At 43.7% G+C, this 57,671-nt stretch carries 44 protein-coding genes, 1 tRNA gene and 1 pseudogene (1 of these 46 running past the window's edge); 27 read left to right on the top strand and 19 right to left on the bottom strand.

Annotation, left to right across the window (positions count from 1 at the left end; all coding sequences use genetic code 11):
* The 5 genes from tolB to ACQEXT_RS06775 form a co-directional block, all read left to right on the top strand.
* A protein-coding gene (gene tolB, locus ACQEXT_RS06795) for a Tol-Pal system beta propeller repeat protein TolB (protein ID WP_426951262.1) crosses the window boundary here: on the top strand, positions 1-771 show its 3' portion. 543 nt of this gene lie to the left of the window's left edge; 771 of the gene's 1,314 nt are visible here — the last part of the coding sequence; its start codon lies off the left edge, out of view; its stop codon occupies positions 769-771.
* Between the two features lie 34 nt (positions 772-805).
* Positions 806-1,333, top strand: coding sequence for a peptidoglycan-associated lipoprotein Pal (gene pal, locus ACQEXT_RS06790; protein WP_138972454.1), 528 nt, complete (start codon positions 806-808; stop codon positions 1,331-1,333).
* 14 nt (positions 1,334-1,347) lie between these two features.
* Entirely contained in the window at positions 1,348-2,121 is a 774-nt protein-coding gene (gene ybgF, locus ACQEXT_RS06785) for a tol-pal system protein YbgF (protein ID WP_331427431.1), read from the top strand.
* 136 nt (positions 2,122-2,257) lie between these two features.
* Complete coding sequence (gene nadA, locus ACQEXT_RS06780) at positions 2,258-3,319, top strand: quinolinate synthase NadA (protein WP_331415989.1); 1,062 nt, start codon at positions 2,258-2,260, stop codon at positions 3,317-3,319.
* A gap of 105 nt (positions 3,320-3,424) precedes the next feature.
* A complete protein-coding gene (locus ACQEXT_RS06775) occupies positions 3,425-4,459 on the top strand; it encodes a potassium channel family protein (RefSeq protein ID WP_331415988.1) in 1,035 nt (344 codons plus the stop codon).
* A 44-nt stretch (positions 4,460-4,503) separates the two neighbouring features.
* On the opposite strand, the gene ACQEXT_RS06770 is transcribed toward ACQEXT_RS06775, so the two are convergent.
* Positions 4,504-5,073, bottom strand: coding sequence for a UPF0149 family protein (locus tag ACQEXT_RS06770; protein WP_331415987.1), 570 nt, complete (start codon positions 5,071-5,073; stop codon positions 4,504-4,506).
* 127 nt (positions 5,074-5,200) lie between these two features.
* Here ACQEXT_RS06770 and ACQEXT_RS06765 point away from each other — a divergent pair, with 127 nt between their 5' ends.
* The 3 genes from ACQEXT_RS06765 to ACQEXT_RS06755 all read left to right on the top strand — a co-directional run bounded on the left by ACQEXT_RS06765 (position 5,201) and on the right by ACQEXT_RS06755 (position 8,562).
* Positions 5,201-7,633, top strand: a complete 2,433-nt coding sequence (locus tag ACQEXT_RS06765) for an ATP-binding protein (RefSeq protein WP_426951200.1) — start codon at positions 5,201-5,203, stop codon at positions 7,631-7,633.
* 228 nt (positions 7,634-7,861) lie between these two features.
* On the top strand, positions 7,862-8,311 hold the full coding sequence (locus tag ACQEXT_RS06760) for an L-alanine exporter AlaE (RefSeq protein WP_138972460.1): 450 nt from the start codon (positions 7,862-7,864) through the stop codon (positions 8,309-8,311).
* Between the two features lie 163 nt (positions 8,312-8,474).
* Positions 8,475-8,562: transfer RNA gene (locus ACQEXT_RS06755), tRNA-Ser, on the top strand.
* 248 nt (positions 8,563-8,810) lie between these two features.
* On the opposite strand, the gene ACQEXT_RS06750 is transcribed toward ACQEXT_RS06755, so the two are convergent.
* The 13 genes from ACQEXT_RS06750 to ACQEXT_RS06690 all read right to left on the bottom strand — a co-directional run bounded on the left by ACQEXT_RS06750 (position 8,811) and on the right by ACQEXT_RS06690 (position 22,650).
* Positions 8,811-9,305 (bottom strand): hypothetical protein, encoded by a 495-nt coding sequence (locus ACQEXT_RS06750; protein WP_426951198.1) that lies wholly within the window; start codon positions 9,303-9,305, stop codon positions 8,811-8,813.
* Positions 9,289-9,507, bottom strand: coding sequence for a hypothetical protein (locus ACQEXT_RS06745; RefSeq protein ID WP_426951197.1), 219 nt, complete (start codon positions 9,505-9,507; stop codon positions 9,289-9,291). Before ACQEXT_RS06745 ends, ACQEXT_RS06750 begins: the two co-directional genes overlap by 17 nt.
* Before the next feature lie 255 nt (positions 9,508-9,762).
* The gene (locus ACQEXT_RS06740; RefSeq protein WP_426951195.1) at positions 9,763-10,173 is read right to left on the bottom strand and encodes a hypothetical protein; all 411 of its coding nucleotides are present in this window, start codon (positions 10,171-10,173) and stop codon (positions 9,763-9,765) included.
* Positions 10,170-10,388, bottom strand: coding sequence for a hypothetical protein (locus ACQEXT_RS06735; protein ID WP_426951193.1), 219 nt, complete (start codon positions 10,386-10,388; stop codon positions 10,170-10,172). Before ACQEXT_RS06735 ends, ACQEXT_RS06740 begins: the two co-directional genes overlap by 4 nt.
* Before the next feature lie 34 nt (positions 10,389-10,422).
* Positions 10,423-10,902 (bottom strand): hypothetical protein, encoded by a 480-nt coding sequence (locus ACQEXT_RS06730; protein ID WP_426951192.1) that lies wholly within the window; start codon positions 10,900-10,902, stop codon positions 10,423-10,425.
* Positions 10,883-12,013, bottom strand: a complete 1,131-nt coding sequence (locus ACQEXT_RS06725) for a PAAR domain-containing protein (RefSeq protein WP_426951190.1) — start codon at positions 12,011-12,013, stop codon at positions 10,883-10,885. The genes ACQEXT_RS06730 and ACQEXT_RS06725 overlap by 20 nt, the downstream gene beginning before the upstream one ends.
* Positions 12,014-12,028: 15 nt before the next feature.
* Positions 12,029-12,721 carry a hypothetical protein gene (locus ACQEXT_RS06720; RefSeq protein WP_426951189.1) on the bottom strand — a complete coding sequence of 231 codons (693 nt, stop codon included), beginning with the start codon at positions 12,719-12,721 and terminating at the stop codon, positions 12,029-12,031.
* Positions 12,722-13,115: 394 nt separating this feature from the next.
* Complete coding sequence (locus ACQEXT_RS06715; protein ID WP_426951187.1) at positions 13,116-16,874, bottom strand: hypothetical protein; 3,759 nt, start codon at positions 16,872-16,874, stop codon at positions 13,116-13,118.
* Between the two features lie 115 nt (positions 16,875-16,989).
* Positions 16,990-17,763, bottom strand: a complete 774-nt coding sequence (locus ACQEXT_RS06710; RefSeq protein WP_426951185.1) for a helix-turn-helix transcriptional regulator — start codon at positions 17,761-17,763, stop codon at positions 16,990-16,992.
* 187 nt (positions 17,764-17,950) lie between these two features.
* The gene (locus ACQEXT_RS06705) at positions 17,951-19,402 is read right to left on the bottom strand and encodes an ABC transporter ATP-binding protein (protein ID WP_426951183.1); all 1,452 of its coding nucleotides are present in this window, start codon (positions 19,400-19,402) and stop codon (positions 17,951-17,953) included.
* Positions 19,399-20,184 (bottom strand): ABC transporter permease, encoded by a 786-nt coding sequence (locus tag ACQEXT_RS06700; RefSeq protein ID WP_426951181.1) that lies wholly within the window; start codon positions 20,182-20,184, stop codon positions 19,399-19,401. The genes ACQEXT_RS06705 and ACQEXT_RS06700 overlap by 4 nt, the downstream gene beginning before the upstream one ends.
* Positions 20,181-21,128, bottom strand: coding sequence for an ABC transporter permease (locus ACQEXT_RS06695; protein ID WP_426951179.1), 948 nt, complete (start codon positions 21,126-21,128; stop codon positions 20,181-20,183). Before ACQEXT_RS06695 ends, ACQEXT_RS06700 begins: the two co-directional genes overlap by 4 nt.
* Positions 21,121-22,650: an ABC transporter substrate-binding protein gene (locus ACQEXT_RS06690; protein ID WP_426951177.1), complete on the bottom strand. Its 1,530-nt coding sequence runs from the start codon at positions 22,648-22,650 to the stop codon at positions 21,121-21,123. The genes ACQEXT_RS06695 and ACQEXT_RS06690 overlap by 8 nt, the downstream gene beginning before the upstream one ends.
* A 354-nt stretch (positions 22,651-23,004) precedes the next feature.
* Between ACQEXT_RS06690 and ACQEXT_RS06685 the strand changes: the two genes are divergently transcribed.
* Positions 23,005-24,429, top strand: a complete 1,425-nt coding sequence (locus ACQEXT_RS06685; RefSeq protein WP_426951175.1) for a ubiquitin-like protein — start codon at positions 23,005-23,007, stop codon at positions 24,427-24,429.
* Positions 24,430-24,698: 269 nt separating this feature from the next.
* Here ACQEXT_RS06685 and ACQEXT_RS06680 read toward each other — a convergent pair whose 3' ends face one another.
* Positions 24,699-25,559, bottom strand: a complete 861-nt coding sequence (locus ACQEXT_RS06680) for a helix-turn-helix transcriptional regulator (RefSeq protein ID WP_426951260.1) — start codon at positions 25,557-25,559, stop codon at positions 24,699-24,701.
* A gap of 202 nt (positions 25,560-25,761) precedes the next feature.
* Between ACQEXT_RS06680 and ACQEXT_RS06675 the strand changes: the two genes are divergently transcribed.
* The 15 genes from ACQEXT_RS06675 to ACQEXT_RS06605 all read left to right on the top strand — a co-directional run bounded on the left by ACQEXT_RS06675 (position 25,762) and on the right by ACQEXT_RS06605 (position 47,650).
* Complete coding sequence (locus tag ACQEXT_RS06675; RefSeq protein ID WP_426951173.1) at positions 25,762-26,541, top strand: hypothetical protein; 780 nt, start codon at positions 25,762-25,764, stop codon at positions 26,539-26,541.
* A 3-nt stretch (positions 26,542-26,544) separates the two neighbouring features.
* Positions 26,545-29,484, top strand: a complete 2,940-nt coding sequence (locus tag ACQEXT_RS06670) for a hypothetical protein (RefSeq protein ID WP_426951172.1) — start codon at positions 26,545-26,547, stop codon at positions 29,482-29,484.
* A complete protein-coding gene (locus ACQEXT_RS06665; RefSeq protein WP_426951171.1) occupies positions 29,477-30,886 on the top strand; it encodes a hypothetical protein in 1,410 nt (469 codons plus the stop codon). The genes ACQEXT_RS06670 and ACQEXT_RS06665 overlap by 8 nt, the downstream gene beginning before the upstream one ends.
* Positions 30,886-31,452: a condensin complex protein MksE gene (locus tag ACQEXT_RS06660; protein WP_426951169.1), complete on the top strand. Its 567-nt coding sequence runs from the start codon at positions 30,886-30,888 to the stop codon at positions 31,450-31,452. The genes ACQEXT_RS06665 and ACQEXT_RS06660 overlap by 1 nt, the downstream gene beginning before the upstream one ends.
* Before the next feature lie 142 nt (positions 31,453-31,594).
* On the top strand, positions 31,595-35,077 hold the full coding sequence (gene hsdR / locus ACQEXT_RS06655; RefSeq protein WP_426951168.1) for a type I restriction-modification system endonuclease: 3,483 nt from the start codon (positions 31,595-31,597) through the stop codon (positions 35,075-35,077).
* 30 nt (positions 35,078-35,107) lie between these two features.
* On the top strand, positions 35,108-36,598 hold the full coding sequence (locus ACQEXT_RS06650; RefSeq protein WP_426951166.1) for an N-6 DNA methylase: 1,491 nt from the start codon (positions 35,108-35,110) through the stop codon (positions 36,596-36,598).
* Positions 36,595-38,007: a restriction endonuclease subunit S gene (locus ACQEXT_RS06645; RefSeq protein WP_426951164.1), complete on the top strand. Its 1,413-nt coding sequence runs from the start codon at positions 36,595-36,597 to the stop codon at positions 38,005-38,007. The genes ACQEXT_RS06650 and ACQEXT_RS06645 overlap by 4 nt, the downstream gene beginning before the upstream one ends.
* Complete coding sequence (locus tag ACQEXT_RS06640; RefSeq protein ID WP_426951163.1) at positions 38,007-39,167, top strand: AAA family ATPase; 1,161 nt, start codon at positions 38,007-38,009, stop codon at positions 39,165-39,167. Before ACQEXT_RS06645 ends, ACQEXT_RS06640 begins: the two co-directional genes overlap by 1 nt.
* A 14-nt stretch (positions 39,168-39,181) precedes the next feature.
* Entirely contained in the window at positions 39,182-39,877 is a 696-nt protein-coding gene (locus ACQEXT_RS06635; RefSeq protein ID WP_426951162.1) for a hypothetical protein, read from the top strand.
* Between the two features lie 47 nt (positions 39,878-39,924).
* Complete coding sequence (locus ACQEXT_RS06630) at positions 39,925-42,621, top strand: AAA family ATPase (protein ID WP_426951161.1); 2,697 nt, start codon at positions 39,925-39,927, stop codon at positions 42,619-42,621.
* Positions 42,621-43,940: an McrC family protein gene (locus ACQEXT_RS06625; RefSeq protein ID WP_426951159.1), complete on the top strand. Its 1,320-nt coding sequence runs from the start codon at positions 42,621-42,623 to the stop codon at positions 43,938-43,940. Before ACQEXT_RS06630 ends, ACQEXT_RS06625 begins: the two co-directional genes overlap by 1 nt.
* Positions 43,941-44,427: 487 nt before the next feature.
* A complete protein-coding gene (locus ACQEXT_RS06620) occupies positions 44,428-45,036 on the top strand; it encodes a class I SAM-dependent methyltransferase (protein ID WP_331415948.1) in 609 nt (202 codons plus the stop codon).
* Positions 45,037-45,038: 2 nt separating this feature from the next.
* A complete protein-coding gene (locus ACQEXT_RS06615) occupies positions 45,039-46,166 on the top strand; it encodes an HNH endonuclease (protein WP_331415947.1) in 1,128 nt (375 codons plus the stop codon).
* A 234-nt stretch (positions 46,167-46,400) separates the two neighbouring features.
* Positions 46,401-46,874 carry an Hcp family type VI secretion system effector gene (locus tag ACQEXT_RS06610; protein ID WP_138970264.1) on the top strand — a complete coding sequence of 158 codons (474 nt, stop codon included), beginning with the start codon at positions 46,401-46,403 and terminating at the stop codon, positions 46,872-46,874.
* On the top strand, positions 46,871-47,650 hold the full coding sequence (locus ACQEXT_RS06605; RefSeq protein ID WP_426951158.1) for a DUF4225 domain-containing protein: 780 nt from the start codon (positions 46,871-46,873) through the stop codon (positions 47,648-47,650). The genes ACQEXT_RS06610 and ACQEXT_RS06605 overlap by 4 nt, the downstream gene beginning before the upstream one ends.
* Positions 47,651-49,575: 1,925 nt before the next feature.
* On the opposite strand, the gene ACQEXT_RS06600 is transcribed toward ACQEXT_RS06605, so the two are convergent.
* Both ACQEXT_RS06600 and ACQEXT_RS06595 read right to left on the bottom strand, forming a co-directional pair.
* On the bottom strand, positions 49,576-50,763 hold the full coding sequence (locus ACQEXT_RS06600; protein WP_426951157.1) for an MFS transporter: 1,188 nt from the start codon (positions 50,761-50,763) through the stop codon (positions 49,576-49,578).
* 74 nt (positions 50,764-50,837) lie between these two features.
* Positions 50,838-51,506 carry an SDR family oxidoreductase gene (locus tag ACQEXT_RS06595; protein WP_426951155.1) on the bottom strand — a complete coding sequence of 223 codons (669 nt, stop codon included), beginning with the start codon at positions 51,504-51,506 and terminating at the stop codon, positions 50,838-50,840.
* A 118-nt stretch (positions 51,507-51,624) separates the two neighbouring features.
* Between ACQEXT_RS06595 and ACQEXT_RS06590 the strand changes: the two genes are divergently transcribed.
* Positions 51,625-52,548 carry a LysR family transcriptional regulator gene (locus ACQEXT_RS06590; RefSeq protein ID WP_426951153.1) on the top strand — a complete coding sequence of 308 codons (924 nt, stop codon included), beginning with the start codon at positions 51,625-51,627 and terminating at the stop codon, positions 52,546-52,548.
* A gap of 62 nt (positions 52,549-52,610) precedes the next feature.
* On the opposite strand, the gene ACQEXT_RS06585 is transcribed toward ACQEXT_RS06590, so the two are convergent.
* On the bottom strand, positions 52,611-54,230 hold the full coding sequence (locus tag ACQEXT_RS06585) for a methyl-accepting chemotaxis protein (RefSeq protein ID WP_426951151.1): 1,620 nt from the start codon (positions 54,228-54,230) through the stop codon (positions 52,611-52,613).
* Positions 54,231-54,493: 263 nt separating this feature from the next.
* Positions 54,494-55,018: pseudogene (locus ACQEXT_RS06580) on the bottom strand (fructose PTS transporter subunit IIB); the annotation flags it as partial.
* Positions 55,019-55,157: 139 nt separating this feature from the next.
* On the opposite strand from ACQEXT_RS06580, the gene ACQEXT_RS06575 reads away from it, so the two are divergent.
* The gene (locus tag ACQEXT_RS06575) at positions 55,158-56,285 is read left to right on the top strand and encodes a tyrosine-type recombinase/integrase (RefSeq protein ID WP_426951150.1); all 1,128 of its coding nucleotides are present in this window, start codon (positions 55,158-55,160) and stop codon (positions 56,283-56,285) included.
* The gene (locus ACQEXT_RS06570) at positions 56,282-57,571 is read left to right on the top strand and encodes a tyrosine-type recombinase/integrase (RefSeq protein ID WP_426951148.1); all 1,290 of its coding nucleotides are present in this window, start codon (positions 56,282-56,284) and stop codon (positions 57,569-57,571) included. Before ACQEXT_RS06575 ends, ACQEXT_RS06570 begins: the two co-directional genes overlap by 4 nt.
* Positions 57,572-57,671: the final 100 nt, after the last annotated feature.

Below are 57,671 nucleotides of genomic sequence, written 5' to 3'. Positions count from 1 at the left end.
AAAGATCAGTTCCCGTACCAGCTACGTGTTTCTGACTACGATGGTTACAACGAGCGCCTTGTGCTTCGTTCTAAACAACCTTTGATGTCACCAGCATGGTCACCAGATGGTAAAAAACTGGCTTATGTTAGCTTCCAAAATGGCCAAGCTGAAATCTTCATCATGAACATCTACACAGGTGAGCGTGAGAAAGTTACGTCATACCCTCGTCACAATGGTGCGCCAAGATTCTCTCCGGACGGTTCTCAGCTCGCACTCGTGTTGTCGAAAACAGGCAGCTTGCAGGTATACACGCTAGACCTGAATACTCGTAAATTGACTCAAATTACCAGCGGTCGAGCGAACAATACTGAACCGTTTTGGCATCCAGATGGTAAATCTCTCATCTTTACTTCGGATCGGGGTGGAAAACCTCAGATTTATCAAGTAGATTTGGCAAGCGGATCAACCAAACGTATTACATGGCAAGGGAGCCAGAATCTAGGTGGTCAAATTACCCCTGATGGTCGCTTCCTGGTAATGGTCAATCGTAGCAACACAGGTTTCAACCTAGCTAAGCTAGATCTTGAAACGGGCGCTATGCAGACGTTGACCAAAACGTTGCTAGATGAGTCTCCAAGCATCGCGCCAAATGGCGGTATGGTGATTTACAGCTCTATCTACAACAAAACCAATGTTCTTTCTATGGTGTCTATTGATGGACGCTTTAAAGCAAGGTTACCGGCAACAAATGGTCGAGTTCGTGCTCCAGCATGGTCACCGTTTTTGTAGCAAGTAAGTATCAATAATAAAGGAAACTATAACAATGCAACTAAACAAAGTTCTTAAAGGGCTTCTAATTGCGCTACCAGTTCTAGCGGTTACAGCATGTAGCTCAAGTGACGATGCGGCAAATGCTTCTGGTTCTACTGAGACAAACCAAACTCAAACTGTAGACAACACAGTTGTTTCACCAATCGACCAAAACGGCCTATTGTCTGAGCAAGAGCTAAAAGAGCAAGCACTACGCGAAACTCAAACTATCTACTTTGCTTTCGACAACGCAACTATCGCTAGTGATTACGAAGAAATGCTAGCAGCACACGCAGCATACCTAAGCAAAAACCCAGCTCTAAAAGTCACTATCGAAGGTCATGCGGATGAGCGTGGTACTCCTGAGTACAACATCGCACTAGGTGAGCGTCGTGCTAACGCAGTTGCTAAATACCTAGAAGCTCTTGGTGTTCAAGCTGACCAAATCTCTATCGTAAGCTACGGTGAAGAGAAACCACTTCTTCTAGGTCAATCAGAAGATGTATACGCTAAGAACCGCCGTGCAGTTCTAGTGTACTAATTGAGGAAAACCTCATGTTCAGTAACCTTAAGCGCATTGTTACGCTAACGTTACTGGCAAGTGCAGCGAGTACTGTTCTCGCTGCACCAGCTCCAGTATCCGACCTAAGCGGTAGCAATTCCGCCACTTCTTCGTCTTCAGTTCGTAGCAACGAAACTGATGTTCAGCGCTTAGAGCGCCTATTGGAAAACCGCAATCGTGTTCAGTTGCAAATGCAGCAACAATTAGACGATATGGCTAATGAAATTAGCGATTTGCGTGGCCAGCTTGAAAAAAGTACCTATGATATGCAGCAGATGTTGCAGCGTCAGCGAGAGTTATTTATTGAACTCGATAAAGTACGAGCTCAAGCGGCAGCCCCAGTAGCTAAGACAGAACAGACAGATTCAGCGGCTAACACTGGTGGTACATTTAGCTCTGATATCGATGAGCAAACAGCGTATCAAAACGCAGTAGACTTGATTCTTAAGAAACGAGACTATACGGGTGCGATTGCTGCTTTTCAGCAGTTCCAGAAAGACTATCCAGATTCGAGTTTCACGCCAAACTCTCACTATTGGCTTGGCCAACTTTACTTTGCTAAGAAGCAAGATAAAGACGCAGTGAAGAGCTTTGCTGCCGTGGTGACTTACAAAGATTCAAACAAGCGTGCGGATGCACTGGTTAAACTTGGTGAAATCGCCGAGCGTAACAACAATGCTGCCCAAGCGAAAAAGTACTTCCAACAAGTGGTTGACGAGTACCCGAACAGTGCTTCGGCTAAGCTAGCGAACACCCGCTTGAATTAATAATAATTGCCATGAAAAGGAGCGCTCGTCGCTCCTTTTTTCTTTCCTGTCTATCTTATTACTAGGGAAACTGGAATAGACTCGCTTGTTGAGGTTACAATACGCGGATTACCGGAAGTTGCGTAGAGCAAGAGCAATGAGCCACATATTAGATACGATTGAAACAGTTTACCCTTTCCCTCCAAAGCCAGTACCGCTGACATCTGAACAAAAACAAGCGCATGTTGAAAACATCAAAGCGCTGCTTAAAGAAAAAGATGCGGTCCTAATTGCCCACTATTACACTGACCCTGAAATTCAGGCGTTAGCAGAAGAGACGGGTGGTTTTGTTGGCGACTCCCTCGAAATGGCTAAGTTTGGCAACCGCCACCCAGCGAGCACCCTAATCATCGCTGGTGTTCGCTTTATGGGTGAATCTGCCAAGATTCTTACGCCTGAAAAACGTATTTTGATGCCGACCTTAGAAGCCGAGTGTTCACTTGACCTTGGTTGTCCAGCGGATAAGTTTACTGAATTCTGTGATGCACACCCTGACCATACCGTTGTGGTTTACGCCAATACTTCGGCGGCGGTTAAAGCACGTGCTGATTGGGTTGTGACATCAAGTATCGCACTAGAGATTGTTGAGCACTTAGATTCTGAAGACAAGCCAATCATCTGGGGTCCAGACCGCCATTTAGGTTCTTACATCGCGAATAAAACTGGCGCAGACATGTTGCTTTGGCAAGGTGAGTGTGTTGTTCACGACGAGTTTTCCGCCGACGCTTTACGCAAGATGAAAGGTCTTTACCCAGAAGCCGCGATTTTGGTTCACCCTGAGTCTCCGGCAAGCGTTGTTGAACTCGCAGACGCAGTGGGTTCAACCAGTCAGCTAATCAAAGCGGCAAAAGAGTTGCCACAGCAGAAGATGATCGTTGCAACGGACAAAGGTATCTTCTTCAAGATGCAACAGTTGGTTCCTGAGAAAGAACTGATTGAAGCGCCAACAGCAGGGGCGGGCGCGACATGCCGCAGCTGTGCACATTGTCCTTGGATGGCGATGAATGGCCTGAAAGCGATCGAATCGGCGCTACGTGATGGCGGTAAAGAGCATGAAATCTTTGTTGATGAAGAAGTTCGTGTTAAGTCACTGATCCCATTGAACCGTATGCTCGACTTCGCTGAGCAACTGAATATGCAAGTGAAAGGCAACGCGTAAACGTAGAGTGTTGTCACAGATATAAAAACCAGCTTTCGTGGCTGGTTTTTTTATACTTGTGCTTGGGTTTAAATAACCATTCGTGAGTTAGAGGTAAGGAGCACCATGTCTCTTTGGTTAACGTTTAAAAAATGGTTGAATTCCAACCTGTTTAATCTGAGCAATCGCAACCTTGCGCTCTTGGTTGTTGCCTATATTGTTGTTTCTTGGTCGCTACTTAGCCTGAGTGGTGAGCATGCACTCACTTCAGAACCTTCGACCTTTATCTATTTTTTGATGGTGACGGCATCGACGGTGGGTTATGGCGACCATTCACCACAAACCTCGCTCGGTAAGTGGATTGTCGCATTGCTTGTTATTCCGGGTGGATTAACCCTGTTTGCGGCTTTAATTGGACGCTTAGCAGGCGGCGCCGTGGATTACTGGCGTGCAGGTGTATTAGGAAAACGGAGAGTTGGTGTGGAAAATCATATATTGCTTTTAGGATGGAATGGACAACGCACTATTCACCTGATTCGAATGCTGCAACATGAAGAAGAGGGAAAGCGCCCGATTGTGTTGTGTAGTCGTTCGGATATTGAAAACCCACTTCCTGGTGAAATTGGATTCGTCAAAGTGACCAGTTACACCGACACACAAGAGATGGAAAAGGCCGCAATTGATAAGGCTGGCTGTATTGTGGTTGATAATTTGGAAGACGATATTACTCTTTCGGCCGCTCTCTACAGCGCCAATGTCAATCCTAGTGCGCATCTACTCGCCTATTTTAAAGATGAGGCGTTGAGCCGACTGCTAAACCAGCACTGCCCGAATGCTGAGTGTATTCCAGCAGTAGGGGCAGAGATGCTTGCAAAGGCAGCGGTTGACCCAGGTTCGAGTGCGCTTCATCAAGAGCTGTTAGCGTCGACTCGAGGTATGACGCAATATTCCACCGTCTATCCGCAATCTATGTCACCGATTAAGGTCGAACTGGCCTTCGACTATATGAAGCGCCACTTTCACTCAACCTTGATTGCTTTAGATGTAGGAAAAGGAATAGAACTCAATCCGGATCTGGAGCGTGAGATTGTCGCCGGAGCCAAGATTTTTTATATCGCTGACGAGCGAATAGAGAATTTTGAGTGGGAAAAACTCAGCTAGTATCAATGGCCGTTCGGCTTTGCGAGCGGCCATTTTCAATAGTGTTACTCTTGTTCAGCCAGCATTGAGCCGCGCATAGCCAGTCCGCACAGCATGGTTGGAATTGCGTTGAAGATCTCTTCAAACTGTTCTAGACCTTCAATCCCTTGCTCAGACAATGTAGCGATTGAGGTCTCTGGATCGTAAAGCATACTTAGCGATAACAGCACGCCGCCAAGTAAGGCGTTGTCTTCGCTGTCTTCTGGCATAATGGTTTCCCAATCATCACGAGAAAGCTGCCAGCCTTGCAATACGCCTTCACAAAAGTCGCGAGTGGCTTCAGTGACGATATCTTCTTCATCTAGTGCGCAGCCTTCTGGCCACTGCCACTGGTTCGACAGTAGAGCAGGGCGGTATGCATTCCATAACGCTATAATCTGCTCAACATAGCTCTCGAGCTGCTCGCCATCACTAAAAGGCGCCACTTCTTCACCCCCCCATAGGAAAGGTAGCCATTCATGGGGAGTAAGGATATGAGGCGCGGCTGCCATGGCAGTAATAAAACCATGGGTCTTCGCTTCGTTGATGAGCTTACCTTCAAGCTCTGGTAATGCGAGCAGTTGTTGTAGAGTCAATTTAGACACCCTATTAAAATCAGGACATGTGATATGGCAATGGTAACAGCCCAGACTTGGGAGAAAAAGGTTGCTGTCACGATATATTCGCTATAATTTTTTATAAACAGTCAAAATTCAAAGATTTATGGATATACGTTCATCACTGAAACGGAAGAGCATCGTCGCCCTAGCAGTTTACCTCGCTATAGTGATTACCTTAATTGGTACCATTAGCTATTTGGTGGTAGAGCCTCCTACGCGTGAACAACTAGAAATGAATCTCGATTTGCGAACTCAGCTCATCTCGTCGCAGATTGGGGAGCCAATTAACAGTTCTCTGGGGATCTTGCAGGGAATTGTGAGTTTGGGCAGCAACCCCGATGATCAAGAACATCAGGCCGCGATGCTATATAACCTCTTCTCTCTGATTGATGGCGTTACCGTTAGCGGCGGTTTGTGGCCAGTGCCGCCCTCCATTGATCAGGATGCTGGGCTTAAAAGCCTTTTCTTTAACCGAGCTAATGATGGGCAGGTGGATCGGATTTTGTCGTGGGATAACCCTGAATCCAGTGGATACGATCAGGAATCGTGGTACGCTTCTGTCGTCGAAAAACCGATTGGTACCGTTTCTTGGTCCCCGGTTTATATTGACCCTTTTACCCATGTTCAGATGATTACCGCTTCTTCGCCTTACTACGTCAATGGTGTCTTTGCTGGCGTGGCGACGGTAGATATCTCACTACAAACACTCGTTGAATTTGTTCGCTTACATGCTGAGGAGTATGACTTAGGGGTTCTCCTGAGGGACGGCTACGGTGACGTGATCATGGAATATAACTTTCAGTTGGCAGATGGTATCTATATTAGCCAGCATCAGTTCGGGGATTTCAACTGGAGCGTCGATGTGGTCAACGCCAAACGCTTAGTGGACGAACAGGTTTATGATGTAGTGTCTAAGGTTGAAGCCGCGATCGTACCGATCATGCTTGTTTGTGTCATGCTAGGTTACTTCCTTATCAACCGTTTTCTCATTACGCCAATCAGTGTCATCGCCCGCAGTGTTGATATGTCTAAAGAGGGCGGTAGCATCGACATCCGCTACAACAGCAATGATGAGATTAAGTATTTGATCGATTCGTTCAACCAAAAAACGGTCTACTTAGAAGCAGAAAAAATCAAGGCTCAAGCCTCTACAAAAGCGAAAAGTGCTTTTCTTGCGACTCTGTCTCATGAGATTCGAACCCCAATGAATGGGGTGCTGGGCACCGCGCAGATCTTACAGAAGACAGAGCTCAACCAAGAGCAGCGCAAACACCTAAAAACACTCTATGAGTCAGGGGAGCACATGATGACCTTGCTGAATGAGATCCTCGATTTCTCTAAAGTAGAGCAAGGGCACCTTGAGCTTGAGTACCATCCATTCCCGTTGGAATCGATCATCGACAGCGTAAACAGCGTTTACTACACCTTGTGTGCAGAGAAGGGGCTGCAATTTAAAGTCTATTCTGAAGTTCCAACAACGCGTTGGTATAAAGGTGACAAAGCTCGTTTGCGGCAGATTTTATTCAACCTGCTCAACAATGCAGTTAAGTTTACCTCACGAGGCTACGTTGAGGTCTATTTCAAAGAAGAACAGCGCAACGCTCGAAATTACCTACTGATCCGAGTGAGAGATACCGGCATAGGCATTAAGAAAGATGCCCAGCAGAAAGTATTTAAGCCGTTTGAACAGGCAGAATCTTCCACCACTAGGCGCTTTGGTGGTACAGGGCTTGGTCTAGCGATCGTAAAACAGCTATGTGAACTTATGGAGGGGGAAGTACGGCTTACCAGTGAGTTAGGGATTGGTTCGAGCTTTGAAGTTTCACTCTGTATTGAGCAGTGCCAGCCAGTGTTCTCTGAGTTGATTGAACATCGCAAGCTGGATTACAACGGCTTAAAAGTGCTGATTGTTGAAGATAATCGAACCAATGCAATTATCCTGAATACCTTTATGACCAACAAAGGGTTTACTTGTGAGTGTGTAGAGAACGGTGAACTGGCGGTACATGCTATTGCAACAGGAAGCTATGACTTGGTGCTTATGGATAACCATATGCCTGTCATGGATGGCGTAGAAGCAACTTCGGCAATCAGAAGCCTAGCGGGCTCTCAGAGTGAGATCTTAATCTTTGGATGTACGGCCGATGTGTTTAAAGACACGCGTGAACGAATGTTTGGCGCAGGAGTGAACTACATTGTTTCTAAACCGATAGACGAAACTGAGTTGGATGATGCCCTGCTAAGCCACTCAGATAAGTTATATCAGTTCAAGTCAGAGCTATTCCGCTGCTCAAAGGAAAATACTGCACTCAAGCTTGAAGAGCCTTTGATGATGTTTTTCATGGCGATTGAAAATCAAGAACTCGCAGAGGCGCAGGAACGTTTAGGCTCAATAAAACAGCAGCTTGAAGGCATGGCTGTTCCTTTGCTTCAGGAAAATATCGATACCATTTCATCCTGTTTGGCCGCAGGAGAACTCCCCAACCAAGATGACTTAGATGTCCTTGCTGTACAAATGAAAGACTACTGTAATTAAATTACACCAAGTTGAGTGTTTTTTAATCTAGATTTCAATAGGTAGCGAATTTATCTAACTTAATCACCAAAAGTGGTTGTTTATTTACCACTTGAGTTTAACTTCAGCATCCAATTCTGAATAATTAGTGCTCTAATAGCGACATAAACCAGTGTGCTTTCTGGTTGTGGTTGAAAGTTTTATTGTGTCGTTGTTTTTGTAGTAATTTATGTTGAGGTAAGGGTAAAAATGAAAGCTCGTGGGCCTTTTTGCATCCGTAACGCGGCTGCAGATACGTTTGCAATGGTAGTGTTCTGTTTTGTATCTGGAATGATCATTGAGATCTTTATTTCAGGAATGACTTTTGAGCAATCGCTGGCATCAAGAACGCTTTCTATTCCTGTCAATATCGCCATTGCGTGGCCATATGGGCTTTTCCGTGACTTTATGCTTCGTCAGGGCCGACGCATTTCAGACTCTGGTGTGGCGAAAAACCTAGCTGACCTCATCGCTTATGTTCTGTTCCAGTCTCCGGTTTATGCTGCCATCCTGTTCACGGTAGGCGCTTCAACGGATCAAATTATTACGGCTGTAACGTCTAACGCTATTGTCTCTTGTGGCATGGGCGTACTGTACGGTTACTTCCTTGATATGTGCCGCAAGTGGTTCCGAGTACCGGGCTACTATCAACAAGCCTAGTTGGTAAGCCGCAACCGCTTCAGTTGGACTAATCATGAACGAATTAGCTAGTAAGTGAGCAAACAAGCCAACAACAGCGCTTTTTTTCGGGATTGGGCTTGACCTAACTTAATAGAATCATTAAATTAGCGCCTCGTTGGTTAACGAAACCAACCTACAATACGGTGAGTTGTCCGAGTGGCTGAAGGAGCACGCCTGGAAAGTGTGTATACGGCAACGTATCGAGAGTTCGAATCTCTCACTCACCGCCATATTCTATAAGGTCTGATTTATCAGGCCTTTTTTCATATCTGAATGTTCTAAAAGATAGCAAGAGCCCACACTGGAGCTCACACATGCTATCAAACCATCGATTACCCTCACGCAAAGCATTGTATCTTTTTACCAGTAGAACAGCAGCCTGTTCGACCAACTAAAGCCATTACCAAGCCAGAGCTTAAGTCGCTTTTACAGGCTCAGCGTCACCGTGAACCTTTTATGAGTAAGAACTCTTTCCTACCTAAAACTTTTCACACTGGCTGACATCTAGAACGTAATCTCGAAGTAAATTCTTTTTGTAGCCGATCTTTTTCGGGCAAAGCACATAGCCGTTATCAGGAATGATCTTGTGAAGTAAGATGATGTTAGAGATGAAAGCGAAGCCACCACCAATCGCTACCAAAATTAGTACACCTTTGTAATACTTCCGTAGTTTAATTTCCCTAGATAATTGAAAAATCCGCTTTTGCCTAACGCATAAAATCACGTTATATATACTAAAAAACCCTGCAAAAGAACCGATAAGAAAACTAGCACCAAAGAAAGCTGACATAACATATAATGGATCTCCGATTAGTTCAGGAGATGGCGTTATCATCTGTTTAATGAATAAAGTCCAGCCCCCCCATATACATAAAGAGCTAATCAGAGGCATAAGGATAGATGCGGCTATAATGAAAAATAACTTTTGGCTCTTACTCATTTCATTTGATTTTTGATCAGTCACAGAACTCATTGGCAACTGCCTCTACTAGTTTGGTCTCAAAGTCAGTTAATTTATCCACTCCCCATACGATAGCACTAGACACGGCTAGAACCATCAAGCTAGCAACAACAGTAGGGGGTACAAATAACCCGCCAACTAATGCTACCCCTACAACAGCAACGGCATGAACCCAAAGCTTAGCTTCATCAATTTTAAAGAACTTTTGAGCCATCCAGCTTGTAGCTTTAGAAACGCCTTTTCTTCCATGAAACAAGACATACTAATCGATAGCCCATGAAGGAAAGTTGGCAACCTCAATACAGCATAACGTCCTTGTATTAGTTCATGTTTCTGTAGTTTTAAAACCGACCAAACCATAACGAATAAGAAGAAAAAGAATAGGCTCGATATTGCCAACCATCCAGAAACGATAAGAAACATTAAGACAATAATATTTTCCAAATTTGCTCCTAACTAGCTAGAGTAGTTAATCATTTTGGGATTTTAGCGTTTGGCACAGATCTTCAGTTATTGCATAGGTTCGGCTAGAGTAACGACTGGAGAGCTTGCGTTCACTTTTGCATTCCACATAGTTAGCTACGTTAGCTTGAGCTTGGCTATACGTTCCCATCGCAAACAATGGCGAAACCACTATCGCGATAACTAATATAGCTGTTTCAGGCTTGCCAATAGCCAATGAGGGTGCTAGAGAATGCTTTATGTGGTAAAGCATGAGATAGAAAAAAACCAATAACATCCCATAGCTCCCCCACATATTAAGTAAGCTATCTACTTTAATTATATTCCCATCAGAAAATGCAGTGGAAACCTGCCTGTATGTTAAAAATAAGCCGAAAAGGCTAACTAACGCACAACCAATAATCCGCACATAGTTCACTGAAAATACTCCTTAACGGCATTGGTAAAATCTTTTGAATACCCAAGGTGTTCATCAATAGCATCTACAGCTATACCTAAACCGAAAGAACTTATCGCAAAAATTGTACCTGTAGCCAAAATGCCAATTGTTGCAGGGACAAAGGCTGCCGTAAGCAATGCTGCACCTCCCAATGAAATAAAGCCTTCACGCCAAAGAATAAGGCTCAGCGTCACCGTGAACCTTTTATGAGTAAGAACTCTTTTCTACCTAAAACTTTTCACACTGGCTGACATCTAGAACGTAATCTCGAAGTAAATTCTTTTTGTAGCCGATCTTTTTCGGGCAAAGCACATAGCCGTTATCAGGAATGATCTTGTGAAGTAAGATGATGTTAGACACGAAGGCAAAGCCACCGCCTATGATTGTTACTATAAGAAAAAATTTCTTTATATTTTGCAAAGTAAAATAACGCATTGTCATAGGTTGAGGAGTCAACGTTATTTCAGCTTGTTTATACCAAACGTATATGATTAAAGGCAAGGATAGTAAAGTGGTCATGCCAAGAATAGAACCAGACACTCCAAAGATTATTGACATAAAATATAGTGGGTCAGCAACTAATGCCGATGAAGGATTAAAAATTTGTGCGATATAAAATTGCCAATAAACCCACCAAGTAATAACCGACATTGCAAATGCAGTTAAAACAAAAGCGACACAACCTATTTTATTCGCCATCAAATTCATCAACTACAGCCTCCACTAATCTTTTTTCAAAATCGGTCTCTTTATCAATAAGCCATACCCCAAAAGCAGAGAAAGCAAGGATACTTAAATAAACGGGAACAGTTACAGGAAGTGATAGCAATCCAGCTCCAAATGCGACTATTTTACCCAAGACTAGAGCTGTGCCAGCAACGCTTACCGCATTAACCAAAAGCTTAGCTTCATCAACACCTAATTCTCTTAGTGTATAGTCATCGGTTAATAAATATTTAAGGCCATTGATCCCTGAGCCAATAAGAAATTCGGCTGGGGCATAAGTTTTAACATAGCGGGTCATGCCTTTCACGGAATCAAGAGCACCTATCCCCATTTTCACCACTTGAGCATTATCGGCACGGAAAACGCCGCCATGCAGAATCGTCTGTTTGAACTTATCGTAATTATTTAAAAAGAGATACTCGACACCATCGACGTTTCTGACTATCGCAGTCACACCTAAACCACCAAGTGCTTTGGCGGTTTCTCTGGCATTATACAAGCCTGTTAGCGAGTCCTTGACCGTCTTAACATCACCATTAAAGTCCCAAATCTCGAATAGCTTTTTCCATTCTTCAGGCGTAAAGATCGCGATCTCTGCTGTCTGACTGCGATAAATCACCTCTATCTGTTTTTCACCTTCTTTCGCGGTAAAGTCATAAGGAGGCCAATAAGCATTTTTAGGGTCTATCTGAGGAGTAGCAGCTTGAGAAGCCGTAGATGCATTTGAGGGGCTTAATTGCTGGCTATTAAGGCTTTGGTTCGAAGGTGCTGACGTCATCGAAACACCTGAACCAAAACTTACATTTTCTCCCACATTAACCGAACTATTTGACTCAAGAATGAAGTTATCTGGGCAATTACACAGAATTTGATATCCACTTAGTGCCGCTTGCTGCCCATTAGGAAGATAGACTTTGTTACCATTGCCGACAGGAACAATAATCCCTTTACCTTTACAGCTTTTACGCCCAGAGGCGCAAGAGCCGTATTGATGAATAGAGGTTGCAGGCTTCCCTTCAACAATCACATCATTATGACCTTCGAGTACAACACCGCCTGTTGTGGTTCCTGTCCCTTTAGTAACAAACTTCATAACAATACTCTTTGGTTAATGTTGAATGGTTTTCCAGCCTAATAATAGGAAACACGATGAAGCGTAGCGCTCTTCTTGAATCGAGGGGGAGTGCTCTGGGCATTGAAAATTGATTTTTTTGAAATGTTGAATTGCGAGATCATTTATCGTTTTATGATTCATCTTATTCACTTCTCTGACAAGAGTCAGATAGTCTCCAACTTCGGTATCAAATAGCTCGCTGATGAGCTTGAAATTCGAACTAGGGAATGTAATCGTTTCTTCCTTCCCTATTTCAATGAGCGTATCTAAAGAAACGTCTAAGTGATACGACACTGGCGCAAATATTCCGTTACGACTAAGGAGCGTTCCATCAGCAGAAGAGGCAAATCCAAAAATGAGGGAGAAACCAAACATGTCATGCCCGTAGTTAAATTTCATATTGATCGACATTTCTAAACGATTGAGATCGGAGAACGAATAAACCTTCCACTTTCCTTTTAAAGCTTCGTCACCATTTGCGTTCATACGTATACATTGAATATAAGCATCCAATTTTGAACAAAACAGAGCAAGCCCACTCCTATACCCCGCTTTGCCAATCCAAGAAGTTTCTAGCCAAGGCTTGTTAGAAATTGTTCGATCTTCTCTCGCTATACACCAAAGTGGCAGCTCAGCTTGATAGTTGTTGCCATTGGGCAGATAAAACGCGACTTTCTGATTCTTCATATGATTAATAGTGACTAAAACAAAAATCCCATCAGACTACAAAACCGGTTTAAAAGTAAGGTTAGCTTATACAAATAATTGAGTATTCCTTAGAGATAAAACGGAAAATGTGATTCCCATTCAAAGAGTTGAGCTAAGACTTAAGGTGTCTGTCCCTGCAACTTTTGCTGCAACTTTCTAGTGAGTCGTTTTTATGGCGCGGGATCAAGCGACCCAACGGAGTGGCGATGAACAAGACAGCCGATTGCTCGTCATTATGGCCTACACATAGGCATGAACCATGCGATGAGTGATGAAGAAAATGCTATTTATTTCAATGTAGGCAGTGGTTTTTGATGAGCCACCGAATCAGACTAACGAAGAGGCTGCATATAAGCAGCCTCTATGGTATTACCTACCGATAACCATCAAATCGATAAATTTGATCTAGGATTTCCCCTTGTCCGGAGCTGACATCGGGCCATGTGATGTCATACCAGAAGGTTTTGAACGATAAGTCGCTACTGCCTGAATTAATTAGCTCGTTAAGTTCATACGACCCAGTGTATTCTGGGTGGGTTACTTCTATCGTTAACCGCCCATCTACTACATACCAAGTAAAACCAAACTCACCATCTTGTGCATCGACAAACGCACCTTCTCCATTGGGTTTAAAGTAGACTTGCTCCTCTTCAACAAAGATCCGTTGACCATTGCTATCTGCGTAATGACCGACGAGCCAGTTGCCGCGAACATTGGGGTTTATACCAGCAAGCAACTCGGCGTTGAGCTTACTGCCATCACCCATCTGTTGATAACAGCTGACCAAGGCTGAATCATAATCTTGCAATGTGCCATATGCAGCTGGTTTGTCTTTGTCTTCATCCCACGGGGAGTTTTGTACAGAGCAACTGTTGGCCATGGACACATTCGGCTCGTAGGTGGTCAGTTCCATACCACTGATCTCACTAAACTCTACACCATCGTCTTGCCACCTAAAGAAGCCAAGTAAACTAAACTTCCCTCCTTGCTGGGCGATGTAGGCGAAATACTCTTGGTCACCACCGTTATTAATCGACACTATACCATTATCATCAATCGCCCAGCTAAAGGTGTCTCGGTAACCATCTGATTCATAATAATCGCCGCTGCCGTTGGCGAGGAACTTATAGCTAAGCCAGAAGGTATCGCTCTCCTGATAGTGCAACGTTCGTCCTTCTAAATAGCTGCTATCGATACCGATGTAACCGCAGATATACGCTGCTGCTAGATAGTCACTATACTCATCAACGTCACCTTGGAGCAGTAAGTTTTGCGATTCACAAAGGCGATAGCTAGGATTTAGGACTTGCTCTAAACGCTGCTCTGCCACCTGCTGATCGGTAAACAATTGACCAAGGTTACTGGTCCAGCTAAAGCGTTGTGGAACCATGTCTAAGTTATACATATCTATGCGTTGGCGATAGTAAGCACTCGGTGTTGGTTGGATATTATTGCCGTCAATCGGAGCGGTTAAGATAAGATCCGGACCGTTGCTGACAACATAGCTGTCGGGCAAAACACCATCGTCGGTTAAGGTAAGAGGAACCACGGTTGGCGTACCATCGGTCAAGCGTGGGTCTTGAGTAACCGCAAACCATTGACGTGGGGAGCCGTCTGCTAAGTATTGGAAAGTCTCGTTGGGCAATGAAGCGGCATAACGATTCAAGCCTGGAATGATTGAACCATCTATGTCGTACATCGATGTTCCACCAGAGCGAGCTGCTTCGATTCTTTCCGCAAGTTGAGAGACATCGGTGCTACCCCATTCATCAAAAGAGAGGGTTGTCCAAATATCATCTTGTTGGCGGCTGTAGATGCGATAAGACTGACCTATGTTGTCACTTGCTGCAGTAAAGTTGTAATCATCTAGCGCCAGATGTGCCCAAGTGACATACTCATTGCGTTCAGTGTCAGAAACATCATAAGCGTCCATTTGCCACCAGTGGAAGCGATAACCCTCTGGCGACTGTTCATCCACTCGTTTGGTGTTGTCATCAGCAAGCACAAATCGTTGGCCGAAATGTTGCTGACTTCCATCAGGGCGGGTAAGTATTTGATAGTCGTACCAATAGCTAGTTAAGTTGTCCCAATTGTTCGCAGTGTAGTTAAAGTCGGCGTACTCCTCATGAATACCATCTTGTGGATTATCCCAGATCGGACGGGCATACCCATACTCATAGCTACCATCCTGATTGTTGGTGAGGCTTAAAACTGTGTTGATGGTGCCATCGGCCTCCCAATCTTGCTTATCTTCGACTTCAATATCGATAAGGTCCTGGATCACGGTACGATTATGGCTGATATAATCTTGTGGCTGTGTTTGGCCGTTATTTAAGTCGAATCCTGCTACCACAAACTGCTTCATTGTCGTGGTCACGACTTGCTGGTTGTTATTGGTCGCAATGTTTAGGTTAAAGTGCTGAATGGTATCGATGCCTGTTAATTCAGTGGGGTGCTGACGTGAGCTGAAATCAAGTCGGTCAAACTCACGTTGACCATCACCATTGACTCCTCCTTCAGGGCTGGCATCGCTTTCGTCGACATAACGCCAAAATGTTTCAGTGTTACCACTAGGGCTGCGGCTGCCAATATCAAGCAGTTGCCCCTCGAACTGTGCGTTGCCATCGAGATTAAAGTCAAAGCTAAATTCGTGGACTCGGGTAAAGTTTCCTGCCAAAGCCCATTCGCGACTCTCGGTTTGACCATAGACTTGGTGGTCATCTGCGGTGTAAAGGTGGTTGAGCGTTGTGCGCAGCGAGCCATCATTTAATTGCTCGACTCGTTTGCTAACAGCAACATTAAGCAACATAGGTTGTCGATGATTGATGTTAAGTACGGCTCGATGTGCGCCGTTGCTTTGATAAGTGTCGGCGACGGATTTGGTGCTGTCATCAGGGTAGGCGTCGCTGTTATCCCCCACGTTATCCTTATCTTGGTCTGCCCATTCGGTTGGATCGTCGTCGAATAGGTCGGCATTATCACCTACTTGGTCACCATCGTTGTCGGCCCACTCTTCGCTATCGTTGGGGAATAGATCGATAATACTGTCTACACCGTCCCCGTCGTGGTCACCTGCGATATTGGGATTGTTAGCCTCACTATCTTGTTCGTCTGGATAGCCGTCGTTATCATCATCCAAATCAGCATTGTCACCTACACCATCCAAATCAAAGTCTTTTATCTCATTGGGGTTAAAAGCGAATGCATCTTGGTTGTTACCCACACCATCACCATCGCTATCCAACCATTCATCTCCATCATTGGGAAAGGCATCGAGCGAGTTTGGCACACCGTCTCCATCATCATCCAAGGGGGGATTATCCTGACTAGGAGGCTGGACCGGCGCTGGTGTATTGGCGAGCTGGTCCTCTTCGGTGTTATCTAACACCTGTTTGATTTTGTTGCTCACCGCTTCAACGACCATGAGTTCAGGAACCGTTTGACTCGCGTTGCTTCCCGCACTTTGTACATCCTGAACCAGATTGACCATTTGTTGTGGGGTAGAAGGTAATACCTGCTCGGATTTGACGATGTTTTGTGCCGCAAATGTCGATTTCTCGTTGCGAGTGGCGGGGTCAAGGTAGTCATCAAATAGAGCGTCAGGATCAAGCCCAAGTAAACTGGCTGCTTCATTAGCCGCTTGTTGCTTGAGCTGCTGATATTGCTCGGGGTCAGATAGTGCCGTCGGGTTCTTGTTCATGATTAGGTTGACCATCGACGACAGTGGCGTAATGTTGGCTTCGCCGGCGGGCGCAGAAAGTACCATGCTGCCTTGCATCACTTGACCACCGGGATTTGAGTTATTGATGGTGTCTTCATCGATTGTTTCACCAGCAATAGCGTGCACCACGATTTGATATTTTTGATAGTCTGGGATCGCAGAGACATCGAGCAACGCCACGCCACCTTCACCGGTTATTGCGCTCGGTTCACTTTCTGCGTCATGCAGGAAGTCTTGGTTAATATCGAGCCATACCTTCGCGTTACGTAAGTAACCATCGATGGCTTTGACTGAGTATTGTGTTGCCGTGGTGGAGCCTGTGGAAGAGGGGTTATCTCCGCCACTGTCACACCCGACTAACAACAGGGCACCAGTTAATCCTAGCGCCAAGGCGACCTTGTTGACTCTCATTTTGCCTCCCTAGCAATTGCGCACTTCATTGGGTCACAATCAGCTTAGAAAGCAGTCAGTTAAAGCTCATCACCCATTTGGGGGATGAATGATTCTTAACTGCGCTCGGCTTGATTTATATCAATTCCGCTAGACGTGAAGGAGGGCTTATCCATCGCTCAGTTGGTGCCGGTTTACGCTCAAAAAAATAACGACTCAGCAGTTGATTTTGATGGCGACAGTCGGTCTTGTGTAAGATTTGTTTGATTTGGCTGCGCACTGTCTCTTTCGATACATTACGTATTTTGGCGACCTCGCTGCCATCGTAGCCTTGTGACAGCAAGTAGAGGACTGCCAACTCCGCGCTGGTTAACAGTTCTAATGGCAATCCTGGAGAGGTGTGTGTGGTTAATTGAGCAAAGCGGTTCTCCATCTCGCGCTCCTCTAACCAAAAGTTGCCCCAACAACCTAGAAACTGCCAAACGTTTTGCAACTGAGATTGGTCACGCGGACTTAACCTCGCGTCGCCATGGCTACTTAGCATCAGGTAGTGTCCATGGTTTAGACGTACCAATCCACTATGAGAATGGTGAAGGTCAAGTGTGGGTACCAAAATATCTTGAAAAATTGGGTCGCGAATGGTTTTTACCGGTAGCATCTGTTGCATGTACGTTAAGTCTCCCATCAATCCCATCTTCATGTAGTGGTGAAAAAAAGCATCATGGTCGATGTGTTGCTGATAGATAGCCATTTGACGCATAGAAAAACCATGAACATATTGGTAGATGGGGGTTTGACTGGCGTCGATAATCATTAGCACAAAATAATCCAATCCCAATCGATTCAGCTCGGAGGTGAGTAAATACTCTAATTTATGGCCGGACAAATTGACGTATGTTGACCGTTGCATGCAGTCATTCATTGGCACCACCTTGATTTGCATCCCACCTGAATCGTGGGTATTGACTCGCTACCCTAATGACAAAACTAGCCAAAAATAAGCAATATCAATACAACCTAGATCAAACTATTGAAATACCAAACATAAAAAGCCCCAATTGATTGACTTGCGTGTATTCAGATTCAAGTAATGCTTTTTACGATGAAAGACTTAAGGTGTCTGTCCCTGCAACTAGCGATTCGGCTGCAACGACGATGCCATCCCCTTCGAAACAGAGCCGTTTATCGCAGTAGCGCTCTAATTCGGAGTGGTTGTGGCTGACTAATACCAACGCGCATCCGATCTCTTGCATACTTTCGATAAGTAGCTTCATGGTTTGATGTGCGATATGAGGATCAAGACGGGTGGTCGGCTCGTCAGCAATCAGTAATTTCGGCTTCAGGAGCAGCGCGCGCAATATCGCTACGCGCTGCAACTCGCCACCGGATACTTCAGAAGGTAGCCGAGAGAGCACGTCGGCCTTCACTTTCAGCCGTTGTCGATACTTGTCAATCTCACTCTTATCGATATTGTGACGCTGACACACATCCTCTAACTGGCGTATAAGGGTAAAGGAAGCCGAAAATGACTGCGGTGGATCCTGATAGAGCTTTAGTCTCTGACCGACGTCAAAGGTCACTTGGTGTTCTATCGTGCCAGATAACGGCGTTTTCAGACCCAACAGAAGATCGCATAAGGTCGATTTCCCACAACCACTCGCACCAGAGAGCCCTAATACTTCTCCTTGCCTGAGTGTGAAACAAAGATCGCTGAACAGATGCTGACGACCAAAACCCATGCTAAGTTTTTTTGCCTCAATCACAACGTCACCCAGTGAGCGTTGGCTTGGTTGACTGGCAGCCTGATGCGGATTGAATAGCCCGGCGGTGTAACTATCGCTGGTGCTGTTCTTAAGTTGATCAAATGTCATCTCTTGCGCAACCCACTCTCCTTGAAGCAACACATAAACCTTGCCTCCTAGTGCCTTTGCCACCTCAAGATCATGAGTAATGGTGATAAGGCTGCCCGTTTCTTTATGCGCCAACAATTGATCGATGACTTGTTGTTTACTTTTGTCATCAAGCCCTTTGGTAGGTTCATCTGCGATCAATAGTGTCGCATTTGCGGCTGTCGCGGCAAGAAAAGCACTGCGTTGAGCCATTCCTCCAGACAATTCGACAGGGTGTTTGCGACTATGTTGCTCTAAGCTAAGCGCCTGAAAGGCTTGCTTGGAAAGCAGGGTACTTTGCGCTTTTTTACGGCCTAAAACCAGTTGATGAACTTCGGCGACCTGGCGTTGAACTGTCATCAGCGGGCTTAGCGAGAGTCGGGGTTCTTGCGGCAGAATAGCGATCGACTTACCCCACAAGGCCTGATGCGCTTGTTTCGGCATATCTAATAGCGATTGGCCATTCAACTCGATGCGACCTTCGGCATGAAATCCACTGGGTAAGTCGCCAATAATCGCCTTACTAAACATGCTCTTACCAGAGCCCGTTTCGCCCAAAATGGTGATGGATTCACCACGTTTAAGTGACATCGAAACCGGATTTACCAGTGTTTTTCCATCTTGATAAACAGCCAGGGAGGTGATGGTTAACTGATTCATGATTCGCGTCCTTTAGCGAGGAAATAGAAGCTTAAAATTAATAGCATGAGCGCAACGATCGGCTGGATAAGTACCCATGGTGCAACCTGATAATAACGGAACAGCTCGACCATCATCATACCCAGCTCTGCATGGGGCGGGCGCATGCCCACGTATAGAAAACCAAGCGCTGCAAGAGCAAGAATGGCATTGGCGGCACCAAAACACGCTAAGGTAAAAATGTCTTGCTTTAAATATGGCCACATGTGAACCCGAAAACGGTACCATCGACCAAAACCCAGCAAGGTCGAATTTTCAAACTCATCGGCACGAGATAAACGTTGAGATTTGTTCCGCATCACACGGAAAAAATCAGCCCACATCGTCAGCGCGATACCGCAGAACAAAAACGTCACCGAACCCGGAATGAGTGCGGCGAAAAGGAGCACCAGAACCAGTCCAGGCAAGGCCATGACCATGTTCATCAACACTAAGGTTATTCGGTCAATCCACCCACCGTACCAGCCAGCTAAAACCCCGAGTACAACCCCACAGCTTGCGGCAAGTGACACACTAGCGGCGGCAAGTAGCAGCGAGTTAGAAATCGCATCCGCTAATCGCGCAAGGTTACTGCGGCCGAAATGATCGGTGCCCAAAGGCTCTGAAAGGTTAGGCGTCATAAAAGCGTTGCTCAGGTCTTGAGTCGCGATATCTGATCCTGAAACAAGCTTTCCATAGAGAGTGAAAAGAATCATTAAACCGAGCAGGATAAAGGCTAAGATTTGCTTACGACTGAAACTCATTGGACTAATTTCTCCTGCCTGACTCGAGGGTCTATAGCGTACTGGCACAGATCGATGATGGTGTTAATGCCGACAAACAATAAGCCCATGACTAACGCGGCAGCTTGAATGACCGGGATATCACGAGCAAAAATAGCGTGTGACAGAGCATGACCGATACCAGGCCACGCAAACAGGGATTCAATCATCACGATTCCCTCAATCAAGCTAATGGTTTGAACACCTAAGAAGGTAATCACAGGCAGGGTGACGTTCGGGGTTAAATGATGCTGCTCAGCTTGCTGCTCATTTAAGCCCTTGTAGCGAGCAAAACGCATATAGGCCGTTGCAAAGACAGAGCAAGTCTCATTTCGAATCATCTGGTTTGATAATGCAGCCAAGGTTAATGCTAACGCGAGGCTTGGCATGATGATATGTTGGGGCTGCCCGAATCCAGTCACCGGTAACCAACCAAGCTGGTAACCAAACACGATCATCAAGACTAAGCCCAGAAGAAAGACAGGTGTTGAACGAAACAACACGGAGAATCCCAGCGCGAACTTATCGATAAACTTGCTGGGATGCTTTCCAGAGTGGATCCCCATCGGAAAGGCAATCAGCAGCGAAATGACTAATGCGGTTGCGGCTAACATAAACGTATAGGAAAGATAGTGACCTATCATCGAAGAGACGTTTTCTCCACTGACCAAAGACTTACCGAGATTAAGTTGGACTAAATCCACAAGCCAGGTCCAGTACTGTTCTAGGCCGCTTCTATCCAGTCCAAGTTCGGTGCGAACCGCCTCAGCAGCTTGTTGGTTGACATAATCATAGCCATAGCGCTCAGCGGCGATTTTATACGCCATATCGCCGGGTAAGAAGCGCATCATCAAGAAAGTTAACGTCCCCACTGCCCAAGCAACAAAACTGGCTTGAGCAAGTCGGTTAAGTAAAAGCTTAATCATTGAACTTCAAACCTTCTAATCGGTAGTTCAATTCAAATGGGTCAAGGACCAAACCGGACAGCTTACTATTAACAGCCGTGTGTTGAGTGCTATAAGCGACCGGAATCACAGGCAGGTTTTCGGCTAAGATTCGCGCCGTGTCCTGCTCATATTGGTGGTTAACATCTTCCGCAGACGTTGAAATCAACTTCTCCAGATTGTCGCTAAGTTGAGCATTGCTCCAATTCATATGGCCCCAGTCACTTCCTTCTGGGCGACTAAAATCACTGTAGATAAGCGGAAGAGGCGTTCCTGCCATACCGAAGTTGCGCGCAATAATCGCTAAGTTGAGCGAGCCATCATGATGTCCGGAAGGAATGGCACTCGAATTTTCGATTGAGACATCAACTTGAATACCCACCTTCGCGAGCTGATTTTGCAGTGCGGTTGCAACCATAGGCAGCTCGGGACGATTGGCATAGGTGATCAGATTAAGCCTAAAAGTAGTGCCATCTTTTTCTAGCACGCCTTGATCATTCATTGTCCAACCTAACCCGGCGAGCAGCGAGTGAGCTTTCTCGATATCTTGCTTGTTGGCAAGATTGTCCAAGTGCCATGCGGATTGGTTGGTGTTGAACAATTGGTAGGCTTCGCTTCCTGGTGCAAATAATACGGAATTGGCAATACCGGTGCGATCTAAGGCTAGGCTCATCGCTTGACGTGCATGAACATTTTCCAGTAATGGGTGCGAGTTATTTACTTTTATCAGGATAGTGCGAGGCAGGCTGACACTGACCACTTTAGCGTTGTCGCCACTCAATAAGGCTTGTTTACTGATCGCATCAATGGAGTAGGCTATATCGGCTTGACCACTCTGAACCTGAAGGGCGCGACTTTCTGAACGGTGACCTGCTTGATATTCAACCACGTCGATCGACGCAGGTGTCCCCCAGTACTGGGCAAATTTGTTAAGGGTTAATTTGTGTGGTGCCACCATAGACGCGACTGAAAATGGTCCGGTACCATTTAATACACTCAGGCCGCCTTCTTTCTCAAATGAGTCGGCTGAAACCACACCAAGCGTAAAGTGGGCGAGAGTGCTCAAGAGTGGGCGATAGGCAGATTCGAGTTCGATCGTGACGGTCATACCATTCGCGCTGATAGACTTAATTGGAACATTTTTAATGATCCCTGGCTGAGTGCGAGCATGAGTGAGAGAAGCGACCACATCTCTAGCCGTTAATCGCTCACCGTTGTGGAAGGTGACGCCATCCCTGATTTCAAACGTCCACACTGTGCCAGCTTCGTTTTGTGTCCAACTTTTGGCGAGTACGGGCTCGATGCTCCCGTCAGGTAACAACCCAGTTAGCGATTGAGTCACACCCAAGCGGCTAAATACGCTGCCATCTTTCGACAGATCAATACCATGGAATTCAAAAGGCCCAGAGACAACCAGCTTGTTTGTTTTTTCTGGAGTGGAGGCCGTTTGCCAGACAAAGAAAGCTGCAATGGCAAGAATAAGTAACAAAAGGATTTTTTTCATGATTCAAAGAGTAATAGTCAGTAGTTAAAGTGTTATGTTATATCATAACTTTAATTTATTTAAATATGAATTCTTATCATTTACATTCTTGAAGGTTGGGGAGTCGGTTATTTGAGCTTAAAAGCTTTAAAAGGACAGGCGCTTTAAACTTCTCGCAAATAAGGTGAGTGCCCTTGCGAACTAGAGTGCAGCGGCTGTTCCGTTACCTACCGAGCACGACTGTTCTGATCCTGATACACCCCACACAATACGAATTATTGAATGAATTGTTAATAGTGACGAGAGTTCTATATACTTCGCACCTTATAACTGGTCGGAGCTATAACGCTCGCTTGATGATTTGAGATCCATAAAATGCAAAAAACTATTAGTGTTGTTGTTTCAATGCTTTGTCTACTCGCGCCCCTTCCTGCATTTGCTATGCAGATTTTTGTTAAAGTGCCTAGTGGAAAAACGATCACCTTGGATGTTGAAGCGTCCGATAGTGTTGAAAATGTAAAAGCCAAAATTCAAGATAAAGAAGGCATAGCGATTGATAGCCAGAGTTTGATGCTTTCTGGTCTTGTGCTTGAAGATGGCAGAACCCTTTCTGACTACAATATACAAAAAGAAACCACTCTTCAGGTCACGTTAATAAGTACTGCTCCGGTTGAACCTCCCGTTATCGATCCTGATCTTGATAGCGTTCAGGACACTCCTCGCGCTCATGAGGTTGTTCAGCAACACATCGCAACTAACGCGACGCAACAAGCCAACCTTTTACTGGCCGTGTTGCCTTCGACTGAACCGATTAAGAGTCAATCCAATCTTTCATCAAGTAGTTTCAATATAGCTAATCGAACGTCTGATAGTGGTGTTCGTATTTGGTCTAGTTTCACGGCGCAACAGACGGTGAAGGAACGTGTCGGCTCTGTGGCTGGGTATGATGCAGAGACTAAGTACTTAGTCTTTGGAATGGACGCACCCGTCACCTCAACCTCTGTATCAGGGATCGCTTTGGGCGTGTTTGAAACTAAATTGTCGGCTGAAAATACCGCCAAATCGAGTGAAACTGGTTTTTCCGCTTTGCCATATTTTCAAGCCTGGGTTGATGACACCCTGTTTATTGAGTTCGCGGTTGGCAACCAACAAAGTCGCATTGAGCTTGAGTCACTATCCAATTCAGCGAAAGGTAAGACCGACGCGAGTACATGGTTAGCTTCTGCTCAAATACAGCAAGAGATGTTTAATGCTGAGCGTATCCCGTTGGCGTTATTTGTGACCTCAGATTGGCTCTATACACACAAAACACTAGAGGCTTATTCAGATTCAAGTAATGCTTTTTACGATGAAAGCTCGTTTCGTAACAGCTTGCTTCGTATTGGTAGTGATGCAAAATACAGCCTTGAATATCAAGATTTCCTTTTAGACAGCGTTTTCGGGGTGAAATACCAAAAAGGGCTCTTAAGCGGCACACATCAAGACTACGATGCATTGGTAACACTGATGAAAATGAGTCTGGAGTGGCAGTCTTTCATCTCTCATCTTGAATATGAGTACTCACAAAGCAAGACGATACGCACCAAGCAACTTCAATTTGCACTAGAGTATACCGCTCAGTTTAACCAAGATCTGACCATCAGCACATGGAGTAAAATGTCTTCTGCGCAACAATTTTCTCCTCAATATGCCAGTATTGGCACCAGATTCACTCACCGAGACTCGGGTATTAGTGCAGGATTCTCACTTCCCGTTATGACAACGGGAGAGGTGCTGTTGTCCTTTGACATCCCTTTGTGATGCCACACAGCAAGGCTCCTCACTCAACGCCCGCTTTCAATTTAAAAGACGTCCACGGACGTCTTTTTATTTGCCCAATACACCCACGGAACATTATCAACAAACGGGGTAATCCATCATCCCCTTCTCGTTGACGGGTTCTGAGGTGTGTGTCCTTACAATGGAATCTAGCCTAGATATAATCTCGCAGGTACCGATTTGAAAAGTGGATAATCGCGATATCTAATCTGAATTGGTACATATCATCAATGTGTTTCATCTCTTTCAAGTTAGAAGTATAAGTACTGTTTAAGCTCCTCAAAGTTAGCCACGATAATCTGCTGACCTTTAGGGTTCGAATCCAGCACATTGATGTCAATGTTATAGGCATCGAGAACATAGCGAACCAATGCTGCATTGGTTGGTATTGTGAGTCTACCTTTTTCCATACCGTAGTCATGTTCAACGATATTGGCCTGAGCTTTTGTGAGCCGTGGGTCAGGCACTAAATCAACTGTGAGGGGAGTATTCCATAACTCGTCATGCTCTCTTGCTTTTACTCTTTTGGCCTCAAGGCATGGAATGCCTCTTATGCGACTGAGCACAAAATCACGATAATCATTCGCATGTTCACAATAGGCCCGAACATGCCACCTGAGAGGGGTGCAAACTAATGTATGTGGTGAAATGATCCGCTCAACTTCAATGCCGTCTTTTAGTGATGTGTAGCTTATGTCGACACGTTTCTTCTCTCTAATCGCTTGAACTAAAGGACGCAAGACTTGTGGTGATATATTGCGAGTAATAGGGCGAATCATCGAGACACTCTCAAACCCCATATCGAGTTCTTTAAATGTGATGGTAATATCTTCACTTCTTGAAAGAATGTGCAAATATTCGTCAGCATGACCCTTTGTTACTTGGGGGCTAAAGCTATCACTGGGCTTGTAGCCTTTCAGCTGTTTATCATAAACAAGGTTTCTTGGAGCGATATCGGCTAGATAGGTGTTGATGTCTTTAGATGCTTGCTGTCTGCCAATACCAAAGCTTTTAATCAGGTGATTGGTTGTTAATCGTCCTTCCCATAGCGCGATGACTTCTATCATTCTGTAGCGGAACAGTAGATCCCAGCGGATTGGCCATTTGTTCATCATCTAACTCCTGTCTAGTTATGCGACGTGTGTATGTAATCAGTATTTACCTGTCGCTGATAGCGTCATATTATTTCGGGCGATAAATTCGGTCAATAATTTATCGAAATCAACTGGTTCCAACCTACTGAGATCGCATTTCTGTCTATGCTGGCTTGGTATAATTTCCCCGCTACTCTCGATATGACTTGGGTTCGAGCAAATGAAACTAAATAGTTACTTAAGAAAGATAGAGCAAGGCCAACCAATTAATCTCGAGCATTTTCGACGATGTCTGCCATTTTCTGATGATGACAAATGGAGAAATATTTACAGCTTTGTTCGAGTGCACGATGGCTACCTGTTAACCATTGATGATATTAAAGCGCACAACGAATTATATTTGAAGAAGCCAAGTAATCGAGTTGGTGCCTCTAGGTTAGGTCGATCTCATGACTTTCAGACGAGTTTCTCTCATCTATTAGTGTTAAATCGTGTCAATGACTCTCAAATTCCCTTCGTCGTTGTATGTGATGTTAACGGGTTCAGAGCTGGAGGTGAGCTTTTAGGCAAGCGAGCTGTCCTGATTGAGAATATTGAAAATTTTTACAGATATCAGGAGTTTCTAGAGGCTCTTGGTCACTCCGGATTGGTAAAAGGTAGTGATGTTATTTTTGGCTCCGGGAATCAAATATGTCATCACTTAAATATTTCGTTTCTATCAAGTTATGAAGATATTTATTGTGCCCAAGATGTTGAGCTTGGCGGGCTTACTACATTCAAGTCCCTAAAAAATGCATTGCCGCAATGTAAGTGGTTAGCTCCTGTTGATTGGGAAACTTTCAGAGGTAGCTTCAAGTTAAAGCCTAAGAATAGTAACCATCTAGCTAAAGCAATTAAGCTTGCCAGAGAACTAGATCTCAACACTGAGGCCGATCTAATGAACCAAACTCGTCATTTTATGGAGCAGGAAGCCTTCCTTCCTGTGCTTAAACAGGATTAATTTATGCTAAAGAATGCCATAGACAATTTGCTTATTAGTATTTCGCGTTTAATTGCTATTGATTCGGCGGGAGTGGCCATCGCAGAGATCGACCTCAGAGAGGGCGGTATCTTAATTGGTGGCGGGAATATTGGTAAAACGTCGATCCTCAATGCGATCCGATTATTTTTATTACCAGAAGAAAACTTCAAAGACTCAAAAAACAAGTTCGGCTTTTCAGATAAAGAAGGCAACTTTTACTCTAATGATGAGTGTTTTGAACACTACTTTCCGAGCAGCACCAGTTTTTTGATTTTAGAGTGCGATAACTATTTAGGCGGACCTATCCCTCACTGCCAGATACTTTATCGCGGAAGTTCAGAAAAACTCGATTATCGCCGCATGTTTACCTCGTTAAGGTATGAGCAAATTCGCCACCTTTTTTGGGATGACAATGCCGGAGACGATGGTATTGGTGGTCGAGTAGATGATCTAACGCTTAGCAAAGTGCAGGCTTTTCTCAAGCGTGAGGACAAGTATTTTAAGTCATTGGTGCGTTCATCTGCGATTAAAGAGGTTATTTACGCTAATCAACTACTCGATATTGATGCGATGCGTTTTTGTTTGTTCCCTCTGAGTTCAACTAAAGATGCAGATGTTGATGCCTTTCGTGCACTCGTTCGTTTGTTATTTGATATGAAGACGGGATCGGACACAGTTCGTTTAGCGGTCGCCAACATCATTGAGTCTAGAAAAAAAGAACGCAAAGACGAGCTTAATTTCGATATTGATGCCTTTATTAATCATAACGAGATGTTGTCACGTCGTGAGCTGATACTCAAAAAGATAGAAAACCTAAGACCTGAATTCGAAAAGCTAGCTCTCAGTCATCAACAATTAGTGAGCAATAAAGATGCTGAAGATGCGTTGATGCAGTACGCGATGATGCTAGGCAGCCGAATCAATCAAGAAAATCAGACTCTTGAGCAAGAAGAGAATCGGTTAACGTTACAGAAAGGAAAGTTAAGCTCGGCTAAGAAAGCGTGTGATGACACTCTTGATAAACAAAAGACGCTACAAGGCGAAATTAACGCACTGTCTCGTCGACAGAAAAAGCTTGATGATGCCGTGAAAAAAACGACTTTAATTGTTAATCAATATGACAAAAGAGAGACTATCGAATCAATCGTTTCTGGCCATCGTGAGCACTTAGCTGACAAAGAACAAGCATTAGCATTAAAGCAAGATGCAGAGAAGCGACAAGCTGAATTGGAAGCTCTTAAGCAAGAAGTCGAAAAACTTGAAGAGATGGAAGCTCGTTATTTGACTTCAATCAATGCTCAGGAATACAAACTGTTTAATCAGTTACCAGAAAGTGTCTGGATGAAATTAGCCGCTGTGAACCTTGAGGTGGCGGAGTCTAACCCTACACGACCTCTAACTTTATCTGAACAACAGGCAATCGAATCTTTTACGGATTTATTAGAGGAGAAAGAACAGCATTATACACTTTGGGGGTTAGAGCTTGATCCTATCCAAGTGGACAATCGAGAATCAGATCAAATCCGCCTATCTAAGGTACAAGAGACACTAGAGCGTAAACGCAAGCGAATGTTGGACTTGAACGCGATGGATAGTCAGTCTCGTTTTGAGCGAGTTAAAGACATCTCTGCACTTGAAGCTGAAATTAAACGTACACAAAACGAAATCAGCTTGTTGCTTGCGTACACCAATGACACTCATCAGCTTACAGAGATTAATAAAGAACTCGCTGAAGCTGAACAAGCTCGCGACTCGTTAGAAAAACAGTTTGATGCACAAAATGCTCTGTTGTTACAAGAGAAGCACTCGTTTGACGCGCAAACTGACAAACTAACCGATAAAAAACAACAGCTAGAAAAATTAACCAGATACAGCGTTAGGGTCAAAGCGGAACTTCAGGCGCATCATCTGCCAGTAAGCGATTTTTCAGTCTTACCTGACCAAACAGTGGACTTGTCGGAAGAAACACTGCACAAGCGAATTGAGAGTCTAAACAGTAAGCGTCAAGCCAAGACAGATATTACAGAGAGGCTTCAAGATTTCGTTAGAGAGCAAGTGCTAGAAAATGACGATAAGTTGATGCTGTCTCACCTCGATGATGAGCTTCTAGAACATGCATTTCACCAGCTTCAAACGCGCTATCAAGGTCTAGATGAGGAGTTTGATATTCTGCGTAAACACTTTATTGAACATAAGCACTCTGTTCACGCCATTATCAATGAGCTAAAAAACAATCGAGAAATGGTTCGCCAATTTGAGCAAAGTATTAATCGTGCGTTTGAGGGATTAGTGATTAATGACTTGTCGGAGGTAGCAGCCAAAATCAAAGTGGAAGCTCGATTTGATGATTTGGTGAATGAAATAGAGTTTTTTGATACGCATTCTGATCAAAAAGCCTCCGAACAATTTATTGAACGTCTCAAGGCCTTTAGTAAAAAGTTCTTCCCAGAAGGCAAAGCCGCATTGTTAACGATGGAGCAGATAGTATCTGGAATTTCATACCGAGTGAAAAAACAGGGACAAGAAGGTTGGGAGAGTAAATCACAATCTACTTCGACCATTATGCTTATCAATATCAAACTGGTAGAAATTTTACTTGGTAGATTGAGAAACAGCGCTTGTTCTACTCAGTTTCCATTGGTTATTGATGAAGGTGCTTCGGTTGATAGCTCTCAATTTGACTGGCTGTTGCCCAATATGAGACAAGCAGGGTTTAGAGTACTAAGCGCATCGACTAACTCTGCATCCAGTGAGATCATCTTCAAGTTTGGGCAGCATTTTCGATTAGATGCCATGCGTACAGCAAGACCTTATAGCAAAGCAAGAACCATTGCTTTTACAGGCATGCCAGAAAGTTTTGTGACAAAAGGAAGCACGTTGGATAGAGAGCAGCTTGAAATGTTTGGAGAGGCATATGAGTGATCAACGACTGCTAACCATCCCTACGTTTACCATAATGCTTGAACATCACACCATCATGAGAGATGTGATCCGAACAATGGATGAGAGCGGTGAGCCTTATGTGAGAGAAGCTTCCTTTATCTCTAGATTGCACCGTTACATACAGGGACAAAGCAAAGAGAAGCAGAAACAATTACGTACTGCCTTTTCTACCGATAACTTGTTGGCTGCCCATATCTTGGTGGATAAAGACGAGTTTGGAGGCGAGAGTAGACTTATTTTTGACCGGTCTGTTATCGGGGTATTTCGTCTGTTTGACCGCAGCTTATTTCAAGACCTTACCGATGTGGCACTTAAGATCCAGCTCGTGGGCATACGGTTACTCCTAGAAAAGCTCCAATCGGGTTCGATGTTGTATAGCGATAGTGACCTAGATTTCAAGGAGTTAATTGACGAGTTATTTCATCAATTGAGTGAGCTGCTTAACAGCATCCGCTTGAACTTGGTTAAAATGCAGACCATTAACCAAGAGCTCAGCGATGCGAGTGAACTTGCTGCGAAGTCTCATAACCCACAAGTGTTTTCTACTCTTCAGCAAGAGTCGATAGAAAAAATATCTTTACTGCTTTCTCGCCACATATTGCCAACTAGACAGTTTTTGGATGAAAAAAGCCGTTTGAAAGATGGTCCGAACTTGTTTGAATGTTTACAAAGCTTACGCAGTCAGTTCGATCACCATCAAGACCATCAGCGGGCTAATGCGATGCTAAGGTATGAGGTGAGTTTTAACAGCTTTCATAAACAGATAAGCAAAGTTTCTCAATCGGTAGATCAGTTTTTGGCGCGTTCCAAAAAACGCCTTCAACAGTTTAATGCAATTGAAGGCGCGTTTAATGAGTTATTGAATGAATTAGATGCCACAAAACAAAACCTCAAGCGCAGCCAGATTGATGGGCAATTTGCTCGTGATAACGGAAGTTTTATGGGATTAATGCAGCAAGCTAGACCCAAAGTATTGCGTATCAGTAGTTCAGAAGCCTACCTAAACAACGTAGTGAGTGATATTGAAGCGCGAGTTGTGGATAGGAGTTTGCTAGAGCAGAGCCGTTATGTGGATTTAGTCAGCGTAAAAGATGATTCTACTGAACAAAGGCTTGCGCGTGCAGAGCAGATCTTTGAGTTAGTTAAAGATATGAAAATGGCAGAGTATCAGGATCTCACAATCTCACTTCATCGTCGCCTTAAAGATTATTTCTCTGACTATCACTTTGTTGATCTATTGGAGGGGCTCAACTTCATATTGCGAAGTGAGGCAATGCTTGATGGACATACACTCAAAATGACCAACTTTCGTCAGCGTCTCGCCCAAGGCGACAATATTTATTTATACCGCAAAATCCGAACAGAGCGAGTAATTCAGTAATGAGCCCCTTTTCTCAAATCAACATGGCGAAAAGCCAGCAGATATACGCCACCTTCGTTAATGGTAAGGTGATCACCAAGCAGGTTTATGACCTTTATCAGCAGAGCTTTCTAGAGAGCCCACTCTATACCGAGCTTTACAACAATTTAGATCACTTTACTCAGCTCTACCTTCATATAGGCTATACGCTTAACTTCAATGTCGAGGGCGAGTTTTTCTATATTAGCCGTAGTGAAGCGGAAGAGGACGCCGACACAAATGCCACCAAAATCCAGGCAATGTTGTTGATTATCGCCCGCTATTGGGTAGACAAAGGTTTTGACCTCGATGATTTAATGACGCCCGTCATTGGGCTAGGGCGCACGGCACTAGAAGAAATCGCTGAACAAACGATTTATGATGATATTCGTCAAGCACTCGGAATAGAAACATGGGATAAGGCTATAAACTACCTTGCAGACAGAAACTTTCTCTATCAATGTGGTGATAAGCATTACATTTTGAGCTCAGCAGGTATGCACTTCCTTAATCTGCATGTCGAAAAGTACTCTCAAGAACAAGATTAGGTAGGCTTTAGCGGTATCTATGATGTCAGTTAGGTTTGATGTTGGTTAGCTAAATCTCTGAATTAACTAACAGTCTTAAACATAGTAAAATGCTAATCTAGTTGCAGTTAAAGCCTGTTGGATGTGGTGAAAGGAACTTTGCGTGGATAAAAGTAATTTTGAGTTTTTAAAGCATCATGATGAATTGCTGTTTCAATTAGCTAATCGAGCAGAGCAATGTTTTGTTCCTGACCCTAATACTACTTTGGTAAAGATTCGTCAGCTAGGGGAAGCATTAGCGCAGAATGTAGCTGCGCGTGTTGGTGTTCGATATGGCAAAGATGAAGATGGACGAGATATTAGACAAGTCGACCTTTTACGCAATCTTGAGTACAAACTTACTCTCGATGCGCGTATTAGCGATTCTTTCCATACCATCAGAAAGCTTGGTAACTCTGCTAACCACGATTTCACTTCTTCTAGTCACAGAGATGCGTTAAAAGCTTTGGTGCTAGGGCATGCCCTTAGTGCTTGGTACCATACTCTGTTTGGAGGCTCTCACGCAAAAGGCTTTAGGCCTGAGCCATTCATAAAACCTCAAGACCCATCTGAACATGTAAGGCAGCTCGAAGAAAAACTGCAAGCGTTAGAAATTGCGCAACAGAGAACCTCAGAACGATTAAAAGTCGCTGAAGAACTCAAACAAGTTGAAGCTGAAAAAGCTCACGCGCAGAAAATGCGAGCTGAGCAGATGCAGGCAGAAAGCCAGTTATGGGAAGAGGTTGCAACTGAACATGAAGCGACACTGTCTCAATATCGCAAGAAGATGGATGATGCTAACGTTCTTTATTTGGCTGGTTTTAATAAGCAGAGCTCAGATGAGCAAGCCAAGCTTATTGGTAAGATTGAAAAGTCACGTTTGGAGCTAAATGAAGAAGAAACTCGTGTACTGATTGACGAGCAACTCAATGATGCGAAGTGGAAAGCAGACAGCGTAAACCTTAAATATTCAAAAGGTGCGAGGCCAGTTGCCAATGAGAATCGTGCGATAGCAGAATGGCCGACTAATTCCGGTCCGGCTGATTACGTTTTATTTATGGGCTTAACCCCTGTAGCAGTAGTAGAAGCAAAGAAAAGTGCGAAGAATGTCTATGGCGCCATTGACCAAGCAAAGCGCTATGCCAAAGGCTTAACTAATAAAAGTGGGATTGTTATTGAAACCACTTACGGTGAGTTCAAAGTGCCAGTCGTGTTTGCGACTAATGGTCGACCTTACTTAGAACAACTAGAGCAAGAGAGCGGTATTTGGTTTTTGGATGTTCGAGATACGACCAATCGCCGCAGAGCTCTAAAAGGCTGGTACTCACCAAGTGAAATTAAAGCTTACCTTCGTCAAACGCCACAACAAGCAGAGCAAGAACTTGACCAGATGGGGTTTGATTACGATCTAAAACTTCGTGACTATCAGATTAAGGCAATTCAGTCAGTAGAACAGGCGATTAAACAAGGTAAGACGAATGCGCTGGTGGCAATGGCAACCGGGACAGGTAAAACAAAAACCTGTATTGCTTTAGTGTATCGCTTACTCAAAGCAGAACGTTTTCGCAGAATTCTTTTCTTGGTTGATCGCTCTGCTCTTGGCGTTCAGGCAACCACCGACTTTGGTGAAGTGCGCCTAGAGAACTTAAATACCTTTGCCGATACCTTCGATGTTATTGGTATGGAAGCAGACAAACCACCAGTCGCTAAGCCTGAAGACGATACCAAAGTCCATGTCGCTACCGTGCAGGGTTTAGTAAAACGTATTTTGTACCCGAATGATGGTGATACCAAGCCGGGCGTTGGTCAGTACGACTGCATTGTGGTTGATGAATGTCACCGCGGCTATCTGCTTGACCGAATTCAGAGTGAGACGGAACTAGAGTTTCGTGATCAAAAAGATTACCAATCCAAGTATCGAGCAGTTTTGGATTACTTTGATGCGTTCAAAATAGGCTTAACTGCCACGCCAGCACTGCATACGGTAGATATCTTTGGTGAACCTATCTTTAGTTACACCTATACGGAAGCGGTCATTGATGGCTATCTTAACGATCACCTACCGCCGATAAGAATTCACACCAAGCTTGCAGAGCAGGGCATTCATTACGACATCAACGAAGAAGTTCAGGCTTACAACGTAGAAGACAATACGATTGAAAAATATCGTACACCAGATGAACTCGATTTCGATGTATCGCAGTTTAACAAGAAAGTGGTGAGCCCAAACTTCACCAAAGTCGTGACCAAATGGCTCATAGAAAGTGATGCTATTAACCCTTACTCTGAAGCGAAAACGCTCATATTCTGTGTCACGGACAAACACGCTGATCAAGTCGTTGAAGCCCTAAAAGAAGCGTGTGAACAATATCATGGTGAGGTAGAAGACGACGCCATCCAAAAAATCACCGGAGCATCGGATAAGCCATTAGAAAAAATCCGTCTGTTTAAGAACGATCGTTTACCCAATATTGCGGTGACGGTGGATCTATTAACCACAGGGGTGGATGTTCCCAAGATTTGTAATCTGGTCTTCCTGCGTCGTGTGAATAGCCGAATCTTGTTTGAACAGATGTTAGGCCGTGCAACCCGTTTATGTGATGAGATCGCCAAGGGGCCATTTAGAATCTTTGACGCGGTCGATATCTACACTCAGCTTGAAGATGTGAACAGCATGAAGCCCGTTGTGATCAACGTGAATATAACGTTCAGCGAGCTCGAGAATGAAATGACTCAGGTCGATGAGGAAGAACTGCAAACGTTGGCGAAAAATCAGTTTATCGCCAAGCTTCAAGTTAAACGTCGTCATTTAACTGACTCACAGCGAGAAGATTTTGAAACCATTGTTGGCCAATCTCCTGAAGACTTTATTCAAGATCTGAAGAGTCGACCAGTTGATGAAGTGGCAGAGTGGTTTACCAAGCATCCGGGATTAGGCGAGCTATTAGATAGTAAAGTGACCGGAGGTGGTAACCGTCCTCCAATAATAATTTCTGATCATGACGACGAGGTGACCAATGTCACTACAGGTTACGGTGATGGGCAAAAACCATCCGATTATCTGCAAGCATTTAGTGATTTTGTAAACGCAAACAGTAACCGTTTGATCGCAATTCAAACAGTTGTGCAAAAACCTTGGGAATTAACAAGAAAAAGCTTAAAAGAGCTGGCGATTGAGCTTGAAAAGAACCGCTTTAGAGAACAAGATCTGCAAGTTGCGTGGAACGAAGTAAAAAACGAAGAAATAGCCGCTCGAATCATTGGATTTATTCGTCAGGCTGCGCTCGGCGAGCCTCTTCTCCCTTTTGAGCAGCGAGTAGAAAAAGCGCTTGAAACCATGCTAGCGAGTCAAGAGTGGAAAACACCACAAAAGAAATGGTTAGAGCTTATCGCCAAACAGATGAAGGCTACCACTATTGTTGATTTGCCAGCGTTAGACCAAGGCATCTTTAAGCAGCAGCAAGGCGGACTAAAACGCGCTAGCAAACTTTTTGAACAGCCTGTAGAGGATGTTCTCTTACAATTTAACAAAGCATTGTGGCAATCAGTTGATCAAACGTCACCTGATGATTTAACTAAGTCCCTGCCACAACAACAATCAGCTTAAGCTGGTCAATACAAATAGGTAGTATATTTAATGAGTACTCAAGATCTCGTCGCCAAACTTTGGAATTTATGTAACTTACTCCGTGATGACGGTGTGACTTATCATGAATACCTCAACGAGCTCACTTACCTTATATTCCTGAAAATGGTCGAAGAGACAGGCCAAGAGGAATTATTGCCAGTAGGCTACTGTTGGGAAGATCTAGAAGCCTACAACTCAGCGACTCGTCTAGAAGAGTATCAAAAGCTGCTAACACATCTAGGCTACAATGGCTCTCGCATTACCCAAGCGATTTTCAAAAATGCCAGCACAGTTATTCGCAAACCAGCAACGTTAAATAAGCTAGTGGTAGAAATCGACAAGCTTGATTGGTACAGCGCCAAAACCGAAGGTTTAGGTGATATGTATGAAGGTTTGTTAGAGATCAACGCAGGTGAGAAAAAATCGGGTGCTGGTCAGTACTTTACTCCGCGCGTGCTTATCGACGTGATGGTAGAGCTAATGAAACCAACATTAGATGATGTCATTGTTGATCCAACCGCAGGTACAGGTGGCTTCTTGATCAGTGCGCACAACTACTTGGAAGAGCACAACGATATTCAAGCGTTAGAGCCAGTACCTTACGATAGATACCAGCATAAAACCTTTTTTGGCATGGAGTTGGTTCAAGACACGCATCGCTTAGGCATGATGAACCTGATGCTGCATGACCTTGCAGTAAACGATAAAAACTCCGGCATTCTATTTGGTGATACCTTGTCTAACGAGGGCAAAGCACTACCACCAGCGAGCTTGATTCTTGCTAACCCGCCATTTGGTACTAAGCAGGGCGGTGGCGTACCAACGCGTGACGATTTGGTTCATTACACCAGCAACAAACAACTGGCATTTTTGCATTTGATGTACCACAAAATGCTCAAACCAGGTGGTCGTGCAGCGGTTGTGCTGCCAGATAACGTTTTGTTTGAAGGGTCAACAGGCCAAACCATCCGTAAAGACCTAATGGAGAAGTGCAACCTTCATACCATCTTGCGTTTGCCAACAGGCATTTTCTATGCCGCTGGGGTGAAAACCAATGTGTTGTTCTTCTCTAAACCTGAAGACGCAACTCAAGATAAAGGCCAAACCCAAAACGTATGGGTGTATGACTTGCGCTCTAACATGCCTAAGTTTGGTAAACGTACTGTACTGACCAAAAAACACTTTGATGAGTTTTATGAAGCAGTCGGTCATGATTTAACGCAAGTAGATGAAAAAGCTCGCCAAAAATTCCTGAGCAAGCACAAAGATGACTTAGATGGCTGTCGCCTGCGCTGCTTTAGCCGCAACGAAATTAAGACTAATGATGAATCATTAGATTTAAGCTGGATTCGTGATGAAAACAACGAAGACGCTTCCAAGCTGCCTGCGCCAGATGTGTTGATAAACGAAGCATTAATTGAAATGGCGGGGGCAATGGAAGAGTTAAAAGCGATTCTGGCAGATTTGGATTCAGCGGAAAGTGATGAGGTGGCTCTGTGAGTGAGTTACCTAAAGGGTGGACTAAAGCCAGCTTTGATTTAGCTGGGGATTATACCGATTATGTTTCGAATGGAAGCTTTGCATCACTTAAAGAGAACGTAACTCAAACAGATGTTGAGGATTTTGCAATTTTACTCCGTTTAAAGGACTTCAATAATTCTTTTAGTGGGGACTTTAAATATATTACTGAATCTTCTTACAACTATTTATCAAAAAGTAAGCTGGAGCCAGGTGATTTGTTTTTATCTAATGTGGGAGCTCCAGGAAAAACATTTATAATCCCTGATTTAAAAATGCCAATGTCTCTTGCTCCGAATGGGATTAGAGTAAGAGCTTCATCAATTACGAGCAATAAATATCTGCATTACTTTATCAGTTCACCAGTAGGAGGAGAGTTAATAGACTCTATTACTGGCGGAAATGCCCAACAAAAATTTAATAAAACAGCACTTAAAAAGAGTGAACTCCCGTTAGCACCATTGAACGAACAAATACGTATTGCCAACAAGCTAGATTCAATCCTTGCTAAGGTTGACAAAGTCCAAGCTCGCTTAGACAAAATTCCTGCAATCCTAAAACGCTTCCGCCAATCAGTATTGGCTGCGGCTACGTCTGGGGAGTTGACGAAAGAGTGGCGTGAGGAGTTGGGAATTGAATGGAGCAATAACGTTTTTGCCGTTGAAAAAATTGCCAAGAAAGAAAAGTATTCACTTGGGATCGGGCCTTTTGGTAGTAATTTAAAAGTTGCTGATTACAGAAGTGAAGGGCACCCGTTGGTCTTCGTTCGAGAAATTAGAGCAAGGCAATTCGGTGGAGCAGATACTAAGTTTGTTGAACATAGAAAATTTATAGAATTAGCTGCGCATAGAGTTAAACCTGGCAATATTCTTATTACTAAGATGGGCGATCCTCCCGGTGATGTGGCAATTTATCCAGATGATTGTGCTGAAGCAGTGATTACTTCTGACTGTATTAAATTGGATGTAAACGAAGAACTAATAAATAAGCAATTTGTGTTTCACTATATGCAGTCAGAACACTTTCAATCTCAGATGAGAGCTATTACTGCCGGAGTTGCTCAACAGAAAGTTAATCTTAAAAACTTTAAGGGGTTAACTCTGTTAGCTCCAACTATGGACGAACAAATTGAAATTAATCGCATAATTAGCGGGTTGATGGATAGGGCTAATAGAGCCGAAAAACAATACCTAGACGCCAAAGCACGCTTAGATCGTCTAACTCAATCGATACTAGCCAAAGCTTTCCGAGGCGAGTTGGTGCCACAAGATCCAAATGATGAGCCTGCAGAAAAGTTACTAGAGCGTATTTTGGCCGAAAAAGAACAGAGTGAGCCGAAAAAGACCACTCGCAAATGCACTACAAAAGCAAAAACGGCAGAGAAGGAATAATGAACGACATGAATCAATCACTCTCTTTAGTCAACATCAAAGCCAACAACTTTAAGTCGCTGGTAGACTTTTCACTGCCGTTTAGTAAATTTAACTGTTTAGTGGGGTTAAACGGTTCAGGTAAATCCACCGTATTACAGTTTATTGATTTTCTTTCACAGCAAGTAAGCGGCGATATCGATGAGTGGTTGGATAGCCGTCAATGGAGTGCAAGAGATCTCAATTCAACTCTGACTAAGCAATCCAATATTACTTTTACCGTAGAACTTTCATACTCAGGTAAACCCGTTATTTGGGAAGGCAGTTTCAACAGAACAGAGTTGTTCTGTACAGCTGAGAAAATTACGTGGGGTGGTAAAACGCTGCTTAATGTTGCTGATGGAAAGTTCTCACTACCAACTGAAGATCTTCAGGCTCCAATTACCTTTGCATACCAAGGTTCGATTCTATCCCAATTAAGAGAGAATCAATTGCCAAAGGAGCTAGTGGCGTTTAAAACCTTCTTTAATGAGCTGAATGCATTAGACATGCTTTCTCCTGAAATGCTTCGTGATCAACACATCAGCGGTAAAACACTGGGCGCTGGCGGTAAGATGCTTTCAAGCTTTATCAGTAATATGACCAAAGAAGAGAAAGTGAACCTAGTGGCTACGTTGAAAGAGCTATACCCAAGCTTGGTCAAGGTTGATGCAACAGTTCAAAAATCGGCAGGCACTGTTAGGTTAGAAATAGAAGAGAAGTTTGGCGAGAAGATCATAAAAACAGAAGCAAGACACATCAACGATGGCTTACTGCGTTTTATGGCAATTTTTGCTCAGTTGACCAAAAAGCAGAGCGCATTATTACTTGATGAGATTGAAAACGGTGTCAACCCAGAGCTTATAGAAAAGCTAGTCGACAGCTTAGTTGAGGCTAATACCCAGGTGATTGTTACCACTCACAGCCCTATGATTCTTAACTACATGGAAGATGATGTAGCTAGAGCAGGTGTGGTTTACCTCTATAAAAATGCTCAAGGTGCGACACAAGCTATTCGCTTGTTTGATATCCCTTCTATGCAGCGCAAGCTAAAGTTCATGGGGCCAGGTGAGGCCTATGAAGACACGATTCTTGAAAATCTTGCGCCAGAAGCCGCGACAGTTCAACTGATTAGCAACTAAAGAGGGCAGAATGCATGTATTTAGTTGTCAGCGGTGAAGGTGAAACCGACATCGGTAAAAGCAATGCGGCAATAGGCCCGCTCAGCAAACTAATAGACAAGTTTATTGAGCCATATTCAGGCTTCTCACTATTAGAAGCAGGAATGCTCGAAGTCGTTCATGAAGCTCGCATCACCGATATCTCGCGCGATAGAACCATAATCAAGCCGTTATCACGACGCGGTAAGAAGACTCAACACGAAACCCGCGAATTTTATAGTGCTGCACGAGCATTAGCCCACGTAGCACAAAATGCGGAAATTCAACCTAGTTTAGCTGTTCTTTTTCACGACTCAGACAGCAATAAATGGCCTGATTACAATACTAAGCGTCTTTCGATGGAGCACGGTTTTGAAGCGCAAGGCTTTGAAAATGGCGTGCCGTTTGTTGCTCAACCAAAGTCAGAAGCTTGGCTACTCTGTGCACTGAAAAACGGCTATCAACATTGTGGAGTTCTAGAGGAACGCTCGGGAAACGATGATTCGCCTCGATCTTTAAAAGCCGAGTTGGAAGAACATTTAGGTGAATCAGCTACTCGTGAAAAACTCAATGAGCTAGTAGACGAAGGTCAAATAGATTTGGCTCAAATTACCGATATGAAGTCGATGACCGATTTTCAAGAGTCAATGAAAGAAGTGCTAGGGCGTATGCTGGGTAGACCAATCGAGTAGAAATTTTCATCATTTAATAAGAAAAAACCATAGGCAAGGACTAAAAATTGGCTATATATTGTGGTGACAAGAATTCTACTCATTTACTTAGCAACATGTCGGAGTTCAAAGAGCGTTGTTTAATTCAAGGTCGCTCTCTTTTCACGGAACTCACAGTCTGGAATTCACCAACGTGCCAAGAGCTCATTGATTACTTTGTTGAAAACTTAGATGAAGGTGACGGTGACTTTTTTGAAAAATTAGAAACTCAACTGGCAGATGCTTCCCCAGAAGCCAAAGTACTTGCGTCTGAAATGCTATGGTTGATGTTTCTTTGCCCAAGCAATACTGGTCCTGAATCTAAACGTAACAGTATTGAAAGAGTATTTTCCTGGAGTGGGTTTGAGATTACCCCAGAGCTCAAGCAAAAATTCCTATCCGACAACGCTTTAACTGGAATTGGCAGTGCTGGAACCGCATACAATACAGGTCGCTGGCGCGAGCTTGTTTATGTTATCCGGTTGGTTGAGGCTTTGCTAAAGCTCTCTGACCTGGAGAGAAAAGAGCTTTTGAATGATGTTGAACGCTTGCCTAAGTGGCTGGAGTCTATTCCAGAAAATAGCACGAGACAGTTTCGTCATATGTTTTTATATCTGCTGTTTCCAGAGGCTCATGAGCGCATCTTCGGTAACACGGATAGAAAGTCCATTTTAACCACTTTAACCGATATCACGAGTGCTCAATATAACCGAATGGATAATAAGGAAACTGACGCTAAACTGTTGGCACTAAGACAATCATTTGAAGCTGAGTACGGTACTCAAGAACTTGACTACTATGTCGAGCCGTTGCGGTCTAAATGGAAGGTACCGAAGCCATCGTCCCCCAATGAGGTCAATGATCCAGCACAGGAGTATGATGTGAAGAGTAATGATAAACTTCAACCGCTTAATACGATTCTTTATGGACCGCCAGGAACAGGTAAAACCTACAATACGATCAATAGAGCTTTAGAGATTGTTGACCCTGAATTTTACCACCAACATAACGATGATCGAGTCGCTATCAAAAAGCGATTTGATGAACTTCTAAACAGCAATCGCATTGGTTTTGTTACCTTCCACCAGAGTTTTAGTTATGAAGACTTTGTGGAAGGCTTGAAAGCGACGACAGAAAACAATCAGGTCAACTACGAAATCGAAGATGGTATTTTTAAACGCTTATGCGAATCTGCTCGTGCCAAACCAACAGTAAAAGCAGAGCAAGACCATATTGATATTAGAGGTCGTAAAATCTGGAAGATGTCGTTAGGTGACATCGCTGGTGAAGATGCCTTTATCTATCAGCAATGTGTCGATAACGGCTACGTTCTTTTAGGTTATGGTTATGACATAGATTTCTCTGACGCAGCCGATCGTAAGCAAGTGGCTCAAACCTACCGTAGCAATAATGTCGCAATTGAGAACGAAAGCTATGACTATCAAGTTACATCAGTAAACAAATTCAAAAATGAGATGGCTATGGGTGATCTCATTGTCGTTTCGGATGGCAACCGTAAGTTTCGTGCTATTGCTGAAATTACCAGCGATTATTATTTTGATAACTCAGCTATTGACGATGTTAGCTATTCTCAAGCAAGAAAAGTTACTTGGCACAGAGTGTACGAACCATCACTGCCAGTTGATGAATTGTTTAAGAAGAACTTGTCTCAAATGACTTTGTATCGATTATACGAATCCACCATCGATACTGAAAAACTCCAAACTATATTACAAGGTAGTGCTGACAGGGGTAACGTAGCGCCTGGACGCACGCTAGGTAAGTATCAGATTGAATCAATTTCTGAAGAGCTAATTACTATTCGCAAGCCTAATGGTTCTGATCTGCCAATGCCCAAATCGATTGTTGACGAGCTTTGTGATTTAGTTCGATCTGGTGATATTTCTATTGAAGATATCAAGCAAAAAAGGGTGTTTGATAAAGTAGATACGTTGATGGAGAAGTATCTAGTAAATGGCTACCCTAATGTATTGGGGCCATTAGTTGATGAGATTGTTAGCAAAGGACTATCGCTATCGAATCAAGCATCCTCGGATAAGAGAGTGTTGATTATTGATGAGATTAACCGAGGTAATATCTCCAATATCTTTGGTGAGTTAATCACTTTGATTGAACCCAGTAAGAGGGTGGGTGCTAAAGAAGCACTATCGGTTAAATTGCCATATTCAAAAAAGCCTTTTTCAGTTCCTGATAACTTACATATTGTTGGTACGATGAACACGGCTGATAAGTCGCTCGCTCAGATCGATATCGCGTTGCGTCGTCGTTTTCAGTTTGAAGAAATGATGACTAACTACGAACTGCTTGCAGAAATTCCATTAATTGATGGTATTGACATTGAGCAGATTGTTCGGGTTATTAATAAGCGAATAGAGTTACTGTACGACCGTGAGCACACGATAGGCCACAGCTTCTTTCTATCACTAAAAGATAACCCGTCGATTGAACATCTAGCTGAAATTTTTGAATTACAGCTCCTTCCATTGCTGGAAGAGTATTTCTTTGAAAACTGGGAACGAGTAGCAATGGTATTGGGCGATCATCTTAAAACAGATGAAAGCTTACGCTTTGTTGTTGAGCAATTTGACGCGAACGAAATTGCTCAGTTGATGGGAGATGATTGGGACCAAGTGGGCATACAGCCTTATGTTAGAAACGATCACGCCTTTAAAGTCGCCGCAGCTTATATCGGTATCTATTCTTAATGTTTAGTAGGAATCATGACTCCGTGATTGCCGTTCGTGAATTCGGCTTGTTACTCAATGGTGGTAATGAGTCGAGTACCGACTGCCACTCAATACCAAGTAAAGCGTTTGAGTGGCTAATGGTTAACGGTCAAAGTAATAACCAAGATTCAGTTGATCTTATAAAGGTCAAAAAGCATGGTAGATCGATTGCTTTGCAAGTGATCAATTATGTGGGAGTGTTAGAAACCCCTTGTGGTACCCGCATTGAGATTCTTCCTAAGATATCAGATCAGGAAGACAGTCAATCAGCAACGAAAGTGCTTCTTAAGATGCTTTCAACGGTTCATAAGCTGAACATGCATAAGTTTGAAAACACTTCCCTTCAAACGTTAAACAGACCTCTATTTGAAGCATTGATTGGTTTTTTCTTGAAAGAAGTCTCGGATGTAATTAAGAAGGGTATCCGTAGCCAGTACACTAGAGTTCAAGAGCGTAAGCCATATTTAAAAGGGCAGCTACAAACTTCAAAGCAACTCAACCAGAGGCCGGGTTGTCTCAATAGTTTCCACATTTCTTACGATGAGTTTTCACCGGATAGAGCGGAGAATAGATTGATACGCTCTGCGCTTAATCAAGTAATGAAGTGGTCTAAAAATAGCGATAACTTGCGTTTAGGTGGTGAATTACAATTTGCACTTGATGATATCCCTTGCTCTAAAAATTATGCATTGGATTTTCGTCAGTGGTCAAAGGATCGTTCTCTTATTCACTATCGCGATGTGAAGCCATGGTGTGAGTTAATTTTGAGTTATCAATCACCAGTATCACTATCAGGGGGGCATAATGGCATCTCGATGCTTTTCCCGATGGAGAGCCTATTTGAGCAATACGTAGCGCTCAGGCTCGGGAAGTCGCTTTCTCATGAGCTCACGTTAAGAACTCAAGCAAGCAGTTGCGCCCTAGTAACTCATACGCCCCTTAACGGAAAGTCTCAACAGTGGTTTAGGCTCAAGCCTGATATTGTTGTTAGCGATAATAGTACGTGTAAGCCGATCTATGTGGCAGATACAAAGTGGAAGCTAATTAACGAAAAGCAAACGACCGCTAAGCAGAAGTATGGGATCAGCCAATCTGATATGTATCAAATGCTTGCTTATGGCCAAAATTATTTGGATGGGGCAGGTTTGGTTTATCTTATCTATCCTGCATATGAGCACTTTAAAGAGCCTCTACCTCTATTTAGATTTGATGACAGGTTGTCGGTTAGAGTTATTCCCTATGACCTCGTGAGTGATGAGTGCGAGCTGTTGAGGACAGAAGCGGCAGTATTGTACTGAGTCCTTACTTTTCCATATTTAGTATTTTATTCGTCACTGTGAGTGATGCCGTCGAAATATTCTTGGAATTCGATAGATTTCTTTAAGTAATACCTGAGGTAATACATGTTAGTGTTTGCTCTTAAAAAATGCTTTAAATCATAGTTTTATTGCGTTAATCCTGTTGTCTCACTCCCACATTCTAAAAGGTCTGATTTATCAGGCCTTATTTGATATCTGAAGGTTCTACATGATAGCAATAGCTCACAATGGAGCTAACAAATGCTACCACGCTCGTATCTTTAGTGGCGTTATTCGAGAGCAACATATGCTTGATTTGTGATCCGAGTGGGCGATTAAACATCACACTAGATTTACGGCGTTCACAGTTCTGCGGATGGCTTTTGTATAAGATTTTCATCACAGAATCTAATTCATTTCTAATACTTTATCGCCTTATGCAACCTAGCCGTATATCATGCAGGAACAGTGATGCTTGGTTTGATATATGTCCGCAACTACTTCTTTTTACAACAACAATGCCTCAAAGCTAGCTCAGCAATACGATTCCCTAGAATTCGAATCTGTTCACCAGTCTTGGACTGAATATTGGCCTCAATCGGGTGATGTTGTTTTGGATGTTGGCGCTGGATCTGGAAGAGATGCAAGGTGGATGAGTGCCCGTGGCTGTGAAGTGTTTGCTGTTGAGCCATCAACTAGATTGCTTGAGATCGGCAACTATAACTGTTCGGAGCAAGTCGTCTGGTTACATGACTCATTACCTTATTTAAAACACGTGATCGAGCTAGAAAAGCAGTATGACTTAGTTCTGTTGTCGGCGGTTTGGATGCATCTTCCCGTTCAGCAAAGATCTATCGCTATAAAGGCATTGTGCAGTCTCCTGTCAGACGAGGGTGTCTTGGTTATTACATTACGTCACGGCGAGTTTAAAGATGCTCGTGAGACTTTTGGTGTCTCCGTATTTGAGCTGGATAAATTAGCTAGTGATGTCGGATTGGTTATCTGCCATATCGAAGATGGCAAAGATTCGCTGAAGCGAGAAGAGGTTACTTGGCAAACTGTTGTGATGAAGAAAACCTCTGGTTTGGAGGTGTAAACATGTCATACAACTTTTATCCAGACAAGTTTCGTAACCTGAATATGAACATCTCGGGTGGTAAGAAAAGCCCTCATAAAGTATGCATGCTCCTAGCGGTTATGGATTTAATCCAAGCAGGGCATATCGCTTTAAACAAAATCGAACTCAATCAGCCGCTAAAAGAGAGATTCACAGAACACTTCAACAACTTTTCTCACGGCAAAGACAAAAACACACCAGAGAACCCATTCTTCCATCTGAGAAGCGAGGGATTCTGGCACCTCGCCTATCACGCTGGCTATGACGAAATGACGACCAGTCGCTATTCCTCAAAAGCGATCGCCTATGCGTATCTAGACGATGAGCTATTTAACGATATGAAAAGCTTTATCGTTAGCAATGAGCTGAAAGAAGCGCTGGTTTCAAATTTTACAGACTTTGCATCCCTTTACTATCAGTGGCTGATGGATATTGGTAAGTCGGAGAAAACCGCAAAAAATTATCTTGGAGCAATTCGTGGTTCAATTTCAAACTGGTTAATGGATACGGGGGAAATCTGTGAGCCATTGACCGAAGTGACTTCCTACCGTCGATTTACTCAGTATGAAGAGAAAGTCAGACAGCTAGAGGTTTTTAAACTAACGGATCGCAAGGGTAAAGGAATGTACAGCGCTGCGCTGACCCATTACAACAAGTTCCTAGCCGATTTAGCCCAAATAGATGTGAACGCAGACATTCGGCAGGTCATGGTAGACAAAAAGCTAACCGACACCGAAAAAAGCATCATGGTCAAAACCAGAATGGGTCAAGGTCACTTTAGATCTCAGTTGGTGCAGATGTGGGGAGGCTGTGCCGTTACAGGGTATCGCAATACACAACTTTTGCTCGCTTCCCATATAAAACCTTGGCGCGCTTCAAACAATAAAGAAAGGCTGGATAAGTTCAACGGATTGCTGCTGCTCGCTAACTTAGACAAAGCGTTTGACCTCGGTTTTATCTCCTTTGACGACAACGGCAAGGTTCTTATCTCAGAGTATCTTGAAGCGCCAGAAGTCATCGGCCTAAGAGACGATATGTCGTTTAGGATCGTGCGTGAGCATAAACCATATCTGGCACATCACCGAGGTGAGTTGTTTAAGGGGAGGTAATCTGCGTTCCTGAAAGCGCACTTGCTCATGTTCCCTTCATCCAACCTTAAAGGAGCGCATGGGTGTTTGGCATGATTTGCCACCCGCGCAGATATCTGATTTTCCATACCATTTTAAGGTAATTTCGGCGTAATTAATGAATATTGCTTCAAATCCCGCCAGTTAGCAGTCGTCCATAACGGTTCTATTGATATACGATATGTTTACCGTCCCATAAATATAAACGAGTAAATTATGGCTCATACGGCATACTTATCTATCATGGGTAAAAAACAATACTGTATCTCTCAAGGCTGTAACACCAAAGATTCAATCGGCAACAAGGCTCAAGAATCTCATAAAGATGAAATCACGGTTCTGGCTTGTAACTTCACCTTAAACAAGCAGGGAGGCCCAACGGAAGTGGCGATTACCAAACCCGTAGATAAGTCTTCGCCATTACTCGGCAACGCCCTTTCCAAACAAGAGCATTTGCAATGCACTATCAAATTTTATCGAACCAATGAGCATGGTCATAACGAAAACTTCTACACGATTGAATTAGTTGATGCGTTGATTACCTCTCTGTCATTTGATCAACCAAACGTACTTACTTCCGGAGATGAAGATATGTCTGAGATATTCCATCTCACATACCGCGACATAATCTGGAAACATAACATGGCCGGTACAGAAGGTTATCAAATATGGGATAGATACTTAGGATGAGAAACCAAACCGCACCAGACTCATGGGACATTCGTGAAGTCGAAAAAGCCGCTAAAGGGCTCACTATGCAAGCTGTTACGCTTTCACATCGCCACATCTCGAATGGCGGTCTGAAGATGCAGTTTGTTCGTGAAGTCGATCGGTTTGAGCAATGTCTGGTGAACGATTATAAAAGCGGTAAGAAGGACAAAGAGACAGTATTCAAAGAGCTTCAAAAAGAAAAACAAAGTCTGATCGAGCAAGGTAACTTGATCTTTAAAAAAGGAATTGGCTTTGTCGCTGGTGTCATGCAGGTAACAACAGGCGCGGGAATATGTTACGCCTCAGCGGCGGTCTTATGCTTAATTGGTGGTCCAATGATGGCTCATGGCACCAACAATCTGTATGAAAATGGCAAGTACTTTTGGGATGGCGATGAGAATGCAACAGGGCCGGTTCGCAAAGGCTATCAACATGCAGCGGAATCGCTAGGTTACTCAGAATCACACGGTGATATTGCCTACTATGGGGCCGATTTAGCCTTGTCTGCTTATGGGGCATTCGCTAAAAGCACTACGGTTAAAAATGCTTGCGAGGCGTACCAGATTGCCTCCAAACCTAACTTAAATCCGATGCCGTGGACAAGAACTCAAAAAGCCAAGCAATTTAAACTATTTAGGTATAGTGCTGAAGATTATCTAAGAGGTTATCAAGCGTCTTCAAAAGTAGCGCTATTAAATCAAGCACTATCAGATGGTTATACTCTTAAAACAATGAAAGAAATAGCAGATGATTGATGTCGCCAAGTTTTTAATAGTAACCATTTTAATAGTTTTTATTTTCAGGAAAGTGGCTCGTTACAAGTTTACAAAAAATATTCTAAGATTAGCTTATTGCATTTTTGTCTTCTTTCCGATTCTTTTAAATTACTACTCTATTTTTATGAGTGGTTATCCATTTTTTGAAACGCTTGAGCCATTTATTCCTAATTACTCAAACAATGACCTAATTTCTTGGCTTAGCTTTGGTGTATGCATTTACTCAGGGTTCCTTATCCCTAAACATCCGGAAGAATCTGGATGATAATCTCATACATATATCAGATTGACTATGATTACATTAATGTTGTTTTGGACGTTTTCTCTCATTCTTATCTATGTCACAAGAACAAAACTTAAAAGGACACACACGTTAAACCCACGGGTATAATCGTTGAGGCGTCTGTCCTTTCAACGCCCTAATGTCCCATTCATCCAACCTTAAAGGAGCGCATGGTGTTTAGCATGATTTGCCACCCGTGCAGATATCTGATTTTCCATACCATTTTAAGGTAATTTCCGCGTAATTAATGAATATTGCTTCAAATCCCGCCAGTTAGCAGTCGTCCATAACGGATCTATTGATATACGATATGTTTACCGTCCCATAAATATAAACGAGTAAATTATGGCTCATACGGCATATTAAATCCGATGCCGTGGACAAGAACCTCAAAAGCCAAGCAATTTAAGTTATTTAGGTATAGTGCTGAAGATTATCTAAGAGGGTATCAGGCTGCTAGTAAGATATCTCTTGGTGCTAGTGCTTTTAGTGATGGGATGACTGTTGATCAGTTACATAAAGAGCTTTATAAATGATTAATATTGTAATATTTATATTAATATCACTAATGATAATGGTTACTGCTAGGAAAATAAAGAAGTGTAGGTTGACCAAAATTCAGTATTACTTATATGTTCCGTTATATATAGCAATTGGAGCACAGTATTACTCAATATTTAATTATGGAATGAACCATAATGGTTTGAAAGTTGAAGTGATATTTTTTGAAAGTTTCTTCGCTGATTTTTTGCCAAATAATACAATACAGATATTTAGCTTAGCTATTGATGCTTATCTTCTGTTCTTTTGCTTTCCCAAGCACTATGATTCGACAGAATAGTAATGACAATTCAGTATACATTTACGTTTACATTGTTTCGGTATAGTGCAGAAGATTATTTAAGAGGTTATCAAGCAATGAGCAAATCTGCGTTAGGGGCCGAATTAGGATCAGATTTCTACAATATCGATACAATTAAGGAATTGAATAATTGAAAGATGTTATGTTCTTTTTGACTACGATTGCGATTCTGCTCACTTTAAGGCGGATATCCTACTTTACCTTTAACAGTTCAGTATACATTTACGTTTACATTGTTTTGGTTATTGGTTTTACTGGTGGTAATTACTACTCAATTTTTATGAATGGAACTTTATTAATGAACATGCTTCCAGAAGTATCATTCAAAAATAATGAAGTAATACGTTGGTCTAGCATCTTGGTTTGCTTATATTTAGGGCTATTAATACCAAAAAGGCGTCATAAATAAATCCCATTTTTTGATTTGTTTGATCTCAAGTTATGACGGGGTAAAGCGGGGGGATTCTTGTATAGAGGGGCTAAAAAATGATCACTATTACATACATACTTACCTCACTTTTGCTTATTTACCTAATCTTGGGATGCAATGGCTCTCATGCGGTTTATTTATAATCACACTGATTTTTTGCTTCCCCCAAAGATCATAATAAATGATTGATGTAGTGATATTTTTAACAATGACTACTGTGATAATCTTTGTTTTCCGTAAGGTGGCTGGCTATGATTCGACGGCTACATCAAAGGCCTGAGTGAACAGGCCTTTATGATTTAAACTAAGGTTCGTAGAAGTATTCTTGCTCAGTTACCCAACCTTGGTTCTAACTCAGTTTGTTGGTTTTCCTTGCGGTTGGCTTTGGCAATAAATAGTAGGCCAATCACAGGCACAAAAATCGCTGCGTATGGGATCATGCTTGCACCCATATGGCTGTCGAGAACCATACCACCTAAGAATCCACCAAATGCATTGGCTAGGTTAAAGGCAGAGATGTTTGCTGTCGCAGCCAGTTCTTGGCCCTCGCCACCGTGATTCATTACTCTAAGTTGCATCGCTGGTACATTAGCAAACGAGGCAATCCCAAATATAAAGGTTGCAGCTACAAACAGGATTTTGCTCTCGACAGTCAAGCCAACAAGTAACAGGCTTGTAATCATGGCAACTGCCCAAAACATCGAGGCTTTTTGCAAGTTTTTGTCCGATGAGCGACCACCCAGCGTGTTACCAATGATTAGACCAACACCGATAATGACCAGAATCCAAGTCACTGCATTGTCGCCAAACCCGGTAATGTGTGTGGCAATTGGTGCAATGTAGCCATACAAAGTCATAAAGCCCGACCACGCAAATACCGTAATGGCTAAGCTAATCAATAGCATTGGATTTTTGAATGCAGTTAGCTGCGCTTTTACATCTTTGGCTTCGTCATGGCCGCTGGATTGAATCACAGAGGTAATAAACACCAGTGCGATTAAACCAAATGCGGCAACGGTCAAAAATGTCGTATGCCAGCCGAATTGTAAGCCAATCCACGTGCCGCCAGGTACGCCCAACACGTTAGCTAACGTTAAGCCTGCAAACATTTGTCCTACTGCACGCCCAGCCATTTTCTCACTGACCAAATTGGTCGCCACCACAGCGCCGATGCCATAAAAAGGTCCCTGAACTAACCCCGTAATCACTCGGCTAACCATCAGCACAAAGTAGTTAGGTGCAAAAGCAGACATCAAGTTACCAAGAATAAACAACACCATTAGCCCAGCTAACACAGATTTTTTGTTGAAGCGTGCTAGATAGATAGTGAGAAGTGGTCCACCAAAGACGATGGCAAGAGCATAAGCACTGATTAAGTAGCCCGCTTGCCCTTCGGTGATAGCAAGTGAGTGGGCGAGTTGAGGAAGAATACCAGCAATGACAAATTCAGCAGTGCCTATGGCAAAAGCGGCAAGTGTCAAAATCCATACCTGAAGCGGCATTTTTTCATTTTTCATCGGAGAACCTATTTAAATAGAGTTGGAAGCGACTGACGTCGAGCGAAGCGCAAGACGCCAGTGGTCATAAAGGGTTAGCCAAGCAGTGCTCCGCCATCGACGTCAACCACAGTGCCGGTCATGTAGGTGTTTTCAATGACCAAACGGTACGCTTTTGCTACGTCATTGGCTTCGCCAACTTTGCCAGCAGGCAGGCTGCTTTGGTTGCGTTCGTACATGGCATTTCTGTCTGCTTCGTTCATGCCACTGTAGGCATCGGTTCTGGTTAGCCCTGGGCTGATAGCATTGACTCGTATCGGAGCCAGTTCTTTCGCCATGACTTTTGTCGTCGCTTCGATGGCAGCATTAATGGCGGCTTTGACATAGGTATTAGCGACAACCTTGCGTGACAACATGCCCGATGTTAGCGTGATTGAGCCACCTTTCTTGATGTAGCGCGCGCCGTGCTTAGCGGCGTTGATCGCGCCCCAAAATTTGGTGTCGAAAGCGAACTTAGCTTGTGAAATTTCGACATCAATGACTTTGCCTGCTGGAGCATATGAGCCAGCGGTGACGATAAGGTGATCGATAGCACCAATAGACTCAAAATAGTGGTAGACAGATTGCTCGTCACTAATATCAAGCCCAGTCTTGCGACTAGCAGTGTGAACTATGGTGTTCTCGTTCTTTAACTGTTGAGCCAGTTCGGCCCCAATACCAGATGTTCCGCCAAGCACAACATAAACCGTTTTTTCGTTTTTCATGGTTATTCTCCAATCTGATTTTGATGGAGCCAGTATATTGCTTGGATAGAATTTGATAATTGGCTAGTATTTGAATTGATTATTCGGTTCTCATGAATAATGAGATTAAGGAGCATGCGTGGATAAGTTTACAGATATGACCTTGTTTATCAGCATCGTCAAGAATCAAGGGTTGGCCGCCGCAGGAAGAGAGCTGGGGTTATCTCCAGCCACGGTAACGGCAAGGTTGCAGTCTCTTGAAGATAGGTATGGCGTAAAGTTGATTAATCGTACTACAAGGCACATTTCGTTGACGGACTCCGGCGCACTCTATCACAAAGCTTGTTTAGACATTATCGACAGCGTTAAAGAGACGGAAAATCTACTTCAAACCGGAACAACAGAGGTACGTGGCACGCTAAAAATCTCTGCGCCTCGTGATATTGGTAAGCAATACATATCGCCAATCTTATCGGAGTTTAGTGAGCTCTACCCAGAAGTGATTCCTTACCTCTATCTCAACGATAACTTATCTAACATTGCTGAGTCTGGGCTCGATATTGTTATCCGTTATGGGGCATTGGCAGATAGCTCACTCATCTCGCGTAAGCTCGCCTCTAGTCGACGAGTTCTATGTGCGTCACCACAGTATTTGGCCAAGAGAGGGACACCGATCACGCCACAGGAACTGGCTCAACATGATTGTCTCGCCTTGGTACGGAGCAGTGAAGAGCTCAAAACATGGCATTTCCAAGACGACCAGCAGCATAACGTTGTCAGCGTGATACCAAAACGATTTTCTGATGATGGGGAGGTGATTCGTCAATGGGCATTGGATGGAGCCGGAATTGCCCTGAAATCGATTCTCGATGTTCAAGAGGATATCAAGCAGCAGCGCTTAGTGACGCTGCTTAATGGATATATGAAGAACTTCAATACCTCGATATCGCAAGCAGGCGCAGACTTAAACGTCATCTATCAGAGTCGTCAGTATCAACCTAAGCGCTTGCGCCTGTTTATCGATTTCTTGATTGAACGATTCCATCGTCAGTTTCCCCAATAGCGGCTTAACCGAGGGCGATTCGTGTTGCTAAAGGCGTATTTGTATTTGTCACTGGCGACGAATCAAACCTTAAAGTATCTCAGTTGGGCGGTAAGGTGCTCTGCGGTATTCGCCATTAACTGGCTATCTTCCGCGAGCGACTGAGAAGCGTGCAATACTTCGTTAGCAGCCAAGTGGATGCCAGTGACGTTTTCATTCATTTCGGTCGCAACAGCGCTTTGCTGTTCTGAGGCTGCGGCAATTTGAGCCACCATATCATTGGCGTTTTGCATTTCATCAACGATTAAATCGAGCTGCTTGCGTGTATTCTCTGAAGCTCGAACACTCTCCTCAACGTTTTCGTTACTGGTTTGCATCGCGGCGAAGGTTTTCTCTGCTTGGCGTGTGAGTTTTTCGATGGTCTGTTGCACTTCGTTGGTTGAGTTTTGCGTGCGACTCGCGAGGTTGCGGACTTCATCAGCCACAACTGCAAATCCACGACCTTGTTCACCCGCTCGTGCGGCTTCGATTGCAGCGTTAAGCGCTAGAAGGTTAGTTTGCTCAGACACCTCTCGAATCACACCGACCACATTGCTGATCTCTTGGACGCCAGATTGCAGGTCGCGCACCAGCTCGTTCGCTACTGAGATATTATCAGACACATGTGCAATAGACTCCGAAGTACGCTTCATCGTCTCGTCGTTGTTGTGTGCATGGTCGACGACTTTGTTGGTGCTCGCGGCGGTGTTTTCAGCATTGGTCGCAACATCCGAGATGGTGGCGCTCATTTCTGTCATCGCGGTCGAGAGCAACTCTAGTTGAGCGTGTTGTGAATTGACACTGGTAGCGGCTTCTTCACTAGCCTGAGCAATTTGGCATGCCATGGTGCTAGATTGAGCCGCCGATTCATTCGCCGTACGTAATGTTGACTGGAGTTTGTCCATCATTTTATCAATCTGGCTACTCATGTCGCCAAGTTCGTCTTTGCGCTTCATGTTCATACGAACTCGTAAATCACCATCGGCAATCAAATGGGTGTGATCAATCAGTCGATGAAGTGGGATCAAAATGTTGTTGGAAATCATATATCCCATGCCAAACAGTAACGCAGATAAGAGAAGGGCAACAATCGCTTCTTTAATCGCCAAGGCATAAAACGCTTCTTGAATGTCGGCAACCATGATTCCGGAGCCGATAATCCAGTTCCACTCAGGAAACAATTGTACGTAAGAGATTTTATCTTTTAGCTCTCCGTCTGGGCTTTTCCACTGATACTCTAAAAAGCCTTTTTGAGTTGGTGATTTGGATATCGAAACCATCTCACGCCAGTGGAATTTGCCACCGCCGTCTTGAAAGTTTTCCGCACTTTTGCCATTAAGTTCTGGCTTGATAGGGTGGAGCACGACCGTGAGGTTTTGATTCAGAATCCAGAAATAGTTGTTGCTGTCATATCTAAGCGCTTCGATTGCAAGTAGAGCTTGTTGCTTCGCAACATCATTTCCTAACAGTTGGCGCTGATCGTAATAGTGCTTTGCTAAACTGACTACTGCTTCTACTTGGGCGCTAAGTTTGCTTTCACGCTCAAGCATGGAAGAGTTGCGTTGTTGAATCAGGTTGTAGGCACAAGCCATGGCAATGAGAATTGCCGATAAAACCACGATGGATGCGAGCTTTGATTTGATAGAGAGATTACTTAGCCTCATTGTTAGCCCCTTAGAGTTATAATTATTGATATTTCTGACGTTGAATTGGAATGAATGTAGCAATTCTTCTTTTATCTGTGGCGATGTAGCTCATAATTTCAGTTGATACATTTTGTTGCACAGCGATTAAGTGCATTTGATCAAACTAACACTAAAGAGTAAGGTCTATGGGGCGGGATATTTGTATTACTCGCGGCGACTGATGCCATACATCAAAAGGCCCCAGCAGAGTGCTAGGGCGCTAGATTTCAGAGGGATATTGATTAGTGTTGAATCAGTTGTGCGGCTTTCTTCATCGCTTCTTTGGTTGAGCATTCAATCACATTGGCGTTAGCGAAGCGTTGCGCGTCTTTAACTTGAATGTCGTGGGCTAAGATAACCAGCTTCGCGTTAGCGACATCTAGGTCGGTGATGCGGTTCTGGATACCATTTTGACCTTGTGTCTCTACTTTAATCTTGATGCCAGCTGCTGCGCCTGCTTTTTCTAGCGCTTTAGCAGCCATAAAGGTATGCGCCACGCCTGATGGACAACATGTGACGGCTACGATGTCGTATTCGCCCTCACCCGCAACAGGAGCTACTTGTGCAGGAGTCGCTTCGACTGTTGTCTCTTCCGTCTCTTCTTCAGCGACCGGTTTCCAGAAGCCCACAATAAGAGCCGTTGTTAGTGAGCCCAGTGCAATACCGACCACATACATTGGAATGTTGCTTGAGACTGGCGCAGTAATCAGACCGCCCCATGGTGCATGCAGTAGTACGTCAGTGAGGAAGCCGAACACACAACCTACGTCATAATCTAGCGATTATGGATGGTTGTCTGTGGTAACTTGTTGAAAGTTAACAATCTTTAGTTTTTGTTTTAAGTGCCATTGCGTATTTGAGTATTGTTTTCTTACTCAAATATGCCTCTGTAAATAGGAGCTTGAAATGAAAAAAACACCCCTTACTCAACGATTTGTTGAACGAGTCAAACCCACTTCAACCGCGCAAGAATATTATGATACTAAGGTCTCTACACTGTACTTGCGAGTTTACCCATCAGGAAAACGAGTGTTCTTTGTTCGTTTTCAGCATAACGGCTTGAGACAGACACATAAGCTTGGGTGTACATCAAACTACCCATTACGTAAAGCTAGGCGAGAAGCATTGCAGTTAATTCAGCAGGTGCGCAGTCCGAAACAGGATGTTTTGCCTTCAATGACGCTACAGACGTTCGGCCAAGAGTTTTTTGCTCGTTATCCTCGCCATTGGAAGCCTAGTACCTTGAAAAAGAACGAAAGTGCCTTTCGTCTTCATATTGCTCCTTATCTTGGAGATAGGGAAGTGCAATCTATTGTTCGACACGATGTTGAACAATGGTTTGCTCAATTGGCTCATGTGAAAGGCTCCGCCAATCAAGCACTAGTGTTGCTATCGGTTATGATGCAGCAATGTGAGGAATGGGGATATCGTCTTCCAAATAGTAACCCTTGTCGTCGATTTAAGCGCTATAAAGCAGGCAAGGTAGAGCGTTATCTCAACAAGGATGAATTGTGCCGATTATGGAAAGTGTTAGGCATGTTAGAGGAGAGGAATTTAAGCGAAGTCATGATAATACGCCTGTTGATATACACAGGTTGCCGTTCATCGGAAGTCAGAGCTTTACAATGGAAAGAGTATAGGGGAGGGAATTGGCATTTACGGGATAGCAAAACGGGAGCTAAAACCGTTTATCTTTCTTCACAGGTAAGAGCTTACCTTGATAGGTGGCAGTCCAATGGTGATTATCTGTTTCCTGCGTCATGCAACACTCAACCGATATCATCGCATAGGTTAGGGGCATTTTGGTGTCGTGTTCGTCGGTTAGCAAGCTTGGAAGGGGTACGCTTACACGATTTACGTCATACCTATGCCAGTATTGCCATTCAATCAAAAGTAAACTTGATGGTACTTAGTCATCTCTTAGGGCATGCAGATGCCGAAACAACGCTAAAGTATGTGCACTTAGGGCGTGATGATGTATGTCAGGCTGCTTCTCGTGTGTCGGATGTTTTGGCTAAGGGGATGCGCTTATGAAGTCATTATTACTTACTTCTAAAGTGATTCAATCGCTGAACTCAAAAACACGAACGTATACCGTGTGGGATACACAAGTGCCTGCGTTAGGGGTTCGAGTTTATTCTGATGGACGCCGTTTTTATGTCACGCACTTACCCACGGAGAGTAAGAAGTTAGCGTTAGTTGGGCAACTGACATTAACAAAGGCTCGTCAGCATGTACAAGCGCTACAGATGTCTTTTCTTAAAAAAAGAAAGGGTGGGGCAGTACGATTGACTCGCTTTGATGTATTTGTGAAAGAAGAATGGACAGATAATGTTTGTCGAACATGGAAAACAAGTTCGCAAGGTACAGCAAGAAGTGCGTTACAAAGGCATTTACTCCCTGAGTTTGGCCGTTACCCTGTTAGTCGTATTGAACCGTGTCATGTGCACCGTTGGTTCGATGAACTCAGTCAGGTTTACGCTGGAACCGCCAACCGTAATCTTGATGTGCTTCGTTCTATTTTCAAGTATGCGGTGAACCAAGGTTATTGCGAGAGTAACCCTTGCGATGGACTTAAACAAAATCGTAAGCAAAAAGTGAATCGGTTTTTGAGTTTAGATGAGTTATCACGGCTTAGTGAGGCGTTATTCGTCGTAAGCCAGCAAGGAGATATGGAAGCATGTTGTTGTCAGGTACTCAAACTGGTTCTGTTAACGGGATGCAGAATATCAGAGGTGACGGGGTTGCAGTGGTCTTTTGTCAAAGACAAGGAGTGGTACTTACCAGACAGCAAAACGGGGGCGAAGGTCGTGTACGTGGGTAAGGAAGCACAAAAACTCCTTTCCTTTGTATCAAAACAAGCATGGTCGCAGCGTAATGAATCACAAGACGATGTATTTACACCTCTATGTGATTTTGTGAGTAGACCGACTAAGGTCGGTGCGGTATGGCAGCAAGTACGAGCTTTAGCGAATATTGAAGATGTGCGTATTCACGATTTACGCCATACCTTTGCCAGTTATGCAGTATTAGAGGGTTATCCTCTTCCGATGGTGTCGAAACTGTTAGGTCACACACGCCTTTCATCCACGCTCCGTTATGCTCACGTGAATGATGCTCACGTATCGCAATCTGCGCAGATAATGGGAGATAAGATTAGTGAGTTATTGGTCGGTAAACTTGAGAGTAAGCCGAAGCCTAAAAAACGGCAGGTGAAGGTGTCTAAATCAATATCTGAATCTAAGCCTCAAGCAACACAAGAGCTTACTAAGGAGCAGGTTTGGAAAATTAGAGATGAAATGGACTTTTTATCTTGGTAAATGGATATTTATTGTTACATAAGTGTAAACCTCCCCTAAACTAGTGGCATACCATTTTAGAGTTCTTCGGCTTAGACTGAGCATAGAAGGAGAACCCGCG

This window comes from Vibrio sp. TRT 29B02, from assembly GCF_050113655.1.
GTDB lineage: Bacteria > Pseudomonadota > Gammaproteobacteria > Enterobacterales > Vibrionaceae > Vibrio.
This window is presented reverse-complemented; position numbering and strand designations above follow the sequence as displayed.

Bases quoted from the DNA above. Each gene is read 5' to 3' on its own strand.
- pal (WP_138972454.1), top strand. From the start codon at position 806: ATGCAACTAAACAAAGTTCTTAAAGGGCTTCTAATTGCGCTACCAGTT.
- ybgF (WP_331427431.1), top strand. From the start codon at position 1,348: ATGTTCAGTAACCTTAAGCGCATTGTTACGCTAACGTTACTGGCAAGT.
- nadA (WP_331415989.1), top strand. From the start codon at position 2,258: ATGAGCCACATATTAGATACGATTGAAACAGTTTACCCTTTCCCTCCA.
- ACQEXT_RS06775 (WP_331415988.1), top strand. From the start codon at position 3,425: ATGTCTCTTTGGTTAACGTTTAAAAAATGGTTGAATTCCAACCTGTTT.
- ACQEXT_RS06765 (WP_426951200.1), top strand. From the start codon at position 5,201: ATGGATATACGTTCATCACTGAAACGGAAGAGCATCGTCGCCCTAGCA.
- ACQEXT_RS06760 (WP_138972460.1), top strand. From the start codon at position 7,862: ATGAAAGCTCGTGGGCCTTTTTGCATCCGTAACGCGGCTGCAGATACG.
- ACQEXT_RS06750 (WP_426951198.1), bottom strand. From the start codon at position 9,305: ATGAGTTCTGTGACTGATCAAAAATCAAATGAAATGAGTAAGAGCCAA.
- ACQEXT_RS06745 (WP_426951197.1), bottom strand. From the start codon at position 9,507: ATGGCTCAAAAGTTCTTTAAAATTGATGAAGCTAAGCTTTGGGTTCAT.
- ACQEXT_RS06730 (WP_426951192.1), bottom strand. From the start codon at position 10,902: ATGAATTTGATGGCGAATAAAATAGGTTGTGTCGCTTTTGTTTTAACT.
- ACQEXT_RS06725 (WP_426951190.1), bottom strand. From the start codon at position 12,013: ATGAAGTTTGTTACTAAAGGGACAGGAACCACAACAGGCGGTGTTGTA.
- ACQEXT_RS06720 (WP_426951189.1), bottom strand. From the start codon at position 12,721: ATGAAGAATCAGAAAGTCGCGTTTTATCTGCCCAATGGCAACAACTAT.
- ACQEXT_RS06715 (WP_426951187.1), bottom strand. From the start codon at position 16,874: ATGAGAGTCAACAAGGTCGCCTTGGCGCTAGGATTAACTGGTGCCCTG.
- ACQEXT_RS06710 (WP_426951185.1), bottom strand. From the start codon at position 17,763: ATGCAACGGTCAACATACGTCAATTTGTCCGGCCATAAATTAGAGTAT.
- ACQEXT_RS06705 (WP_426951183.1), bottom strand. From the start codon at position 19,402: ATGAATCAGTTAACCATCACCTCCCTGGCTGTTTATCAAGATGGAAAA.
- ACQEXT_RS06700 (WP_426951181.1), bottom strand. From the start codon at position 20,184: ATGAGTTTCAGTCGTAAGCAAATCTTAGCCTTTATCCTGCTCGGTTTA.
- ACQEXT_RS06695 (WP_426951179.1), bottom strand. From the start codon at position 21,128: ATGATTAAGCTTTTACTTAACCGACTTGCTCAAGCCAGTTTTGTTGCT.
- ACQEXT_RS06690 (WP_426951177.1), bottom strand. From the start codon at position 22,650: ATGAAAAAAATCCTTTTGTTACTTATTCTTGCCATTGCAGCTTTCTTT.
- ACQEXT_RS06685 (WP_426951175.1), top strand. From the start codon at position 23,005: ATGCAAAAAACTATTAGTGTTGTTGTTTCAATGCTTTGTCTACTCGCG.
- ACQEXT_RS06680 (WP_426951260.1), bottom strand. From the start codon at position 25,559: ATGAACAAATGGCCAATCCGCTGGGATCTACTGTTCCGCTACAGAATG.
- ACQEXT_RS06675 (WP_426951173.1), top strand. From the start codon at position 25,762: ATGAAACTAAATAGTTACTTAAGAAAGATAGAGCAAGGCCAACCAATT.
- ACQEXT_RS06670 (WP_426951172.1), top strand. From the start codon at position 26,545: ATGCTAAAGAATGCCATAGACAATTTGCTTATTAGTATTTCGCGTTTA.
- ACQEXT_RS06665 (WP_426951171.1), top strand. From the start codon at position 29,477: ATGAGTGATCAACGACTGCTAACCATCCCTACGTTTACCATAATGCTT.
- ACQEXT_RS06660 (WP_426951169.1), top strand. From the start codon at position 30,886: ATGAGCCCCTTTTCTCAAATCAACATGGCGAAAAGCCAGCAGATATAC.
- ACQEXT_RS06650 (WP_426951166.1), top strand. From the start codon at position 35,108: ATGAGTACTCAAGATCTCGTCGCCAAACTTTGGAATTTATGTAACTTA.
- ACQEXT_RS06640 (WP_426951163.1), top strand. From the start codon at position 38,007: ATGAACGACATGAATCAATCACTCTCTTTAGTCAACATCAAAGCCAAC.
- ACQEXT_RS06635 (WP_426951162.1), top strand. From the start codon at position 39,182: ATGTATTTAGTTGTCAGCGGTGAAGGTGAAACCGACATCGGTAAAAGC.
- ACQEXT_RS06625 (WP_426951159.1), top strand. From the start codon at position 42,621: ATGTTTAGTAGGAATCATGACTCCGTGATTGCCGTTCGTGAATTCGGC.
- ACQEXT_RS06620 (WP_331415948.1), top strand. From the start codon at position 44,428: ATGTCCGCAACTACTTCTTTTTACAACAACAATGCCTCAAAGCTAGCT.
- ACQEXT_RS06615 (WP_331415947.1), top strand. From the start codon at position 45,039: ATGTCATACAACTTTTATCCAGACAAGTTTCGTAACCTGAATATGAAC.
- ACQEXT_RS06610 (WP_138970264.1), top strand. From the start codon at position 46,401: ATGGCTCATACGGCATACTTATCTATCATGGGTAAAAAACAATACTGT.
- ACQEXT_RS06605 (WP_426951158.1), top strand. From the start codon at position 46,871: ATGAGAAACCAAACCGCACCAGACTCATGGGACATTCGTGAAGTCGAA.
- ACQEXT_RS06600 (WP_426951157.1), bottom strand. From the start codon at position 50,763: ATGAAAAATGAAAAAATGCCGCTTCAGGTATGGATTTTGACACTTGCC.
- ACQEXT_RS06595 (WP_426951155.1), bottom strand. From the start codon at position 51,506: ATGAAAAACGAAAAAACGGTTTATGTTGTGCTTGGCGGAACATCTGGT.
- ACQEXT_RS06585 (WP_426951151.1), bottom strand. From the start codon at position 54,230: ATGAGGCTAAGTAATCTCTCTATCAAATCAAAGCTCGCATCCATCGTG.
- ACQEXT_RS06575 (WP_426951150.1), top strand. From the start codon at position 55,158: ATGAAAAAAACACCCCTTACTCAACGATTTGTTGAACGAGTCAAACCC.
- ACQEXT_RS06570 (WP_426951148.1), top strand. From the start codon at position 56,282: ATGAAGTCATTATTACTTACTTCTAAAGTGATTCAATCGCTGAACTCA.